At 70.1% G+C, this 56,410-nt stretch carries 52 protein-coding genes and 1 pseudogene (2 of these 53 only partly in view); 19 read left to right on the top strand and 34 right to left on the bottom strand.

Going from position 1 to position 56,410, the window contains the following annotated elements; translation table 11 throughout:
- Nucleotides 1-372, top strand: partial view of an SRPBCC family protein gene (locus ACFFRH_RS18380; RefSeq protein WP_344744337.1) — the 3' portion only. It extends 366 nt beyond the left edge of the window; only the last 372 of its 738 coding nucleotides appear in the window; the start codon falls outside the window, past its left edge; the stop codon is at nt 370-372.
- A 115-nt stretch (nt 373-487) separates the two neighbouring features.
- On the opposite strand, the gene ACFFRH_RS18385 is transcribed toward ACFFRH_RS18380, so the two are convergent.
- Entirely contained in the window at nt 488-862 is a 375-nt protein-coding gene (locus ACFFRH_RS18385) for a hypothetical protein (RefSeq protein ID WP_329086781.1), read from the bottom strand.
- 272 nt (nt 863-1,134) lie between these two features.
- Here ACFFRH_RS18385 and ACFFRH_RS18390 point away from each other — a divergent pair, with 272 nt between their 5' ends.
- The 4 genes from ACFFRH_RS18390 to ACFFRH_RS18405 all read left to right on the top strand — a co-directional run bounded on the left by ACFFRH_RS18390 (nt 1,135) and on the right by ACFFRH_RS18405 (nt 4,948).
- On the top strand, nt 1,135-1,863 hold the full coding sequence (locus ACFFRH_RS18390) for an amidase family protein (RefSeq protein WP_386158425.1): 729 nt from the start codon (nt 1,135-1,137) through the stop codon (nt 1,861-1,863).
- On the top strand, nt 1,860-2,021 hold the full coding sequence (locus tag ACFFRH_RS18395; protein ID WP_344744340.1) for a hypothetical protein: 162 nt from the start codon (nt 1,860-1,862) through the stop codon (nt 2,019-2,021). Before ACFFRH_RS18390 ends, ACFFRH_RS18395 begins: the two co-directional genes overlap by 4 nt.
- Before the next feature lie 327 nt (nt 2,022-2,348).
- Nucleotides 2,349-3,104 carry an ABC transporter ATP-binding protein gene (locus tag ACFFRH_RS18400; protein ID WP_344744341.1) on the top strand — a complete coding sequence of 252 codons (756 nt, stop codon included), beginning with the start codon at nt 2,349-2,351 and terminating at the stop codon, nt 3,102-3,104.
- Nucleotides 3,089-4,948, top strand: coding sequence for a hypothetical protein (locus ACFFRH_RS18405; RefSeq protein WP_386158005.1), 1,860 nt, complete (start codon nt 3,089-3,091; stop codon nt 4,946-4,948). The genes ACFFRH_RS18400 and ACFFRH_RS18405 overlap by 16 nt, the downstream gene beginning before the upstream one ends.
- Here the strand turns inward: ACFFRH_RS18405 and ACFFRH_RS18410 are convergent.
- Nucleotides 4,932-5,552 (bottom strand): helix-turn-helix domain-containing protein, encoded by a 621-nt coding sequence (locus ACFFRH_RS18410; RefSeq protein ID WP_386158008.1) that lies wholly within the window; start codon nt 5,550-5,552, stop codon nt 4,932-4,934. The genes ACFFRH_RS18405 and ACFFRH_RS18410 overlap by 17 nt on opposite strands.
- A gap of 397 nt (nt 5,553-5,949) precedes the next feature.
- Between ACFFRH_RS18410 and ACFFRH_RS18415 the strand changes: the two genes are divergently transcribed.
- From ACFFRH_RS18415 to ACFFRH_RS18435, 5 genes are all read left to right on the top strand, one after another.
- A complete protein-coding gene (locus ACFFRH_RS18415; RefSeq protein WP_386158011.1) occupies nt 5,950-7,530 on the top strand; it encodes an NCS1 family nucleobase:cation symporter-1 in 1,581 nt (526 codons plus the stop codon).
- Nucleotides 7,530-8,270, top strand: coding sequence for an aspartate/glutamate racemase family protein (locus ACFFRH_RS18420; protein WP_386158014.1), 741 nt, complete (start codon nt 7,530-7,532; stop codon nt 8,268-8,270). The genes ACFFRH_RS18415 and ACFFRH_RS18420 overlap by 1 nt, the downstream gene beginning before the upstream one ends.
- A gap of 398 nt (nt 8,271-8,668) precedes the next feature.
- Entirely contained in the window at nt 8,669-9,193 is a 525-nt protein-coding gene (locus ACFFRH_RS18425; protein WP_386158017.1) for an RNA polymerase sigma factor, read from the top strand.
- A gap of 26 nt (nt 9,194-9,219) precedes the next feature.
- Nucleotides 9,220-10,320 (top strand): CU044_5270 family protein, encoded by a 1,101-nt coding sequence (locus ACFFRH_RS18430; RefSeq protein WP_386158020.1) that lies wholly within the window; start codon nt 9,220-9,222, stop codon nt 10,318-10,320.
- 340 nt (nt 10,321-10,660) lie between these two features.
- On the top strand, nt 10,661-11,191 hold the full coding sequence (locus ACFFRH_RS18435) for a pyridoxamine 5'-phosphate oxidase family protein (protein WP_386158023.1): 531 nt from the start codon (nt 10,661-10,663) through the stop codon (nt 11,189-11,191).
- Nucleotides 11,192-11,247: 56 nt separating this feature from the next.
- Here the strand turns inward: ACFFRH_RS18435 and ACFFRH_RS18440 are convergent, their stop codons facing one another.
- Both ACFFRH_RS18440 and ACFFRH_RS18445 read right to left on the bottom strand, forming a co-directional pair.
- Nucleotides 11,248-11,460 (bottom strand): DUF397 domain-containing protein, encoded by a 213-nt coding sequence (locus ACFFRH_RS18440; RefSeq protein WP_386158025.1) that lies wholly within the window; start codon nt 11,458-11,460, stop codon nt 11,248-11,250.
- Nucleotides 11,448-12,350, bottom strand: coding sequence for a helix-turn-helix domain-containing protein (locus tag ACFFRH_RS18445; protein ID WP_386158028.1), 903 nt, complete (start codon nt 12,348-12,350; stop codon nt 11,448-11,450). Before ACFFRH_RS18445 ends, ACFFRH_RS18440 begins: the two co-directional genes overlap by 13 nt.
- A 254-nt stretch (nt 12,351-12,604) precedes the next feature.
- Between ACFFRH_RS18445 and ACFFRH_RS18450 the strand changes: the two genes are divergently transcribed.
- A complete protein-coding gene (locus tag ACFFRH_RS18450) occupies nt 12,605-13,129 on the top strand; it encodes an ATP-binding protein (RefSeq protein WP_386158030.1) in 525 nt (174 codons plus the stop codon).
- Between the two features lie 758 nt (nt 13,130-13,887).
- Here the strand turns inward: ACFFRH_RS18450 and ACFFRH_RS18455 are convergent.
- The 9 genes from ACFFRH_RS18455 to tdh all read right to left on the bottom strand — a co-directional run bounded on the left by ACFFRH_RS18455 (nt 13,888) and on the right by tdh (nt 23,705).
- Complete coding sequence (locus ACFFRH_RS18455; protein WP_386158032.1) at nt 13,888-14,247, bottom strand: LysR substrate-binding domain-containing protein; 360 nt, start codon at nt 14,245-14,247, stop codon at nt 13,888-13,890.
- Nucleotides 14,248-14,261: 14 nt separating this feature from the next.
- Nucleotides 14,262-14,717 carry a hypothetical protein gene (locus tag ACFFRH_RS18460; RefSeq protein WP_386158035.1) on the bottom strand — a complete coding sequence of 152 codons (456 nt, stop codon included), beginning with the start codon at nt 14,715-14,717 and terminating at the stop codon, nt 14,262-14,264.
- Nucleotides 14,718-14,734: 17 nt separating this feature from the next.
- Nucleotides 14,735-15,322 (bottom strand): hypothetical protein, encoded by a 588-nt coding sequence (locus ACFFRH_RS18465; RefSeq protein ID WP_386158037.1) that lies wholly within the window; start codon nt 15,320-15,322, stop codon nt 14,735-14,737.
- Nucleotides 15,323-15,422: 100 nt separating this feature from the next.
- Complete coding sequence (locus tag ACFFRH_RS18470; RefSeq protein WP_386158040.1) at nt 15,423-16,346, bottom strand: LysR family transcriptional regulator; 924 nt, start codon at nt 16,344-16,346, stop codon at nt 15,423-15,425.
- Nucleotides 16,347-16,458: 112 nt separating this feature from the next.
- Nucleotides 16,459-17,487: a choice-of-anchor I domain-containing protein gene (locus ACFFRH_RS18475; RefSeq protein WP_386158043.1), complete on the bottom strand. Its 1,029-nt coding sequence runs from the start codon at nt 17,485-17,487 to the stop codon at nt 16,459-16,461.
- A gap of 461 nt (nt 17,488-17,948) precedes the next feature.
- Complete coding sequence (locus ACFFRH_RS18480; protein WP_386158046.1) at nt 17,949-19,457, bottom strand: S1 family peptidase; 1,509 nt, start codon at nt 19,455-19,457, stop codon at nt 17,949-17,951.
- A gap of 312 nt (nt 19,458-19,769) precedes the next feature.
- A complete protein-coding gene (locus ACFFRH_RS18485) occupies nt 19,770-21,281 on the bottom strand; it encodes a S1 family peptidase (protein WP_386158049.1) in 1,512 nt (503 codons plus the stop codon).
- 170 nt (nt 21,282-21,451) lie between these two features.
- Nucleotides 21,452-22,624: a glycine C-acetyltransferase gene (locus ACFFRH_RS18490; protein ID WP_344749498.1), complete on the bottom strand. Its 1,173-nt coding sequence runs from the start codon at nt 22,622-22,624 to the stop codon at nt 21,452-21,454.
- Between the two features lie 52 nt (nt 22,625-22,676).
- Nucleotides 22,677-23,705 carry an L-threonine 3-dehydrogenase gene (tdh, locus tag ACFFRH_RS18495; RefSeq protein ID WP_344749500.1) on the bottom strand — a complete coding sequence of 343 codons (1,029 nt, stop codon included), beginning with the start codon at nt 23,703-23,705 and terminating at the stop codon, nt 22,677-22,679.
- Nucleotides 23,706-24,076: 371 nt separating this feature from the next.
- On the opposite strand from tdh, the gene ACFFRH_RS18500 reads away from it, so the two are divergent.
- On the top strand, nt 24,077-24,826 hold the full coding sequence (locus ACFFRH_RS18500; RefSeq protein ID WP_344749502.1) for a hypothetical protein: 750 nt from the start codon (nt 24,077-24,079) through the stop codon (nt 24,824-24,826).
- 125 nt (nt 24,827-24,951) lie between these two features.
- Here the strand turns inward: ACFFRH_RS18500 and ACFFRH_RS18505 are convergent, their stop codons facing one another.
- From ACFFRH_RS18505 to ACFFRH_RS18540, 8 genes are all read right to left on the bottom strand, one after another.
- Nucleotides 24,952-26,070: an SPFH domain-containing protein gene (locus ACFFRH_RS18505; protein WP_344749503.1), complete on the bottom strand. Its 1,119-nt coding sequence runs from the start codon at nt 26,068-26,070 to the stop codon at nt 24,952-24,954.
- Nucleotides 26,071-26,074: 4 nt separating this feature from the next.
- Nucleotides 26,075-26,512 (bottom strand): NfeD family protein, encoded by a 438-nt coding sequence (locus ACFFRH_RS18510; protein WP_344749504.1) that lies wholly within the window; start codon nt 26,510-26,512, stop codon nt 26,075-26,077.
- 112 nt (nt 26,513-26,624) lie between these two features.
- Nucleotides 26,625-27,761 carry a fumarylacetoacetase gene (gene fahA, locus ACFFRH_RS18515; protein ID WP_344749505.1) on the bottom strand — a complete coding sequence of 379 codons (1,137 nt, stop codon included), beginning with the start codon at nt 27,759-27,761 and terminating at the stop codon, nt 26,625-26,627.
- Nucleotides 27,761-28,645, bottom strand: a complete 885-nt coding sequence (locus ACFFRH_RS18520; RefSeq protein ID WP_344749506.1) for a hypothetical protein — start codon at nt 28,643-28,645, stop codon at nt 27,761-27,763. Before ACFFRH_RS18520 ends, fahA begins: the two co-directional genes overlap by 1 nt.
- Before the next feature lie 122 nt (nt 28,646-28,767).
- Entirely contained in the window at nt 28,768-29,940 is a 1,173-nt protein-coding gene (locus ACFFRH_RS18525) for a homogentisate 1,2-dioxygenase (protein WP_344749507.1), read from the bottom strand.
- A 202-nt stretch (nt 29,941-30,142) separates the two neighbouring features.
- Complete coding sequence (locus ACFFRH_RS18530) at nt 30,143-30,595, bottom strand: iron chaperone (RefSeq protein WP_344749508.1); 453 nt, start codon at nt 30,593-30,595, stop codon at nt 30,143-30,145.
- 171 nt (nt 30,596-30,766) lie between these two features.
- Entirely contained in the window at nt 30,767-31,378 is a 612-nt protein-coding gene (locus ACFFRH_RS18535; protein WP_344749509.1) for a VOC family protein, read from the bottom strand.
- A gap of 79 nt (nt 31,379-31,457) precedes the next feature.
- Nucleotides 31,458-31,814, bottom strand: coding sequence for a VOC family protein (locus ACFFRH_RS18540; protein WP_344749511.1), 357 nt, complete (start codon nt 31,812-31,814; stop codon nt 31,458-31,460).
- A 179-nt stretch (nt 31,815-31,993) separates the two neighbouring features.
- On the opposite strand from ACFFRH_RS18540, the gene ACFFRH_RS18545 reads away from it, so the two are divergent.
- Together ACFFRH_RS18545 and ACFFRH_RS18550 are read left to right on the top strand one after the other, a co-directional pair.
- Nucleotides 31,994-34,789: an ATP-binding protein gene (locus ACFFRH_RS18545; protein ID WP_386158059.1), complete on the top strand. Its 2,796-nt coding sequence runs from the start codon at nt 31,994-31,996 to the stop codon at nt 34,787-34,789.
- Between the two features lie 208 nt (nt 34,790-34,997).
- Nucleotides 34,998-35,351: a VOC family protein gene (locus ACFFRH_RS18550; RefSeq protein WP_344749513.1), complete on the top strand. Its 354-nt coding sequence runs from the start codon at nt 34,998-35,000 to the stop codon at nt 35,349-35,351.
- A 4-nt stretch (nt 35,352-35,355) separates the two neighbouring features.
- Here the strand turns inward: ACFFRH_RS18550 and nhaA are convergent, their stop codons facing one another.
- The 4 genes and pseudogenes from nhaA to ACFFRH_RS18570 form a co-directional block, all read right to left on the bottom strand.
- Nucleotides 35,356-36,672, bottom strand: a complete 1,317-nt coding sequence (nhaA, locus tag ACFFRH_RS18555) for a Na+/H+ antiporter NhaA (protein WP_386158063.1) — start codon at nt 36,670-36,672, stop codon at nt 35,356-35,358.
- Between the two features lie 78 nt (nt 36,673-36,750).
- A pseudogene (locus ACFFRH_RS18560) lies at nt 36,751-36,941 on the bottom strand (amidase family protein); the annotation flags it as partial.
- A gap of 330 nt (nt 36,942-37,271) precedes the next feature.
- Nucleotides 37,272-37,904, bottom strand: a complete 633-nt coding sequence (locus ACFFRH_RS18565) for an IclR family transcriptional regulator (protein WP_386158066.1) — start codon at nt 37,902-37,904, stop codon at nt 37,272-37,274.
- A 152-nt stretch (nt 37,905-38,056) separates the two neighbouring features.
- A complete protein-coding gene (locus ACFFRH_RS18570) occupies nt 38,057-38,716 on the bottom strand; it encodes a response regulator (RefSeq protein ID WP_386158069.1) in 660 nt (219 codons plus the stop codon).
- Nucleotides 38,717-38,934: 218 nt separating this feature from the next.
- Here ACFFRH_RS18570 and ACFFRH_RS18575 point away from each other — a divergent pair, with 218 nt between their 5' ends.
- Nucleotides 38,935-40,764, top strand: a complete 1,830-nt coding sequence (locus ACFFRH_RS18575; protein WP_386158072.1) for a GAF domain-containing sensor histidine kinase — start codon at nt 38,935-38,937, stop codon at nt 40,762-40,764.
- A gap of 11 nt (nt 40,765-40,775) precedes the next feature.
- Here the strand turns inward: ACFFRH_RS18575 and ACFFRH_RS18580 are convergent, their stop codons facing one another.
- Complete coding sequence (locus ACFFRH_RS18580; protein ID WP_344747409.1) at nt 40,776-41,585, bottom strand: sensor histidine kinase; 810 nt, start codon at nt 41,583-41,585, stop codon at nt 40,776-40,778.
- Between the two features lie 439 nt (nt 41,586-42,024).
- On the opposite strand from ACFFRH_RS18580, the gene ACFFRH_RS18585 reads away from it, so the two are divergent.
- Nucleotides 42,025-43,353, top strand: coding sequence for a hypothetical protein (locus ACFFRH_RS18585; protein ID WP_344747408.1), 1,329 nt, complete (start codon nt 42,025-42,027; stop codon nt 43,351-43,353).
- Nucleotides 43,354-43,379: 26 nt separating this feature from the next.
- On the opposite strand, the gene ACFFRH_RS18590 is transcribed toward ACFFRH_RS18585, so the two are convergent.
- From ACFFRH_RS18590 to ACFFRH_RS18610, 5 genes are all read right to left on the bottom strand, one after another.
- Nucleotides 43,380-45,077 carry a tRNA ligase subunit PheS family protein gene (locus ACFFRH_RS18590; protein WP_386158076.1) on the bottom strand — a complete coding sequence of 566 codons (1,698 nt, stop codon included), beginning with the start codon at nt 45,075-45,077 and terminating at the stop codon, nt 43,380-43,382.
- Nucleotides 45,078-45,713: 636 nt separating this feature from the next.
- A complete protein-coding gene (locus ACFFRH_RS18595) occupies nt 45,714-45,929 on the bottom strand; it encodes an EF-hand domain-containing protein (RefSeq protein ID WP_344747407.1) in 216 nt (71 codons plus the stop codon).
- 231 nt (nt 45,930-46,160) lie between these two features.
- Nucleotides 46,161-46,487, bottom strand: coding sequence for a four-helix bundle copper-binding protein (locus ACFFRH_RS18600; protein WP_344747406.1), 327 nt, complete (start codon nt 46,485-46,487; stop codon nt 46,161-46,163).
- 334 nt (nt 46,488-46,821) lie between these two features.
- A complete protein-coding gene (gene secD / locus ACFFRH_RS18605; protein ID WP_344747405.1) occupies nt 46,822-49,098 on the bottom strand; it encodes a protein translocase subunit SecD in 2,277 nt (758 codons plus the stop codon).
- A 172-nt stretch (nt 49,099-49,270) separates the two neighbouring features.
- Nucleotides 49,271-49,657: a hypothetical protein gene (locus tag ACFFRH_RS18610; RefSeq protein WP_344747404.1), complete on the bottom strand. Its 387-nt coding sequence runs from the start codon at nt 49,655-49,657 to the stop codon at nt 49,271-49,273.
- Between the two features lie 120 nt (nt 49,658-49,777).
- On the opposite strand from ACFFRH_RS18610, the gene ACFFRH_RS18615 reads away from it, so the two are divergent.
- Nucleotides 49,778-51,439, top strand: a complete 1,662-nt coding sequence (locus ACFFRH_RS18615; protein WP_344747402.1) for an alpha-amylase family protein — start codon at nt 49,778-49,780, stop codon at nt 51,437-51,439.
- 214 nt (nt 51,440-51,653) lie between these two features.
- Here the strand turns inward: ACFFRH_RS18615 and ACFFRH_RS18620 are convergent, their stop codons facing one another.
- The gene (locus ACFFRH_RS18620) at nt 51,654-52,277 is read right to left on the bottom strand and encodes a TetR/AcrR family transcriptional regulator (RefSeq protein ID WP_344747401.1); all 624 of its coding nucleotides are present in this window, start codon (nt 52,275-52,277) and stop codon (nt 51,654-51,656) included.
- An 80-nt stretch (nt 52,278-52,357) separates the two neighbouring features.
- On the opposite strand from ACFFRH_RS18620, the gene ACFFRH_RS18625 reads away from it, so the two are divergent.
- Nucleotides 52,358-53,095, top strand: a complete 738-nt coding sequence (locus ACFFRH_RS18625; protein WP_344747400.1) for an SDR family oxidoreductase — start codon at nt 52,358-52,360, stop codon at nt 53,093-53,095.
- Between the two features lie 9 nt (nt 53,096-53,104).
- Here ACFFRH_RS18625 and ACFFRH_RS18630 read toward each other — a convergent pair whose 3' ends face one another.
- Nucleotides 53,105-53,524 carry a VOC family protein gene (locus tag ACFFRH_RS18630; RefSeq protein WP_344747399.1) on the bottom strand — a complete coding sequence of 140 codons (420 nt, stop codon included), beginning with the start codon at nt 53,522-53,524 and terminating at the stop codon, nt 53,105-53,107.
- A gap of 532 nt (nt 53,525-54,056) precedes the next feature.
- Here ACFFRH_RS18630 and ACFFRH_RS18635 point away from each other — a divergent pair.
- Nucleotides 54,057-55,148, top strand: coding sequence for an alanine racemase (locus ACFFRH_RS18635; RefSeq protein WP_344747398.1), 1,092 nt, complete (start codon nt 54,057-54,059; stop codon nt 55,146-55,148).
- A 224-nt stretch (nt 55,149-55,372) separates the two neighbouring features.
- Here the strand turns inward: ACFFRH_RS18635 and ACFFRH_RS18640 are convergent, their stop codons facing one another.
- On the bottom strand, nt 55,373-56,410 hold the 3' portion of the coding sequence (locus ACFFRH_RS18640; RefSeq protein WP_344747397.1) for a CASTOR/POLLUX-related putative ion channel. Its footprint extends 828 nt past the window's final position; only the last 1,038 of its 1,866 coding nucleotides appear in the window; its start codon lies off the right edge, out of view; its stop codon occupies nt 55,373-55,375.

Consider the following 56,410-nt stretch of genomic DNA (forward strand, 5'->3'; position numbering starts at 1 on the left):
CCGCTCTACCTGCGGACCCTCGCACGGTATCTGGAGCACTTCCCGGGCCGCACCGCCGTGCCGGTCGCCGCGTTCGGCCCGCAGCAGCCCGACCAGGACCTGGTCTGGGCCGGTCTCACCCGTGCCGTCGGCCTGTCCGAGCAGGTCAGGGAGGGTGACAAGGTGCACTTCACGATCGCGGGACAGACCGTCGACGGCGTGGTCGACACGGTGCTCGCCCCCGGCTTCCTGGGCGTGCGGACCGACGACGCGCTACTGCGGTTCGTCGGGGGCGACGGCGTCATCATGACCGGCCACCACATCTTCGCCGACGTCGACCAGGCCGACGCCGAGCGGATCTGGGGCGCGTGGCTCGCGTCCGTCTACGCCTGAGCCGCCCGGCCATGAAAATCACGAAGGCCGCGTGGACACCAGCCCGGGTTGCCACGATCCGCCGCCGTCGCCCTTCCATCGAGGGGCGGCGGGCGGGAAGCCGCTCAGGCTGCCGTCACCGGTAGCGGAAGCCGTCGAAGAAACGGCGGAAGACACCGCCGATGCGGGGCAGGGGCTCGGCCGGGGGCGGCGCCTGCGCGCGCTGCCTGGCGATGGGCTGGTCGTAGTCGGTCCGCGCGATGGCGTCGAGGACCTGCTGCTCGTCGAAGTCCTCGGACCCCTCGATCACGGGGACGAAACCGACCAGCATCCCGTTGCGCATCACCTGGGCTTCGAGGCCCGCGGTGCCGTCGGTGTCCCATTCGGCCTCGCGCCCGTCGGGCAGTGACACGCGTATCCCGAACTGATACACGCCGACCCTCGCCAGGTGGCCGTCTATTCCACGATCGCGCAGCGCGTCAACGATCCGTCGTGCCCGGTTCTCTTCCACCTCTCCCAGGATAGGTCGGCTCTCCCCGGATGGGTCGACCGGATCGTGTCCGCTCATACGGCTCACACAGCTCACACGGCTCGTACGGGGCGGGTCGGCGCGTCCGGGCAACACGAGGCGCCCGGTGTCGTCCGTGTCGTCCGTGTCGCCTGGTGTCTGTCGGTGTCGGTCGATGTGGACCGGCAGCGGTCGGTGAAGCGGGGGACCCTTCACTCCGAGCCGGTGGCGGACAGTAACCCGTCCGAAATATCGCGATAACGCATGCTTTGCGGGTGATCGCCGCTTCCTCGGATGACCCAGCCGAGGCGAGACCTTCACCGAAGGACGTGCTGCCCGCCGGGCCGATGACGCGCTCCGTGTACGACGCCGCGACGCTGCTGACCGCGCTCACCGGCATCGACCCTCAGGACCCGGCGACCGCGGCCGGCAAGGACGTCGTCGGTACCGACTACACGGCGGCGTTGTCGAAGGACGCGCTCAGGAACGTGAGGATCGGTGTCGTCGGCGCCCCGACCGGGAACCAGGGCGTCGCCTTCACCCGGGCCGTCGACGTGCTGCGCGCGCAGGGCGCCACGGTCAGCGCCGTGACGGTGGACACGAGCGGGCTTCCGGCGAGCATCCTGAACTACGAGTTCAAGCGTGACCTGAACGCCTACCTCGCCCGGCTGGGCCGACGCGCCCCCATGAAGACGCCGGACGACGTCGTCCGCTTCAACCTCGCACACGCCGGAGAGAGGGCGATCAAGTTCGGCCAGACCCTGCTGAAGACCTCGAACGTCATCAACCTGGACGACCCCGCCACCAAGGCCACTACGAGGCCGACCGCGACAACGGCATCGCCATGGCCCGTCAGCGCCTCGACTCGGCGTTGCGGGCCGGTGGTTTCGACGCGCTCGTGTTCGCGGGCAACGGCTCGGCGGGCATCGGCGCGCGGGCGCGGTATCCCTCGGTCGCCGTGCCCATCGGGTACGACCCGGCGAACGGGCGCCCGGTCGGCATGACGTTCCTCGGCACCGCCTTCACCGAGGCCAGGCTCCTGGCCTACGTGTACGCCTACGAGCAGGCCTCGCGGGAGCGGCGCCCGCCGTCGGTGGTCAACCCGTCCCTCTTCCGGTGCGCCCAGCCGGGGGGCAGGCAGCCGCAGACCTGCGCGCCCTGACCCGTTGCCCCCTGATCCCCGGCCGTTCCCGACCGGCCGGGGACGTGTCCCGGCCCGCCTCGCGTCCGCCACCTCCGGGTGGGCGCGAAGCGGGCCGCCGTATGACCCGGGTCCTCGGCGGACTCCGGTGTGGAGGCCCGCCGTCCCGCCTCGATCCCCCTTGGTGTGCTCGATCCGCCCTCGACGTGGGAGGCCGTCCTTCCCGCGACGGGTCTCTGGTATGTCCCGCTGTCGCCGCTGTAGGTTCTCAAATGCTCATATTTCTTGATCCTTGTCTCGGTCACCGCGAGCGAACCGGCACCTCCCCCCGCACTCCGGAGTAATCCCATGCCCGCAGCACTTGAGATCCACGGTCTGTGCAAGACCTTCGGCGAGAAGGTCGCCGTCGACCACGTGGATCTGAACATCCCCCGGGGCTCCTTCTACGGGCTCGTCGGCCAGAACGGCGCCGGCAAGACGACCACCCTGTCCATGGCCGTCGGCCTGCTGCGGCCCGACGAGGGGCACGCGCGCATCTTCGGCGCCGACGTCTGGTCCGACCCTGCCACGGCCAAGACGCTGGTCGGCGTGCTGCCCGACGGGATGGCCATGCCGGAACGGCTCACCGGCCGGGAGGTGCTGACCTACCTCGGGCTGCTCCGCGGGCTGCCGCGCGAGGTCGTCGACCAGCGCGCGGAGGAGCTGCTGGCGGTGCTGGAGCTCGACGAGGCGGAGAAGACGCTCGTCATCGAGTACTCCACCGGGATGCGCAAGAAGATCGGCCTGGCCACCGCCCTGCTGCACGCGCCGAGGCTGCTCGTGCTCGACGAGCCCTTCGAGGCCGTGGACCCGGTGTCCGCCGCGACGATCAAGACGATCCTGCGCGGTTTCGTGGCCGGGGGCGGGTCCATCGTGCTCTCCAGCCACGTCATGGCCCTCGTGGAGCAGCTCTGCGACCACGTCGCGGTGATCGACAAGGGCAGGGTGGCCGCCGCCGGGCCCCTGGACGAGGTCCGCGGCACCGGCTCCCTCGAAGACACCTTCGTCGGCCTGGTCGGCACCGCCGACGGCGGCGTGAAGGAGCTGACGTGGCTGTCGAACTGACCATGGTCAGTATGAAGGTGGCCGTGCTCCGTCACTCGATGAGCGGGCAGCGGGCCGGCTTCGTCGTCATGGGCGCGCTGGTCGGCCTGGTCCTCGCGGCCGGCACGATCTTCACGGCCCTCTCCTGGCCGGACCTGCTCCCGGCCGTCTACGCCGTCTGGATGCTGGGCTGGATCTTCGGCCCCGTCTTCGCCGGTGGCGGCGACGAGACGCTCCGCCCCGAGTACTTCACGCTGCTCGGCCTGCGACCGCGCCGCCTGGCCACGGGACTGCTCATGGCGGCCTTCGTCGGGGTGGCGCCCGTGATCAGCCTGCTCGCCCTGAGCGGGCTCGCGGTCCTCGGCGTACGGCAGGGGGTCGTGGCCGCGCTCGTCTCGGTCCCGGCGCTGCTGCTCCAGCTCGCGATGTTCGTCCTGCTCTCCCGGGTCGCGGTCGCCCTGCTCGGCCTGGCCCTGCGCTCCCGCGTGGGCGCGGTCGGCGCCGGGCTGACCAACGGCCTGATCCTGGCCTTCCTCGGCCAGATCTGGGTCGTCTTCATGGCACTCGGGCAGACGGCCGGTGTCCCGCCGGTGGTGGCGACGGCGGCCCGCTACCTGCCCTCCGGCTGGGGGACGGTCGCGGTCGAGGCCGCCGCGTCCGCCGACTGGCCGCGGGTCGTGGCGGCCCTGGGCGGGATGGCGCTGCTGGTCGTCCTGCTGCTGGCCGCGTGGGCGGCGCTGCTCACCCGGCGGGCCGGGGCGTCCAGGGCGGCCACGAGGGGACGCCGGCCGATCCGGGCCACCACCGCCTCCGGCGCCGTACTCGCCAAGGAACTGCGCACCTGGTCGCGTGACCTGGTGCGCACGCACCAGCTGACCTTCGCCCTCGCCTACGGCGTGTCCTTCGCCGTGGCCCCGCTGCTGCTGGGCTGGACGGGGATGCTGCCCTGGGCGGGGCCGATCTTCGTCGTGATGGCCGCGGCGATGTCGGCCAACCTCTACGGCACCGACGGCACCGCGCTGTGGCTCACGCTCATGACGCCCGGCGCGAGCGACGTCCGCGGCAGGCAGCACGCGTGGCTGCTGACCGTCGCGCCCGTCGCCCTCGTGGTGACGGTCTCCCTCGCCGCGGTCACCGGCGGGCCGTGGCCCATGCTGCTCGCCGTCCTCCTCGCCCTGCTGGGCGGCGGCGCCGGGCTGGTCCCCCTGGTCTCGGTGTACGGGCTCATTCCCGGCACCGACCCGCACCGGCGCGGCGGCAACCCGCTGCGCTCCACGGAGGAGGACGGCGCGGTCACCGGCATGGTGTATGCGGTGCTGGCGCTGGCGGCCCTCACCGCGGCCCCCGCGGCGATCGTGACCGGGCTGTTCGGCTGGGCGGGCGTGGCCGTCGGAGCCCTGACGGGAGGACTCTGCTACTGGTGGTTCGGGCTGCTCGCCGAGCGGCGGCTGCTCGCGAAGGGGCCCGAACTGCTCGACACGATGCGCACCGGCCGCCGTCCGGCCCCGAAGCCGGGCGCGGGCGGACGGCTCCCCTTCGAGGAGCTGCCGCGCCACAAGCAGATCATCATCGGGTTCTGCTTCACGGTCGGCGCGATCCCGCTGTTCCCGCAGGGGCTGCTGGCCGGTTATCTCAAGGTGTCGGAGAGCCCGACACGGGCGTGGTTCCTCGCCCTCTACCTGCCGCCGTGGCTGCAGTGGCCCACGATCGTGTTCATGGTCCTGCTGGGCATCGCCCTTTACACGACGGGCGTGACCCTCTCCTACCGTCGCAAGGAGTCCCCGACGGTCGACGGTGAACCCGGTGGCGAACTCACCGGTGAACCCGGTGGCGAACTCAGCGGCGAACTCAGTGGTGGACGATGAGCCAGGTCGCGACGGCGGTGACGGTCTCCGAGCGGTTGCCGATGATGTGGGGGCGGCTGCACGGGAAGGTGATGGAGTCGCCCTCGGCGAGGGTGACGACCTCCGACTCGAAGTCGATGGTCAGCTCGCCCTGGGTCACGGTCCCGACCTCGTAGCCCTCGTGCTTGAGGAAGTGGCCGTGGGCGTTGGAGATCGAACTCGGCGGATAGGTCGACTCGAAGAACTCGACGTCGGGTGACGGGGTGGGCGAGAGCCTGCGGAAGGTGATGCCGCCGCTGAGCCGGATGGGCGCGACCTCCCACGAGCGCCGAATGGCGAACCGGCCGGCGGGGGCGTCCGGTCTCGCCGGGTCGGCGTCGGTCACCTCCGCGGTGTCGAACACGGCGGCGAGCGGCACGCCGATCGCGGACACGAAGGCGATGAGCCTGCTGACGGACGGCCGCATCGTGCCGAGCTCGATCTGGGACACCGCGCTGGGCGAGATGCCGAGCTCGCGGGCGAGGGCCCGCAGCGACATCCCCGACCGGAGCCGCAGCTCGCGGAGCCTGCGGCCGAGGTGCTCGTTCGTGATCGCCTCGATCTCCGTGCCGGGTTCCGGGGTCATGGCTGTCACGGCCTCCACACCAATTGTCACAAGGCCGTTACGCGGGCGAAATTAGGGCTCGGGTGTCAAGGCATACATTGACGGCAGCTGTTAAGTGACCACTTAACAGCCCACGCCACAGCCCTCGCGACGGACTCGGCGACAGCCCACGCGGTGGCTTCGACCACGGCCCACGCCACAGCCACAGCCCACGCCGCGGCCCGTCACGCAGCTCCGCACGGTCGCCGCGGTCTCGCCGACACGCCATCCTCGCCGATCCTCCGAAGCCGATCCTTCGAGCTGATCCTTCAAGCCGATCCCTGAGCCGATCCCGGGCCGATCTCCCGGCACCTTCCGCTTCGGCACACCCGCGCGGGACGCACCGGTTCCCGCACCGTACCCCCCACGGAAGCTGACAATGACCGAACACAGCGCACCGTCCCAGCCGAAACTACACGACGTCGTCGAGGCGGCAGGCATGCCCGTCGGCGCCGGTCTCGTCAAGCCCGGCTACGACCCCCGGCTCGCGAACGAGGACCTGGCCCCGCTCCGCGAGCAGACGTGGTCCTCGTACAACATCTTCGCCTTCTGGATGTCCGACGTGCACAGCGTCGGCGGCTACGTCACCGCGGGCAGCCTGTTCGCCCTCGGGCTGGCGAGCTGGCAGGTCCTGTTCGCGCTGATCGCGGGCATCATCATCGTGAACGTGTTCTGCAACCTGGTCGCCAAGCCGAGCCAGGTCACCGGCGTGCCGTACCCGGTCATCAACCGGGCGATCTTCGGGGTGCGCGGCGCGAACATCCCCGCCGTCATCCGCGGTCTCATCGCGATCGCCTGGTACGGGGTGCAGACCTACCTCGCCTCCCAGTCGCTCATCATCATCTTCCTCAAGTTCTGGCCCGGGTCGGCGTCGCTGAACGAGGGCGGCTTCCTCGGCCTGTCCGCGCTCGGCTACATCTGCTACGCCATCCTCTGGGTCGCCCAGGCGGCCGTGTTCTGGAAGGGCATGGAGGCGATCAGGCGGTTCATCGACTGGGCCGGGCCCGCCGTGTACGTCGTCATGGTCGTGCTCGCCGTCTACCTGGTGAGCCAGGCGGGCTGGGAGAACATCAGCCTGGACCTCTCCGAGGGCGAGAACCTCGACTTCGGCGCGTCGATCCCGGTCATGCTCAGCGCGATCGCCCTCGTCGTCTCGTACTTCTCCGGACCGATGCTGAACTTCGGTGACTTCTCCCGGTACGGGAGGTCGTTCGCGGCGGTGAAGAAGGGCAACCTCCTCGGGCTGCCGATCAACTTCCTGTTCTTCTCGCTGCTCACGGTGGTCACCGCGTCGGCGACCGTGCCCGTGTTCGGCGAGCTCATCACCGACCCCATCCACACGGTCGAGCGCATCGACACGCCGTTCGCGATCCTGCTGGGCGGGCTCACCTTCGTCATCGCGACCATCGGCATCAACATCGTGGCGAACTTCATCTCCCCGGCGTTCGACTTCTCCAACGTGAACCCGCAGAAGATCAGCTGGCGGACCGGCGGCATGATCGCGGCGGTCGGCTCCGTGCTGCTCACGCCGTGGAACTGGTACAGCAACCCGGACGCAATCCACTACACCCTCGGCATCCTCGGCGCCCTGATCGGGCCGCTGTTCGGCATCCTGATCTCCGGCTACTACATCGTGAGCCGCCAGCGGGTGTGGGTGGACGACATGTTTACCCTCGAACCGACCGGCCGCTACTTCTTCAGGGGCGGCTACAACCCCAACGCGGTCTGGGCGACCGTGCTCAGCGGGGTCCCCGCGATCGCGTCGGTGCTGGTGCCGAAGATGCTGCTCGACCTGGGGCTTACCACGGCCGACGCGACCTGGATCGCCGACTACAGCTGGTTCGTCGGCTGCGGGCTCGGGTTCGTGGCGTTCACCGCGCTGGAGCGGATGTCGCCGAGGATCGGCGGCCTCGACCGCGACACCGAGCGGGTGTCGGACGGCACGGCCCTGGCCGGTTGATGACCCGCGTCGACATTCGGGTGATCAATCCCAACACCGCCCGGGCGATGACCGAGAACATCGGCCGGTGCGCCCGGGCGGTCGCGGCGCCGTCCACCGTCGTCACGGCCGTCAACCCGGCCATGGGCCCGGAGTCGATCGAGAGCCACTACGACGAGGCCCTCGCCGTGCCGGGCCTGCTGGCGGAGATCGCGGCGGGCGAGGCGGCGGGGGCGGACGGGTATGTCATCGCCTGCTTCGGCGATCCCGGTCTCGACGCCGCCCGCGAGCTCGCCTCGGGGCCGGTGGTCGGGATCGCCGAGGCGGCGATGCACGCCGCCACCCTGGTCGGCCGGAGCTTCAGTGTCGTGACGACCCTCGCCAGGACCACGGGCCGGGCGTGGGACCTCGCCACCCGGTACGGCTTCGCGGGCGCGTGCCGGGGGGTGCACGCCTGCGACATCCCCGTACTGGAGCTGGACGCCCCCTCCTCGGACGCGCGGAAGGTGGTGACCGCCCTCTGTGCCGAGACCGTGGAGCGGGACGGATGCGACTCGATCGTGCTCGGTTGCGCGGGCATGGCCTCGTTCTGCGCGGACGTCTCCCGCGCCGTCGGCGTCCCGGTGATCGACGGCGTGGCCGTGGCGACCAAGCTCGTCGAGTCGCTGGTCTGCCTCGGCCTGCGCACGAGCACCCGGGGCGAGTTCGCCCCTCCCGGTCCCAAGAGATACACGGGCCTGCTCCGCGACTTCACCGTCTGACGGACGAAACCCGGCGCCCTGTCCTCCGGTACCGCGGCGCGGGACAGGGCGCCGGTCGTTCGGGAACCCTCGTGGAGACGGGCCGGCCCGGCGAGTCGTACGTCCACACGGCCTGCGGTCCTCTTCTGGTCGGTGGGGGCGAGGTGAGGGGGCGCCGTCCCAGGCGGGACGGTGGCCGGCGCCGACCTCCACGGCTTCGCGGGCGCGCGCCGGGGGTGCGCGCCCGCGCCGTCTCCGTACCTGCACGCCCGCGCAGTCCCCGTACCTGCATGTCCGTGCCGTCCCCGTACCCGATGGTGGACATAATGGGGGCAGCCTCCTACCTGGAGTGTGGGCGAGCATGAGGAACGAATCGACGGGACGCGGTAATCCGGGCGCGTTCAGAGGGACTACTCGGTGTGGACGATCCCGAAGAACGATTCACCGACCTGTATGACCGGCACTACCGCAGCGTGCTCGGCTACGCCCTGCTGCGAGCCGAGCGCGACGCGGCCGAGGACGTCTGCAGCGAGACGTTCCTCGTGGCGTGGAGACGGCTCGCGGAGCTGCCCGAGCCACCGCTGCCCTGGCTGCTCGGTGTCGCCCGCAACCTGCTGGCCAAGCAGCGCGACTCGCGCACCCGCCGCCAGGCCCTGGCCGACCGGATAGCCGCCCTCACCACCTCACGCGACCACGTGGCGTGGGACGTGGCCGAGCACGTCATCGACAGGGAGAGCGCCCTGGCCGCGCTGTCGGCCCTGCCCGAGCAGGACGTGGAGGCGATGGTGTTCGCCACCTGGTACGGCCTGCCGCCGGAGCAGGCCGCGACCGTCATGGGCTGTTCGGTCCGCACGTACAACGTCCGGCTGCACCGGGCGCGCAAGCGCCTGGCCCAGGCGATGCACGTCGGCGGCCCACGCCGCGTCCGCAGTCTCGAATCCTGACCCGCACCCCTTTGGAGGCTTTTTTCATGGACGATCGTACGTTCGCCCGGCTCAGGCCCAGTGAGCTGGACGAGCTGACCGAGGACGGCTACCGGCGCCGCCGGGCGGACGACCTGGCCCGCGCCTTCGCCACCCCACACACCGAACCGGCCCGGCCCGCCCGCCTGGCCCGGCCGCGCTCGCGGCGGCCGTACTTCCTCATGGCCGGCACGCTGGCCGCCGGGCTCGCGGCCGCGACCGTCGTCGTCGTCACGACCGGCGGTGGCCCCGGTCAGGAGCCGGGTGGCGCCGTGGTGGCCTCCACGACGCAGGGGGCACCCGAGCGCGTGGCGGACGCGCGCACGTTCCTGCTGGCCGCGGCCTCGACCGCGCGGCGGGAACCGGCGGACTCCGGCCGCTACTGGTACGTCAACGAGCGCACCATGCAGAAGGTGTACAACGTCCCCGGCGAGCACACGGCCGAGATCAAGACGAAGGCCGCCGAGTTGCCGTACGCGGCCTACCGGGCCGACACCCGCGAGACCTGGCGTGCCATGAAGGCGGGCGAGACCGGCCGGAGGGTGAGCAACCAGGACGTGGCGGTCACGTTCGGCTCCCCGCAGGACGAGGCCGACTGGAAGGCGGCGGGGTCGCCCGAACTGGCGGACGACAGGCCCCGGACCGCCGACGACGACTTCGAGCCGATCCTGTCGATCGACAACCCGAGCCTGACCCTGCGGAACGTCACCGAGCTGCCCACCGGCAAGGACGGGCTCCAGCGCCACCTGGACGACCTCTGGAAGCGCAGCCCCAACTCCGCGGGCTCCGGCAAGGCCGTTTACCTGTGGCAGACGGGCGTGGACCTGATGACCGCGCCGATCACGCCGGGCACCCGGTCCGCCCTGTTCAAGGTGCTCGCCGACCAGCCGGGCATCACCTCGCAGGGTGAGGCGAAGGACGTGTTGGGGCGCACAGGGGTCGCCCTTTCCTCGTCGACGGCCGACGCCTTCACCTTCCGTCTGATCATCGACCCGCGGACGGCCGAACTGCTCGAGTACGACGTGGTGGAGAAGGACGTGCCGCTACTGAAAGTGGCGCTGGCCGACATGGGCTTCACCGACAGGCTCGGCGAGCGCCCGAAGGACTGATCTGCCTCGTGACCGTCATCCCACACCCTCACCGTGACGGTCACGGCCCCGCCCTCCTGACCGGCGAGCCGCTCGAACCTCGGCGTGCCGCCGGTCAGGAGGGCCTTTTTGCGCGGGCCGTCGATCACGGGCCGGTCCCAGGTCACGGCAGGCTCCGACAGCGGCGAGTGGGAGCGGTCGGCACCCCTTCCCCTTCCCCGGGCTCCCGGCAGCCCGCCGCGGTCCGCGAGACGGGTGAGGAAACATGACACAAGGTGTCGGGTTTTTGGGCGAGCATGGTCTCACCGGCCGGCGTCGACGGCGGCCGTGTACCGGCTTCTACGGATGGACAAAGACTTCAATGCGCGAAACGCCAGAAGAGCTCAAAGAGCTCCAGGCCCTCCTCGACGCTTCTCTCTCCCGCTCCACCTCGTACCTCCGCTCGATCATCAACGGCGAGCGCACCCTGACCGCGGAGCAACTCACCCAGGTCCTCACCGGCATGCGCACCCTCGCGCTGTCCACCGTGACGGCGAAGGGCGAGCCGCGGATCAGCGGTGTGGACGGGCACTTCCTGCACGGAAAGTGGCACTTCGGTACGGCACGCAACGCCGCCAAGGCCCGCCATCTCGCCGCCCGGCCCGCCGTCAGTGCCGCGCACCTGCGCGGTGAGGAACTGGGCGTGTTCACGCACGGCACGGTGGAGATCCTCAACTCCCGGGACGGCGAGCCCGCCGCGGACTGGCCGGACCTGCTCGCGTATTTCAAGGGCTTCTACGGCGACGACGCCTTCGACTGGGACGGCGAGGTGGTCTACTACCGGCTGCATCCGCACTGGATGACCGTCTACACCTCCGACGTCGCGAAGCTCACCGCGGCACCCCGGCCCTGATCCGCAGCGGGACGGACCTGGTTCCCCCGGCCCGCCCGGCACCCCCGTCCTCACTGTCAGCCGAGATCGCCGTTCTTGATGGTGGTGATGAAGGTGGTCCATTGGTGGGGGGTGAGGATGAGGGCGGGGGCGGTGGGGTTTTTGCTGTCGCGGACGCCTCGGTGGCCGTTGGAGAGGTCGGCGATCTCGACGCAGTTGCTTCCGTCTCCACCGGAGAGGGTGGATTTGCGCCAGTGGGCGCTGTGGAGTTCCTGGATCAGGTCGTCCATCTCGGGATCGCCTCCTTGATCATTTTGAGTGATTCGCGCCGGGACAGGGCGTCGGCTCGGATCTCGTTGTGCCTGAATGCTAGCTCTTTCACCTCCGCGGCCCGCTCGGTTACTCGATCTCCCGTGCTCTGGGAATCAATGTAGGCAACGGAAGGCTGCCCTTCGGGCATGTCCGCGATGACAAAGCTTCCAAGTAGGCCCACGGTGCTGTAAGCCGTGTACGGAAGCAGGTGAAGTGAGGTGTGGGAGCTTTCCCCGAGTTCCAGGAGATGCTGAAGCTGGCACTTCATCACTTCCGGACTGCCTACGGGTCTGTGCAGGATGCTTTCGTCCAGCACTGCCCAGATCTTGGGAGGCTTGGGCCGCCTGAGGATTTCCTGTCGCTCCAGACGGGCCGCTACACGCTTGTCCGTCTGTCCTGGCGTGATGTCTGGTTCGTTGCCGATCAGGGCTCGCGCGTATCCCTCCACCTGCATAAGTCCGGGAATCATCGATAGTTCCCACATGTGAAGTGCCTCTGCTCTGGGCTCGAACTCCAGCCAGGAGCGGAACCAGCGGGGGACCTGCGTGGCCATGCGATCCAGGCGGTCCAGCAGGTCGACGAGTGTTGTGCCCAGGTCGAGTGCCTCGTCCATCTGATGGGCGAGCTTCCTGGTGGGTGCCCTGTGTCCGTTCTCCAGCATGCTCAGATGACTCACGGCGAGAGGGACCGCGATGCAGAGCCGCCTTTGGGTAAATCCGGATAAAATCCGGTATTTCCGTAGCTCTCTGCCGAATTGAACGCGCGTGGATTCATGTGAATCCGTATCGAACTCCGGCTCCGACTCTGTCTCCGGCTCTGCAACTGCCTCCGACTCTGGCTCCGGCTCGGGATCCGGGATGATGCGCATTTCGGTCTCCTCTCGCTGTCTCTTTGGAATTCTCCTTCATTTCCATTGCCGAGGGAATGGGGACGAGGTTTTCATGGGTTCACAGTGTTGTGAACTTGCTTCGCGAACTGTGAACCCCTGGTAATCGCGGTTCGGCTTTCTCCGTGTCTCGGTGTTTGGGACCGTGTGCCTGTCGAGCCGGCGCTGTCGCGGTATGTCAGTTGATGGCTCACGCGATAACGGGTCGGTTCAATTCGGTCGGAAGGGGCAACCCCATGGAGCCGGAGACATTCAGCGAAATACTTCTGCTCGGTGATACCGAAGCCGCTTCGAGGGCGCGGGAGGAGGTTCGTAAATGGCTGGGAGAGGGTCATCCGGCCTATGAGGACGCACGGCTGGTCGTGTCCGAGCTGGTGACCAACGCCGTCCAGCACGCCCGCCTCAAGGTCACCGGGCAGGCCGGGGCCTCCGGTGACGACCCGCTGATCCTGCGGTTGCTGGCGTACGGCGGCCTGCTGCGCGTCGAGGTCGTGGACGCGGGCCTGAGCGTCGAGGAACCCCGCCTCCGGGTGGATCCGGCATGCCTCCTGACGGAGAACGGCCGAGGGCTCGCCATCGTCGGCGTGCTCTCGGGCGGAAACTGGGGCTACCGGTCCCACGGCCGCGAACCCGGACGGACCGTCTGGTGCGAGCTTCCCGCGAATCCGCCGCGCTCCGACGGGGGTCTCCCCGAGGAGTCAGCGCCGCCGTCTCCGGATGATCTCCTCCCCGGAGCGCCGACCTCCGCTCGGCGGGGATGACGCACCGCTCCCAGCACCTGCTGGGAGCCGATGAACCACCCCCGGCGGGTGGCGGCACGCGGGTTCGTCCCCCACGAAGGAACCCGCGGCAGGTGCCGCTCCAGCTCCACTTCCCCCGTTGGAGCACCTCGCCGGGGGTTTCTCGTCCCAGCGCCGGACCCCGCTCGCGAGCCTCGCCGTATGAACCGTATGAGAATGACGGGTGCCACGTGCTCCGCCCCGGCCCAGCGGGCCCCGGAAGGTGACATCGGAGACGAGGGCCTCGTCGGCCTGCCCTTGAGGAGTGACGCCTGTCACTTCGCGATGGGAGTCAGCGGGCGGGCCTGCGCCGCGAATCCGTGGCCTTCGCCAGAATTGTGCGGGTCCAAGAGATCCGCCCTGGACAGTGAGCGCGGGCAGGGTAAAGCGCTTTCCAAAATATGTAAGTCGTTGCGCATCCGGAAGCTCATCGTTCCACGAAAAGCCGCATAAGGAACTTATGGGGACGGGGTGGGTGATCGTGGAGCTGGTACTTCAGGCAGTGGTTGCCGGGGTGATCACTGCGGTTGCCTTGGTGGTGACGATGGGCTTCCGCTGGTGCCGTTATCGGCGCCAGTGGCCTGCTTTGGGGAAGTCGTGGGCGGACAACAGCGAGGAGTCCCCCGTACTTCCGGAACGCGGAGGCAGGGAGGACGAGGGCCACGGCGTTCCGTACACGCCGATAGCGCCGTTGGCCTCACCGAACGCACTGGTCACAGGAATCACAGGGATCACAGGGATCACAGGGATGGGGCCCGGCGCAGTGTCGTCGCGGTGTCCTGGAGGGCGTTCAGCAGGGGGGTGAGCAGGGGGTGTCGTTCGGTGCCTCGGCGTACGGCGGTGAAGACGCGGCGTTCGGGGCCGGGGACCGGGCGGATCACCACGCCGGACGGGTCGGTGCCGCGCAGGGCCAGGCGTGGGACCATGGCCACTCCGGCGCCGGCGGCGGCGAGGGCGACGACCGCGCTGAAGTCGTCGGAGGAGTGGGCGAACTCGGGGGTGAAGCCCGCGTGCTCGCAGGCCAGGGCGATCACGTCGTGGCAGGGGTTGCCGGGGTAGGGGCCGATCCAGGTCTCGCCCGACAGGTCCGCGACCGTCACCCCGCCCCCGGAGATCAGAACAGCCCGAGGTGATCGAGGAGTTTGCCGGTGGCGTCGATCAGTGCGCGTGCGGCCGCTATCGCGTGTTCCGCTTCCGCTGTTTCCACCACCTCGTCGGGGAACTCCGGATATTCGAGTTCGTTGCGCCTGCGGCGCATGGTGCCGTACGGCTCGAACGTGGGACCGAACTGCCGGATCACGGCTTGCTGGACGGCATAGTGGCCGCCGGAGGTTGTGGCCCGTAACCCCTGTTGTGCCAGTAGGCCGGCGCAGGCGAAGCGCGCCGCGTCGTAGGCGAGTGTGTAGGCGGAGTTCGGATCGGTTGTTCTGAGCCCTTCGGCGCTGGCGAGGGTGGTGGTCGCCTTCTCCAGCCATCCACTGCCGTCAGTGGCCTCGCCACGGACGCGCTGGAGTTCGCCGGAGGTCAGCATCCGCTCGACGTCCGCCTCGCCGCGTGTCCACCGTGTCATGGGCCGGGTTTCTCCGATCAGGTGTGGATTTCGGCAGTCAGGTCGATCACGGGGGCTGACCTGATCTGCCTGATGAGGGCGTCGGCCTCCGCGTTCCAGCGGCGGGTGGAGGCGAGGACGGGATTGACCGGCATGCCGATGCGTTCCTGAGCACGGTCGGCGGCGGCATAGAGGGCGGCACGGTCGACCTCACCGACGACGAGTATGTCAATGTCGTGGGGGACAGGTCCTGGGTTTCCGGCATGGCGGGCGGCCCACGAGCCGAAGATGAGCAGGCGCTCGGTGCCGGGAATGCCGGCGAACTCCTCGCTGATGATCGTGCGAGGTCCGTACATGTAGCTCAGGATCTCGGTCACGGGCCGGAACAGCGGATGGCCGGAATTGGCGCGCAGGACGTGAGAACGCCCGATCTCGGTAGAAGTGATCAACTGGGCGTCGATGAGGCGATGAACTTCGGCGTGCAAGGTCGAGGGGGCTACGCCCAGATCCCGGGCGAGAGAGGCGAGAGTCCAGTCATGCCGAGGCCGTAGATAGACGGCCGCCAGGATCTCCGCCTGGGTCCGAGTCTTGAAGATGGGAACGATGGGCGCCGCGACGCTTCGCATAAGCCGAAGATATCTTCGGTTATACCGAACATCAATCATCGTGACGACAGCCGGCGGGCCTGCGTCGCCGAGCATGCTGGTGAGGAAGTGATGGTGGTCGTCACGGACCTTTAGGTGACGAGGTTCGGTCCAGTGTCGTCGCGGTGTCCTGGAGGGCGTTCAGCAGGGGGGTGAGCAGGGGGTGTCGTTCGGTGCCTCGGCGTACGGCGGTGAAGACGCGGCGTTCGGGGCCGGGGACCGGGCGGATCACCACGCCGGACGGGTCGGTGCCGCGCAGGGCCAGGCGTGGGACCATGGCCACTCCGGCGCCGGCGGCGGCGAGGGCGACGACCGCGCTGAAGTCGTCGGAGGAGTGGGCGAATTCGGGGGTGAAGCCCGCGTGCTCGCAGGCCAGGGCGATCACGTCGTGGCAGGGGTTGCCGGGGTAGGGGCCGATCCAGGTCTCGCCCGACAGGTCCGCGACCGTCACCCCGCCCCCGGAGAGCCGATGACCCCGGGGGAGCACCAGGTCGAACGGCTCCGAGTAGAGCGGGATGCGCGACAGCCGCCGGTCGTCCTCGGCCGGGGCCCCGCGGTACTCCACGGCCACGGCCGCGTCCACCGCGCCGTCCAGGACCATGGTCAGGCTCTGGTCGCCCTCGGCGTCCAGGACACGCACCCGGATGCCGGGCTCCTTGTCCCGCAGGACGCCGACCGCGGGAGCCACGACCAGCCCGATCGCGGTGGCGAAGGAGGCCACCTTCACCTCGCCCGCCGTGCCGGCCGTGTAGGCGGCGATGTCGGCTTCTGCCCGCTCCAGCTGGGCGAGGATCTCGTTGGCGTGGTCGAGGAGGATGCGCCCGACGGCGGTGAGCCGCACGCCCCGGCCGTCGCGGTCGAGCAGCCGGTGGCCCACCTCGTGTTCCAGGGCGACGAGCTGCTGGGAGACCGCCGAGGGGGTCAGGTGCAGCGCGGCGGCGGCCGCGGTGACCGTGCGGTGGTCGGCCACCGCACGCAGGGTCCTGAGCCGCCGCGTGTCTATCACGCGTTCATTCTCGCGGAGGTCGTCCGTGAGCTGCGACGCAGGTCCGTCACGGGTTCACGGACAGGTGATCGGCGAACTGGTCCAGCCTTCACCTCGGTGCGGAGTCCAGCCCTCACCCCGGTGCGGACCCGAGCGGTGCGGAGCTCCCTCCGGCCTGCCGAACCATGGCCGGGGCACCCCTCCGGCGGACGGCTTGTCCGGCCGCGACCCCGAAAGGCCCGTCGCCGACGGGGACGGTGGCGGTGACCTTGTCGGTCGTGGTGTCGATCACCGACACGGAGTTGTCGCTCAGGTTGGTCACGTAGGCGCGGGTGCCGTTGGGGGAGATCGCGATTCCGAAGGGGGCGCGTCCGACGGGGATCGTGGTGGTGACCTGGTTGGTCACGGTGTCGATGACCGACATGATGTCCAACTCCGTGTCGGTCACGTAGGCGCGGGTGCCGTCGGGGGAGATCGCGACCCTGAAAGGGGCGCGTCCGACGGGGATGGTGGCGGTGACCTTGTTGGTCGCGGTGTTGATCACCGACACGCTGTTCGACTCCGTGTCGGTGACGTAGGCGCGGGTGCCGTTGGCGGAGACCGTGATTCCGAAGGGGGCGCGTCCGACGGGGATGGTGGCGGTGACCTTGTTGGTCGCGGTGTTGATCACCGACACGGTGTCCGATCCCTGGTTGGTCACGTAGGCGCGGGTGCCGTTGGGGGAGATCGCGACCCTGAAGGGGTTGTGCCCGACGGGGATGGTGGCGGTGACCTTGTTGGTCGCGGTGCTGATCATCGACACGGTGTCCGTCTGCGTGTTGGTCACGTAGACGCGGGTGCCATGGGGGGAGACCACGATCCCCAGTGGGTTGTCGTCGACGGGGATGGTGGCGGTGACCTTGCCGGTCGCGGTGTTGATCACCGACACGGTGTCCGATCCCTGGTTGGTCACGTAGGCGCGGGTGCCGCGTGGAGAGATCGCTATTTCCAGAGGGGCGCGTCCGACGGGGATGGTGGCGGTGACCTGGTTGGTCGCGGCGTCGATCACCGACACGGTGTCCGCCTGCGTGTTGGCCACGTAGACGAACCTCACAGACTGCGGGGGCGCCGTGACCGGGGTGTCCATGGACGCCGGTACCGTCAACCCCACCACGATGGACATCGCGGCCATGGGCTGCCGGACCCCGGATCGCCCGCGCCCCCGAAGGGGGCGGGACGGCTTCCGACAGTGCTTCTCGACTGCTTTTCTCATCCAGAACCGAAGCACCAGAACCTCCAATGACACTACGGGTTCCGTTCTACGCCCGTATGACACCGTGTATGGAAAACGACACACCGCCTTGAACACCTACGGTCACTCGCTTGGTCGACTCACCGCTCGACGGGAGCGGCCGTGGCCGACCGAACTCACGCACGAACTCACTAACGGGAAACACGCCTCTCACCACCGGAGCCCTGTTGAGGCCGCCGGCCAACCGGCTCCGCGACGGTGTCCCGTCCCTGCTCGTCCGGGCGAAAGAGGGGAGTTCCGCGGGCCGGCGATCATCCGATCGCCAGCCTGCGGAACTCCCCCGGTTCCGGCGCATGTCTTCCGCGTCCCGGGGTCGCCTTCCCGGGGCGGGGTCATGGCGCGTTGTAGCCCAGGGTGTAGGCACCGGCACCGCTGAAGGAGACCACGCGGTACCGGTAGTAGCCGGCGGTGCCGGTGTAGGTGATCTTCTCGTCGGGGGTCGGTCCCTCGGAGGTGGCGACGGTGACCCAGTTCCGGTTGTTCCACTTCTGCAGGTAGAGGTCGAAGTCGACGCTGCCGACGCCGTCCAGGCAGCCGGAGTGGAGGCCGCCGGCGGTCGACTGGTAGTAGCGGTTGTTCGGCTGGTAGACGGACTGGTCGTTGGCCAGCGTGCCGGTGATGGTCCTCGAATAGCCGGTGCACGTGCCGGAGGTCGCCGGCGGAGGTGGTGGGGTCGATCCGTCGGTGGTCGTCAGGGTCAGGCCGTAGGTGGTGAGGATCTCGCCGATCGGCTGGAAGTAGGTGACACCGCCGGAGGTGCAGTCTCCGGAGCCGCCGGAGGTGACGCCCTGGGCCTGGTCGATGGAGATGAAGGAGCCGCCGGAGTCTCCGGGTTCGGCGCAGACGTTGGTGCGGGTCAGCTCGAAGACGTTGCCCTGAGGATAGGTGATGCTGGTGTTGAGCTGCTGGACGGTGCCGCAGTGCCAGCCGGTGGTCGAGCCGGACCGGCAGATCGACGCCCCCACGATGGCCACCCTGGAACCGGAGACGTTCACCGTCCCGCCCGCGCCGTTGCTCACCCACGGCTTGGGGGTCCAGTCGCTGTTCACCGCGACCCAGGAGAGGTCACTGTTCGGGAAGGTCGACGCCTGGAAGACGCCTTGGTCGACATGGTTGAAGCCGCTGGTGGTGTCGCCCGCCGTACCGCAGTGACCGGCGCTGGCGAAACCGTTCTGGGTCCCCTTGGTCACGGAGAAGCCGATCGAACAGCGGGACGAGGTACCGATGTAGTAGGCGTTCCCGCCCACCAGGTCGGACAGGAGCTGGGGCTGCTCGATGGAGGGCACCACGCGCACGGTGGCCGGGTTCACGTCGCTGGCTTCGAGGACGTCCTGGGTCGTCGTCGGCACGTTGGACAGGACGACGACCTTGTTGGCCCTCACGTCGACATAGCGCACCGGCCCGTCCCGGTGGTCGGACAGAGCCGCGTCGACCGTGTCGAGGGCCGCGTCGAGTTGCTTCAACGACCGGCTGACGATCTCGGCACGGGCGCCTTCGGCGATGATCCGGGAAGTTTTTTTCCTGTCGGTGGTAGCCACCACGAGGGTCTGCGCGAGATCGCCGGCGAGCCAGGAGCCGCCGAAGGTGTCGCCGAGCTCCGCGCGGAGTTGCGCCGCGACCGGCGCCAGGCGGGTCTCGTTGAGCAGCCGGGCCTGGGCCTGTTCCTGGGTGAGATGGAGATCGCGCTGAAGGGCCGCGATCATTCCGGGCGGCGGTTTCAGTGTGACCGCGGTGGTCGCGACGCCGGTCGTCAGGGGGTGGGCGGCGGCCGGGACGGCCGTCGCGGTAAGGGCGGTGATCGCCAGGACGCATCCCGTGATGGCGGCGTGTTTGCGGGGCATCGGTCTCTCCTCGACCTCGACCGTTCCAGAAAGAGGGGGGAGAGCGGCTCACACCACCTGCTGATCATGCGATGCGGGCAGCACAACCTTAATTCAGTCGTGCCGGTCACGGGTTACATAAGCCGCGCGCCACGCGGGGGTGACTTCGGCGATGTCCACCGGAGCATCCCGGGACCCGGCCGGGGACATCGTCGATCGGGTCCTTGGCCCGCCCGGACCTCCTGCCGCTCCGTCGATGCCACAGGCCGCGGATCTCGGCGGCACGGCGAACCGGGAAGAGGTCGAAACGGCAGGACATGAGGCTCGGGCGGGTTACGGCACCCTGTATCCCAGGGTGTAGGCGCCGGAACCGGCCGAGGCGACCACGCGGTAGCGGTAGTAGCCGGGCGTGCCGGTGTAGGTGATTCTTTCGTTGGGGGTCGGTCCCTCGGAGGTGGCGACGGTGACCCAGTTCCGGTTGTTCCACTTCTGCAGGTAGAGGTCGAAGTCGGCGCTGTCGTTGGCGTTCAGGCAGCCGGAGTGGACGCCGCCGACGGTCGAGTGGTAGCCGCGATTGCGCGGCTGGTAGCCGGAACCGTCCTCGGCCAGCGCGCCCTCGACGGTGAGCGGGTAGTCGGTGCAGGTTTGCGCGCCCCTGCCAGGGGGGGTGGCGGTGGTTTTCAGGGTCAGGCCGTAGGTGGTGAGGATCGGGTCGATCGGCTGGAAGTAGGTGACACCGCCGGAGTTGCAGTCTCCGGAGCCGCCGGAGGTGACGCCCTGGGCCTGGTCGATGGAGATGAAGGAGCCGCCGGAGTCTCCGGGTTCGGCGCAGACGTTGGTGCGGGTCAGCTCGAAGACGTTGCCCTGGTTGTAGGCGACGCTGGTGTGGAGCTGCTGGACGGTGCCGCAGTGCCAGCCGGTGGTCGAGCCGGACCGGCAGACGGACGCCCCCACGATGGCCGCCCTCGAACCGGAGACCTTCACCACCTCACCCGCGCCGTTGCCCACCCACGGCTGGGGTGTCCAGTTGCTGTTCACCTCGACCCAGGAGAAGTCATTGTTGGGGAAGGTCGACGCCTGAAAGACTCCCTGCGGCGCCCGGTTGAAGCCGCTGGTGGTGTCGCCCGCCGTACCGCAGTGACCGGCGCTGACGAACCCCTCCTTGACCCCCTTGGTCACGGAGAACCCGACCGAGCAGCGGGACCTGACGCCGATGTAGTAGGCGTCGCCGCCCGCCAGGTCCTCGCCGTTCACCACGTCGCCGAGGAGTTGTGGGGTCTCGTGGGACTGCACCGCCCGCACGGCGCCCGCGCTCACCCCGCTGGCCTCTATCTTGTCCTCCGCGGCCAGGGGTTCCTTGGTGAGGACGACGACCTGGTTGCTCTTCACATCGATGAAGCGCACACTTCCATCGTTACGGGACAGAGACGCGTTGGTGACCGCCAAGGCCGCGTGGAGGTCCTGGAGCGACAAGTCGACCACCTCGCCTCGGGCGCCCGCGGCGATGATCTGAGGAAGATCGGCGGAGTCGGTGGTGGTCACCACGAGGGTCTGCGCGACGGTTCCGGCGAACCAGGCACCGCCGAAACGGGCACCGAGCTTCGTACGGAGTTGCGCCGCGACCGGCGCCAGGCGGGTCTCGTTGAGCAGCCGGGCCTGGGCCTGTTCCTGGGTGAGATGGAGATCGCGCTGAAGGGCCGCGATCATTCCGGGCGGCGGTTTCAGTGTGACCGCGGTGGTCGCGACGCCGGTCGTCAGGGGGTGGGCGGCGGCCGGGACGGCCGTCGCGGTAAGGGCGGTGATCGCCAGGACGCATCCCGTGATGGCGGCGTGTTTGCGGGGCATCGGTCTCTCCTCGACCTCGACCGTTCTCAAGAAAGAGGGGGAGAACGCCGCACATCACCGGTTGATCGCGTTACGTGGGCAAGTCGAGATTTTAATTCAGCCCACGCCGGTCACGGCCACGGAAGCCGGACGCCACGCGGACGACTTCCGGTGAGTTCCGTCGTGGGTGTTCAGCCGCGGGCGGCGGCGAAGGCCTCCAGGGCGCGGTCGACGTCCTCGGCCGAGTGGGCCGCGGACAGCTGGACCCGGATGCGGGCCTGGCCGTGCGGGACCACGGGGTAGGAGAAGCCGATCACGTAGACGCCCAGCTCCAGCAGGCGTTCGGCCATCGCGGCGGCCTCGGCGGCGTCGCCGATCATCACCGGGACGATGGGGTGGTCGCCGGGCAGGATCTCGAACCCGGCCTCGGTCATGCCGGTGCGGAAGCGCTCGGTGTTGGCGCGCAGCCTCGTCCGGGCCTCGTCGGAGCCGCTGATCAGGTCGAGGACGCGCAGTGACGCGGCGGCGATCACCGGGGCGAGCGAGTTGGAGAACAGGTAGGGGCGCGAGCGCTGGCGGAGCAGCTCGCAGATCTCCCCGCGCGCCGCCACGTAGCCGCCGCTGGCCCCGCCGAGCGCCTTGCCGAGCGTGCCGGTGAGGATGTCGACCCGGTCCCGTACGCCGTGCAGCTCGGGGGTGCCCCCGCCGTGCTCGCCGACGAAGCCGACGGCGTGCGAGTCGTCGACCATCACCATGGCCTCGTACCGCTCGGCCAGGTCGCAGATCTCCCGCAGCGGCGCGACGTAGCCGTCCATGGAGAAGACGCCGTCGGTGACGATCAGCCTGCGCCGGGCGTCGGCGGACTCCTTGAGGCGTGACTCCAGCTCGGCCAGGTCGCGGTTGGCGTAGCGCAGGCGCCGCGCCTTGGACAGGCGGATGCCGTCGATGACGCTCGCGTGGTTGAGGGCGTCGGAGATCACCACGTCGCGCTCGTCGAGCAGCGTCTCGAACACACCGCCGTTGGCGTCGAAGCACGAGCTGTACAGGACGGTGTCCTCCTGGCCGAGGAAGTCCGACAGCCGCGCCTCCAGCTCCTTGTGCACCTCCTGGGTGCCGCAGATGAAGCGGACCGAGGCCATGCCGAAGCCCCAGCGGTCGAGCGCCTCCTTGGCGGCGGCGATCACCTCGGGGTGGTCGGCGAGACCGAGGTAGTTGTTGGCGCAGAAGTTGAGGACCTCGCCACCGCCCGCGACCGCGATCCCGGCACTCTGCGGGGTGGTGATGACCCGCTCGGGCTTGAGCAGCCCGGCCTCGGCGATCTCGTTCAGGGTCGTACGGAAGTCGTCGCGGAGATTGTCGAACATCAGGCGGTCCAATCCGAGGTGATCATGCCGGGGACGCCGCGGGAGCCGGGCATCAGGTCGTCCAGTCCAGGATGACCTTGCCGGTCCTGCCTCCGGCGGCGGTGTCGAAGGCCGCGTCGAAGTCGCGGTAGGAGAAGCGGTCGGTGATCACGGGGGAGAGGTCGAGGCCCTTCTCCAGGAGCACGGACATGGCGTACCACGTCTCGTACATCTCCCGGCCGTAGATCCCCTTGAGGGTGATCATCGAGGTCACGATCGTCGCGAAGTCGACGGCGAACTCCTCGGCGGGCAGGCCGAGCATGGCGATCTTCCCGCCGTGCGACATGGAGGCGATCATGTCGCGGAGCGCCTTCGGGTTGCCGGACATCTCCAGGCCCACGTCGAAGCCCTCGCGCATGCCCAGCCCGTCCATGCCCTCCTGGACGGACGTCTCGGCGACGTTCAGCGCCAGGGTGACCCCGAGCTTGCGGGCCAGCTCCAGCCGTTCCGGGCTGACGTCGGTGACGACCACGTTGCGGGCGCCCACGTGGGTGGCGACCGCGGCGGCCATCAGCCCGATAGGCCCGGCGCCGGAGATCAGCACGTCCTCGCCGACCATCGGGAACGTCAGGGCGGTGTGCACCGCGTTGCCGAACGGGTCGAAGATCGCGGCCACGTCGAGGTCGACCGGGACCCGGTGCACCCAGACGTTGGAGGCCGGGAGCGTCACGTACTCGGCGAAGGCGCCGTCGCGGTTCACCCCCAGCCCGATCGTGCTGCGGCACAGGTGCCGCCGTCCGGCCATGCAGTTGCGGCACTTGCCGCAGACCAGGTGCCCCTCCCCGCTGACCAGGTCGCCGGGGGCGATGTCCTCCACGCCGGGCGCGACCTCGACGACCTCGCCGCAGAACTCGTGGCCGACGACGAGCGGCGTCCGCAGCGTCTGCCGGGCCCACGCGTCGAAACTCCGGATGTGCAGGTCGGTGCCGCAGATCCCGGTGCGCAGCACCCTGATCAGCACCTCACCGGGGCCGACGGACGGTTCGGGCACGTCGGCCAGCCACAGGCCGGGTTCGGCCCTCTCCTTGACCAGCGCCTTCATAGCGGATTCCCCCTCAGCTCCGACCCTACGCACTGTGCCCGGTCGCCTTCGGGGGTGTCCATCGCGGTTTTCTTAATCCCACCCACAGCGTTGCTTCACGCCCGGTCCCCGAGAACTAACGATGTACCCGGACCTTTATCGTCAAATCGGACAGGCGTGGTCCTTGTCGGCCGACAGGCCCGGCGGCGACCGGTGACGACCGGTGACGACCGGTGACGACCAGGGTCGCCCGGGGCCGGATCGAGGCCGGGAACTCAGGCGCCCCTTTCCGGGCGATGACTTTCACTGATTGCAGGCGGAATATATCGCTCGGTAATCGGTCGTACATCGCTCGCGCGGATGCTTGGGCAAACCACAGGGAAAGGTACGCCATGACCGAACAGCCGCACATCGCCCTGCCCACGGTGAACGACCAGGTTCCCGCCACGGGCGTCAAGGAATGGGCTTTCGGCGCCCGGACGCTGCTGGACGGGTTCCACAGGAAGATGACGATCCTGGACAGGGAGAAGGAGGGCGTCGATCTCCTGATGAAGAGGCTGTCGCGTCTGGAGTTCTCGATCGTCAGCGGCACGAGCGAGGGGAGCGCGCGGGGGGCGTTCGTCGAGTGGGTGGAGGAGAACGACGCGGGCGGCTGGGCCTACTACCTGGCGAAGAAGGCCGAGGTGGAGCGCGAGCAGGCCGAGGAGCAGGCGAAGCGACGGCACGAGATGATCATCGCCAGTGCCCGGGAGGAGGCCGTCAACCTGCGCAGGAAGTATCCCGGGGGGAAGGGGACCGCGGTCGGCACGGTGATCGTGGGCCTCGCCGACACGGTCACGGGCAAGACCTACACCGGCACCAGCGGCGCCTACGCCTACGCGGACAAGCAGCACGCGGTCATGGAGGAACTGCTGGCCGGTGTGCCCGAGGTGGAGAGCTGGCCGGTGAACGCATGCGCGGAGGTCGAGGCCATGAACAAGCTCCTCATCGCCAGGAAAATCACGAAAAAGTCCGAGATTCAGGCAGGGACTCTCTACTTCCACGCCGAGACCTGGAACAGCAGGGACGGGAAATGGCAGGCTCGCAGCGCCTGCAAGAACTGTGACGTGTGGCTGAAGAAGATCGGAGCCTGCCGCATCTGAGGGGCACCCCCCGCCGCGACGGTGGCCGTCGCGGCGAGGGCGACAGGATGGGCGGGGGTGACCGGGTGGGGCAGGGTGGGCGGGAGTGACCGGGGGGCAGAGCTCAGACCGGGTGGGGGCAGGGCTCAGGAGGTGGTGCGGTGGTGCTCCTCCCGCGTTCCCACTCCCGCCGCCGTCCCCGCGCCCGCTCCCGTGCCCGTTCCCAGGAGGTCGTCGCCGGGCAGGTGCGCGGGGGGCGCGTTGAGCTGGCGGGGGCCCAGATCGGCCTCGGCCGCCTCGGCGACCGCGTCGGCGGCGGCCTGCTCGGCCTGCTTCCTCTCCTCGGCCGCCGCCTCGTTGACCCTGGGGGTCTCGCGGACGGCCGACGACTGCGGCAGCGCCTCGGTGAACGCCCTGGAGACGCCCTGGATCGCGGAGGTGACCTCGCTGGGGATCACCCAGAACGTGTTGTTCGGGCCCTTGGCCAGCTCGGGCAGCACCTGCAGGTACTGGTACGCCAGCAGCTTGGGGTCGGGGTCGTTGCGGTGCACGGCCTGGAAGACCTCGTCGATGGCCTGCGACTGGCCCTCGGCCTTGAGGATCGCGGCGCTCCGGTCACCCTCGGCCCGCAGGATCGCGCTCTGCTTGTCGCCTTCGGCGGTGAGGATCTGCGACTGCCGCTGGCCCTCGGCGTTGAGGATCGCGGCGCGCTTGTCCCGCTCGGCGCGCATCTGCTTCTCCATCGCCTCCTTGATGCTCTTCGGCGGGTCGATGGCCTTGATCTCCACCCGGTTGACCCGGATGCCCCACTTGCCGGTCGCCTCGTCGAGCACCCCGCGCAGCTGGCTGTTGATCGTGTCGCGGGAGGTCAGCGTCATCTCCAGGTCGAGCGAGCCGACGACGTTGCGCAGCGTGGTGACCGTGAGCTGCTCCACGGCCTGGATGTAGTTGGCGATCTCGTACGCCGCCGCCCGGGGGTCGGTGACCTGGAAGTACAGGACCGTGTCGATCTCGACGACCAGGTTGTCCTCGGTGATCACCGGCTGGGGCTTGAAGGAGACGACCTGCTCGCGCAGGTCGATCATCGGATAGACCCGGTCGATGTACGGGATCACGAAGTTCAGGCCGGGCTTCAGCGTGCTGTGGTAGCGGCCCAGCCGTTCCACGTTGCGGGCCCGCGCCTGGGGGACGATGCGCACCGAGCGGATCACGGTGAAAACCGCCAACAGGACGATGAGCAGTCCGGCTATGAGCAAAGCGTCCATGGTGTCACTCCCGTGGATACACGAGCGCGGTCGCGCCCTCGATCTCGATGACGTCGACGGTCGCCCCGGCGGGGATCACCAGGGTCTCGTCGTAGGCCCTGGCGGACCATTCCTCGCCGCCGATCCGCACCCGGCCGTCCCTGCCGGTCACCTCGCGCAGGACGTATGCGGGCTTGCCCACGAGCGCCTGGATCCCGAACCGCTGGCTCCGGGGCTGCCGCATGGTGAGCTGGCGCTTGGCGATGGGCCGGACCACGGTCACTCCGGCGCCCAGGGCGGCGATGAACACCACCAGCTGGAGCGGGACCGGCAGGCCGAGCCCGGCGGCGATGGAGGCGATGAGAGCGGCGCCCCCGAGCAGGCCGAGAGCGGTGGTCAGGGTAAGTATCTCGGCGACCCCCAGCGCTACCGCCAAGATCAACCAGATGACCCAGTAATCCATGCTCCGGCCCTCCTGTCTGTACAACGCGCCGGACGTCTGGGAGGTTCCTTTCCCCACCGTATGTCCTTCGCCGGATCGCCGACAGACCTGGCTCCGAGGTCGGGTTCCGGGGCTACCGGGCGGGCTCGATCGTTCCCGAGACCGCGCCCAGGGTGATCGTGGTTCCGCCCGGCCCGGGGGCGGTCGCGGTGATCGTGACGGTATCCCCGTCCTCCAGGAAGGTCCTGGCCGAGCCGTCGGGCAGTTTCAGTGGCTCGGTCCCGTTCCAGGTCAGCTCGATCAGCGAGCCGCGCTCGCCGGGGCCGGAGCCGGAGACCGTGCCGCTGGCGTAGAGGTCGCCGGTACGCAGGGCGGCGCCGTTGACGGTCATGTGGGCGAGCATCTGGTCGGGCGTCCAGTACATGTCCCGGTACGGGGGCCGGGAGACGACCTCGCCGTTCACGGAGACCTCCAGCCGCAGGTCGAGCCCCCAAGGCTCCTCGCGGCGCAGATAGTCGAGCGGCTCCGGGTCCTGCGGCCTGCCCTCGATCCGTGCCTCCGACAGGGCCGCGAGCGGGGTGATCCACGGCGATATGGAGGTGGCGAAGGACTTGCCGAGGAACGGGCCCAGCGGGACGTACTCCCACGCCTGGAGGTCGCGGGCGCTCCAGTCGTTGACCAGGGTCACGCCGAACACGTGGTCCTCGAACCGCCCGGCCCGGTCGCCGAGGGCCGTGGGCGTGCCGACGACGAATCCCAGCTCCGCCTCGATGTCCAGTTTGGCGGACGGGCCGAAGACCCCCGCGCCGCGCTGCCCGGAGGGGCGGGTGACCGGGGTGCCGGACGCGACGACCGTCCCGGCCCTGCCGTGGTAGCCGACCGGCAGGTGCCGCCAGTTCGGCTTGAGCGGCTCCTCGTCGGGACGGAACATCCGGCCCAGGTTGGAGGCGTGCTCCAGCGAGCAGTAGAAGTCGACATAGTCGGCCACCTCGATCGGCAGGTGCAGCGTGACCTGGTCGAGCGGGACGAGGTGCGGCCCCACCGCCACCCGGTCGGTGCTCAGCTTGTTCTGGATCAGCGCGCGGGTGTCGCGCCACGCGGCCGGGCCCCTGGACATGAAGGCGTTGAGCGAGCCGGTGGCGAACACCTCGTCGTGCAGGGCCGCGGCCAGGTCGACCACGTGGTCGCCGTACCGGACGCCGACGCGGGGGGTCTCCCCCTCGTGGCGGGAGAAGACTCCGTAGGGCAGGTTCTCCAGGCCCCAAGACATCACACGCTCTCCTCTTCTGTGCCGGGGGTCGCCGTATCGGGGGCAGGCGGGCGCCGTGCGATCAGGCCCAGGGCCACCAGGTCCTCGATCGGGGTGTGCGTGTCGCACGAGCCGTACGACACCAGCAGATCCCTGGCGCGCGCCGCCGTGTCGTCGGGCACGGCCTGAGCCAGGCGCACCAGCTCACCGACGTCGGTCAGCTTCAGCACCGGCACCGGATCGCGGTCCTCCACGGCCGCGCAGACCGCGAGGACCAGGTTGAGGAAGCCGTGCCGGTCCACGCCCAGCACGGGATCGAAGTGGCGGACCGCGTTGTGCAGCCCGGCGGTCGCCTTGAACGGCACGCCGTGCCTCGCGCAGTGCGCGACGAGGGCGCCCAGGTCCGCCGCGCTCGGGAAGGCTCCGGCGGCCGGTCCGCCGCAGCGGAACTTCAGGCCGGGGCCCGCGCCGTCGCGCGGCAGGGAGGCGAGGTCGCCCGGGGGCACCTCCACGAACAGCCGGGCACCGCCGGGCAGCCGTCCGGCCAGCCGCTCCGACACGGTCCCCGGGGTCTCGCCCGGGACCTGCCGCACCTCGACGAGCTCGACGGCGACGTCCTCAAGGGGCGGGACGTCCGGGGTGTCCAGGATCAGGCCGAGCCGGATCGGGAGGGTCAGGTGGTCGCGGAGCTCGGCCAGGCGTCCGGCCGGGCAGAGGAACCGGTGGGTGAGCACCGGGTCGTTGCCCGCCAGGTCGTTCCTGTGCCGCTCCAGGGCCTCGGCCATCGGCAGCCCGGTCGGCGGGAACAGCCCGGCGTCGTCGACGAGTTCCCGGAAGAGCACCGCCGTTCCCATCCCCACGCCGTCCACAGCCACGCCCGTTCCCGTGCTCGTGTGTGCGCTCATGGTCCTGTCCCTACCCCGTGGCGGACCCGTGATCGTGCCCCGCGTCGCCGGCGCCGGGTCCGTGTCCCGGAGCGCGTCCTGGGGTGCGCTCGTCAGCGGGCTCGCGTTCTGGGCCGCGTCCGTCAACGGGCCCACGTCCACGCGTACGCGGGGTCCTCCACCGACAGCCCGGCCGGGCCCAGGTCGAGGGGGCGGAAGGTGTCGACCATCACGGCCAGCTCGCTCGTCTGCGTGTGACCCTGCCGTACCGCCTCGATGACGGCCTCGACGGCGCCCGGCTGCGGGCCGTGGGTGAACCCCGCCGGGTGCAGCGAGACCGAGCCGACGTCGATGCCCGAGCCCCGGCGCGCGGTGTAGTCGCCCCCCGCGTAGAACATCAGCTCGTCGGAGTCGACGTTGTGGTGGTTGTACGGGATCGGGATCGCGTCCGGGTGGAAGTCGAGCGGCCGGGGGCAGAACGAGCAGATCACGAAGTTGGGACCCTCGAAGGTCTGGTGCACCGGCGGCGGGGCGTGGGTGCGCTTCACGACCGGCTCGAAGTCGTTGATGTTGAACGCGTACGGGTAGAGGCAGCCGTCCCAGCCGACCACGTCGAACGGGTGGTCGCGGTAGACCAGCCGGGTGAGCCCGCCGCGCGTGCGGACCAGCACCGGAACCTCCTCGCCCTCGGCGATCAGGGGCTCCTGCGGGGTGCGCAGGTCGCGCTCGGAGTAGGGGGCGTGCTCCAGGAACTGGCCGTACTTGGACAGGTAGCGCTTGGGCGGCCGGATGTGGCCCGCCGCCTCGATGGTGAACGCCGTGACGGGACCCCGCGGCACCCAGCGGTGGATCGTCCCGGTGGGGACGACGACGTAGTCGCCCTCCCCGGCCTCGATCGCCCCGTACGTCGACTCGAACCTGACCCGCCCGCTCGCGATGTAGACGCACTCGTCGCCCATGGAGTTGCGGTAGAGCCCGCTGGGCGTCTCGCTCGCGACGTACGACATGCGGACGTCGGCGTTCCCGGCGAGCAGCCCGCGCCCGGTGACCAGGTCGCCCCCGGCGGGCAGGTCCTGGGTGCGCAGGTGGCGGGGGGAGAGGGGCACGTTGGGGGTGAGGAGCCCCCTCGACGCGTCGGGCTCGACGGCCTCGGCCTTGATGATCGCCGTGGGGAGGTGGCGGTGGTAGAGCAGCGACGAGTCGCTGGAGAACCCCTCCTCGCCCATCAGCTCCTCGGCGTACAGCCCGCCGTCGGGCCGCCGGAACTGTACGTGCCGCTTGCGGGGGATCTCTCCCACGACCCGGTAGTACGGCATCCGCTTCTCCCAACTCTGTCCGTTTATCGGACGCATACGTCCTTTATACGAACAACCATCTGTCAGGGGCGGGGAGATGTCAAACGTCTCGGCGAGCATCCGCCGGCGCCGCCCCGGTGACATGCGGGAGCCGACGTCATTCGATGAAAGTGATGTATGACCCGAGCCGGCTCAATTTAGTGCGCACATTCCTGGGCGCGCCTCAGCTCACCGCCTGCTTCACCAGCGCACCGATCCGCGCCTCCACCTCGGCCGTCACCTCGGTCAGGGCGAAACCGGCAGCCCACATCGTGCCGTCGTCCAGGTTCGCCTGGTCGCTGAACCCGAGCGTCGCGTAGCGTGTCTTGAACTTGGCCGCGCTCTGGAAGTGGCAGACGATTTTGCCGTCCAGCGCGTAGGCGGGCATCCCATACCAGAGCTTGGGCGCGAGGGCCGGGGCGCTGGCGGTGATGACGGCATGGACGCGCTCAGCCATGATCCGGTCCGATTCCTGCATTTCGGCGATCTTCGCGAGTACGTCCCGCTGGTCCTGCGCCGCCTTGTCCGCACGTGAGCTGCGGCGCGCTGCCTTCTTCTGCTCTTGGGCGTGGTCCTTCATCGCGGCCCGCTCCTCGGCCGTGAATCCCTGGTAGGTGCTGCTTTCGGTGTTGCTCATGGCGGATTTTCTCCTTGAGGATCTTGATTTTCGGGATCTTGGGAAGGGACCTCATGGTCCTCTGTTCGGGAGCGGTGCCACCGGAGCGTGAAGCCTCGGGCAGGCGGCGTGTCCGGTCGAGGAGTCAGACCGACCGGCTCGGCTGCCGTCGCGGTCGCCCCGCCGCCTGCCTCAGACGGATGGGGCCTCCCATACGAACCCGTCGGGGTCGGTGAAGGTCCCGCCATCGCTGCCGATCACGATCCGGTGTGATCCGGTGCCCTCCTGGGAGAGGCCGGTGTCCTTGGCGAGGGCGCGGCGCGGGTAGAGCGCCAGCGTGACGGCCGACGACGGGGTGTCGAACTCGACGTACTTGCCGCCGAAGCTCTTGGCCACGGCCAGGCCGCGGTCGACGTAGAACCGCTTGCTCGCCTTGACGTCCACCACTCCCAGCAGGAGCGCGACCTGGTCGATGTGCCGGGCGGCAGGGCCGGTGTCCTTCTTCTTCGAGGTCGCGACCTTGCAGATCGTCCCGTCCGGAGCGCGGACGACGCCGCCGTAGCCCCAGAACCCCTTCGTGGCCGGCTTCAGCGTCGTGGCGCCGGCGTCGAGGGCGGCGCCGATGAGGGCGTCGACGTTGCCCGGCTGGGACACCACGAGTGACAGCGCGAACCCGCGGAAGCCGGTCGTCGGCGCGTCCGAGGCGCGGACGTTCACGTAAGAGCCCAGACCGAAGGCATTGTAGAAGGCGTCCGCGGCCGTGGGGTCGGGAACTTCCAGGGTGACGGATTCGAAGGAGGTCATGGCAGGTCCTTTGAGCGAGGTGGGTTCGTTGTCTTGTCGGCGGCCGCTACGCGGCGGGTATGGCGGGGCAGGCCGGCACTCACCGGTCCTGGATCAGCCCGAGGACGTTGCCGTCGGGGTCGATGACGGTGGCCACCAGGCGGCCGCCGCCGACCTCGTGCGCGGCCTCCTGTACGGTGGCCCCCGCGGCGATCACCTCGGCCAGCTTCGCCTCGATGTCCGGCACGTGCCAGTAGGCCACCGGCGAGGTCATGCCCTGCGGTCCACCGCCCGGCACCAGCCCGATGTGCTGGCCCTCAACCTCGAAGCCGACGTAGTAGGACGAGTCGGTCTGCGGCGGGATACCGAGCAGGGCCGCATACACCGCCTTGGCCTTCGCCAGGTCGGACACGGGGTGCAGCACGGTCTTGATTCCCTGGGTGAAAGAGCCGGCCATGGTCACTCCTGTGGTCGTGGGCCTCATCGACCCGCTGTTTGCGTGTTCACAGCTTTGCTTCCGGCCTGCCCGGCCGGCATCCGTGGCGACCACGGAACCCGACCACGGATCGACGGCACGGATCGCGCACAGTGGCCACCACGGATGAGAGCACGGAGGGAATGCGGCAATATGTGACAGTGATTGCAGCAGCGGACATCTCCCCTCGGGAAGCCGAAGTGCTGGAACTGGTCGGGGCCCATCTCAGCAACGCCGAGATCGGGGCACGGCTGTGCATCTCGGTGCGTACCGTGGAGAGTCACGTCTCCTCGCTGCTGCGCAAGCTGGAGGTGCCGGATCGGCGGGCGCTCGCCCGCCGCGCGTCCGAGCCGGTCGGCGTCGGCCCGTCTCACCCGGCACCGGTTCTGCCGGCCCCGTTGACCTCGTTCGTCGGCCGGGTGAGCGAGCGGGCCGAGCTGGCCGAGCTGATCAAGGCACACCGTCAGGTGACCGCGGTTGGTTCCGGCGGAGTGGGCAAGACCCGGCTGGCGTTGGCGGTGGCCGCGGAGGCAGCCGGCGAGTACGCCGACGGGGTGTGGTTCGTCGACCTGGTTCCGGTCACCGATCCGGACCTGATCGCCACGGCGGTCGCCGGGGCGCTCGGCCTCGGTGAGCAGCCCGGCCGCGGCATGACCGAATCCGTGATCGCCGCGCTGGCCGACCGCCATGCGCTGCTGGTGCTGGACAACTGCGAGCACGTGGTGGACGGGGTGGCGCTGTTTCTCGAGCGGCTGCTGGCGACGTGCCCTCGGGTGACGGTGCTGGCGACCAGCCAGGCACGGCTGATGGTGCCGTTCGAACGGGTGTATCCGGTCCCGCCGCTGTCACTGTCCGTCGACGGCGAGTCCGACGCGGTCGCGTTGTTCAGGGAGCGGGCGGCGGCGGTGGGCCGGTCGCTGGATCCCGCACTGCGCGATCAGATCGCCTCGATCTGTGAGCGGCTGGACGGGATGGCGTTGGCGATCGAGCTGGCCGCCGCCCGGTGTTCCACGCTCGGGCTGGACGGCATCAACGCCGCCCTGTCCCATCCGCTGCGGATGCTGACCGGCGGCTCCCGTGCCGATGAGCGGCACCGTTCGGTGCGGGGGGCTCTGGACTGGAGCCATGCTTTGCTGGAACCGGCCGACCGGGCGCTGCTGCGCCAGGTGTCGGTGTTCGTGGCACCGTTCACGGCTGCTGCTGCGGCGACGGTGGGGGTGACCGGGTCCGAGGAAGGCATTGTCGCCGAGGGATTGGCCCGGCTGGCCGAACAGAGCCTGCTGGTGGTGACGGCGTCCCCGGGCGGGACCATGTACCGGGCGTTGGAGACCATCCGCCAGTACGGGGTGGAGCGGCTGGCCGAGGCCGGTGAGCTGGTCGACGCTCGATCCCGCCACGTTCGCTGGTGCCTGGCCGAGGCCGCCGAGCTGGCGGTGGTACGAGCGGACTGGCGGGCCCGGTTCGACGCGGTGGCGGACGATCTGCGCGCGGCCCTGGCGTGGGCGGCCGACCGGCCGGAACAGCGCACGGACGCGTACCGCCTCGCCCGGCACCTGGCGGAGCTGACCTTCGCCCGTCATCTGATCGGCGAGTCCCAGGGACGCTATGAGCAGGCCGCCGCGCTCGCCGACGACCCCGCCGCCGGCGCGTCGATGCTCCGGCATGCCGCGGCCGTGGCCGGCTGCCGGATGCATGGTGATGACATGTACCGCCTGCACCGCGCGGCCGCGGACGCCGCCCGCCGGTCCGGCGACACCGCCGGCGCCGCCTGTGACCTGGCGACCGCCGCCGCCAACGCCTACCGGTTCTCCGGCAAGTTCGTCCGGAAGCTGCCACAGGAAGAGGCGGTCGCACTCATCACCCAGGCGCGGGAGCTGGCCGGCGACGACCCGGCCGCCCAGGGCGCGGTGGCACTGGCCGAGGCCGGGCGGGCGCTCACCGAGATCGGTGCCGCACCGGGCCTGAACGACGACGCGGTTCCCATGACGATCGCACGCGCCGAACGAGCGGTCGAACTCGCTCACCGCACGGGTGACCCGCTCGCCGAGTCCGCCGCGCTCGATACGCTCACCTGCGCCCAGAGCTGGGCCGGTGACACGTTCGCCGCCGCCGGCACGGCCCGGCGCCGGATCACGCTGCTCTCGTCCACACCGGGTACCCCGGCCGGTACCCACGAGCTGATCGAGGCGCTTGGTGAGGTCACCGAGGCCAGCCTCGGCACCGGCGACCTGCCGGGTGCCCGCCGGTGGGCACGGCAACTCGCGGATCATCCGCTGCTGGCGGAAGTCGGCCATCGTGCCACGGGCTGGCTCCTTGTGGCCGACGCGATGGCGGGCAACGTCAAGGAGATACTCACCGGCAGCGTCCGGTTCCTCGACGCGTGGCAGCAGGCCGGCAGCCCCGCCAGATCCGTCCTCGGCCCGCCGGCGGCCGCAGTGGCGATGATCCACGGCCTACGCGAGGACCAGGATGCCTGGCGCGAATGGAGCGCGGTCCTGAATCAGCTCGACCCCTCACCGGGGAATACCTACGGCTACGGGGCGATCTTCGACGCGATGCTCCTGCTCCACCGTGGGCAGGCACCGCAGGCGCTGGAGCGGCTGGCGCCTGAGCCCGGCGAGGTGTGGCAATGGGTCACCTGGATCTGGCTTCACTGGTACGTGGCGCTGCGCGCCGAGACTGCCGTGCTCGCCAGGAGCTCCGAGGCCGGCGACCGTCTGGCCGAGGCTCGGACCGTTGTGGCCGGCAACCCGGTCGCCACTGCCATCGTGGAGCGGGCTCAAGCGCTGCTGGACAATGACCAGGAGCGGTTGCTCGCCACGGCAGATGCGTTCGACGCCGCCGGCTGCCGCTATCAGTCGGCGCGGACCCTGGTGCTCGCCGGCGGTGACCACGCCGCCCGCGGCGCGGCCGCGCTGGCCGATCTCGGCTTCGCCCCGATGGCGCCACAGGGATAGATCCCAACGCTGCCGGTCGTTCCGCCATCGGGAAATCTCAGATGGGTTGAGACAAACGAGCATTCCTGTGTTTTACGCAAGCCGATCCGCCTCAGGCCGGAGCCCTGCTCCGGATCACTTCATATGGGAACCGACAGGCCGCGCCGGGGGTTGCGCCGGACGGAGAGGGAAAAGTATCTTCACATCAAGATATATGTGAGGGGTCGCGATGCTGCATCACGTTCTGCTGGCCTGCCCTCCGGGGAGCGAGCCGGTCCTGCGCGACTTCTACGAGGGCGTGCTCGGCCTGGCCGAGATCCCCAAGCCTCCCGCCCTCGCCACCCGGGGCGGGTGCTGGTTCCGTGGCCACGGCATCGAGCTGCACCTCGGCGTCGAGGACGACTTCCGCCCCGCTCGCAAGGCCCACCCGGGGCTCCTGGTCCGCGACCTCGACGAGTGGGCCCGGCGTCTGGGCGAGGCCGGTTATCCGGTCGACTTCGACGACGACTTCCCGGGGATGCGCCGCTTCCACAGCGAGGACCCCCACGGCAACCGTCTTGAGTTCCTGGAACCGCTCCCCTGAGCGCTCAGGGAAGCTCCTGGTAGACGTCGGGGATGCCGTCGCCGTCACGGTCGGCGGTGTCGGCCTCGTGGATGCGCCGGTAGACGCGATTACGCAGGCGGAGGATGAGCGCCGCGGCGAGCGCCGCGATCAGGGAGCCCGCCAGGACCGCCACCTTGACGTGGGCGTCGCGCTCGCTGCCGGCCCCGAAGGCCAGCTCCCCGATGAGCAGGGAGACGGTGAACCCGATGCCGGCCAGTATCGAAAGCCCGCCCACGTCCACCCAGGCCAGGCTGTCGTCGAGGTCCGCGCGGGTGAAGCGGGCCACCAGCCAGGTCGCGGCCATGATCCCGATGGGCTTGCCGACCACGAGCCCGATGACGACGCCCACCGCGATCGGGTCGGTCAGGGCGGTGGCGAGGCCGCTCGGGCCGCCGAGGCTCACCCCCGCCGCCAGGAACGCGAACACCGGCACGGCCACCCCGGCCGAGAGCGGCCGCAGGCGGTGCTCGAAGTGCTCGGCCAGGCCGGGTCCGGCGTCCGGGCCACCGGCCCGCTCGCTGCGGACGACCGGCACCATGAAGGCCAGCAGCACCCCGGCGACGGTGGCGTGCACCCCCGAGGCGTGCACCAGCGCCCAGGTCGCGGCGGCCAGCGGGAGCAGCAGCCACCAGGCGCGCACCCGGCGCTGGACCAGCGCGGCGAAGAGCGCCAGCGGGACCAGCGCGCCCAGCAGGGGCAGCACCGACAGGTTCGCGGTGTAGAAGAGCGCGATGATGACGATGGCGAGCAGGTCGTCGACCACGGCCAGGGTGAGCAGGAAGGTGCGCAGCGCCGTGGGCAGGAACCGGCCGATGACCGCGAGCACGGCGAGCGCGAACGCGATGTCGGTGGCCGTCGGGATCGCCCAGCCCCTCGCCGCGCCGCCCCCGGCGCCGCTGGAGAGGGTGACGATCAGGTACAGCACGGCCGGGACGAGCACGCCGCCGAACGCGGCCGCGACCGGCACCGCGGCCCGCCGCACCTGGCGCAGGTCACCGGCGACGAACTCGCGTTTGAGCTCCAGCCCGGCCACGAAGAAGAAGATCGCCAGCAGCCCGTCGGAGGCCCAGGCCGCCAGGTTCAGATCCAGGTGCAGGGCGGAGGGTCCGACCCTGACGGCGCGCAGCGCCTCGTAGGCTCCCGACCAGGGGGAGTTGGCCCAGATCATCGCCGCCACCGCGCCGGCCAGCAGCAATGCCCCGCCGACGGTCTCCTCGCGCAGGATGTCCGCGACGCGGCGGGCCTCGTCCCACGAACCTCGGCTGAACAGGCGAGGCGTGCCGGGGGAGGTGCCGCTCATGAGTGCTCCACTTCGGGGTCGCGTCAGACACTGCCGACCAGACTTCCCGGCGCACCGGCGTCCACCTTACCGGCGGGCTCACCGGAGCACGGCGCGGGGGTGCCGGGCGGGAACCCGGTCCTTCCACGGCATGGCCTCCTCCAGGCGGGCGGCGACCCGGAGCAGCAGGTCCTCGCGGCCGTAGGCGGCGACGAGCTGCCCCCGATCGGCAGCCCCTCCTCGCTCCAGCCCAGCGGCAGGCTGATCGCGGGCTGGCCGGAGATGTTGAACGCTGGGACCGCTGAGGTCGCAGGGGGGCCGGCGCGATGGACGCGTTCGAGGCGGCGGTGCGCTTCCGGCTGCTGGCCGCCCAGGCGGCCCTCGTGATCTCCTCGGGACCACGGAGGCCGCGCGGAGCGGACTCCTCAGACTTCTTGGGCTCCTCGGGTATCTCGGACTCCTCGGACATCTCGGGCACGGAGCACTCTTTTTCCCGGCCCCGGAGATTCCCCGGCACCGGAGAGTGAAGATCCTTGTCGTGCCGTCTCGCCGGTTTCACATCGTTCTGGGGGACTCACCTGGTCGCCGGGACGTCCGGCCGATTCGCGACGCGGGAGACGTCAGGTCAGCGAGCAGGACAGCTCCGCGGCGGCGGCGGCGACCCGGGGGCCCACGACGTCCGGGTCGAGCGGGGTGAAGGTGACCACGCCCACCGACGCCTCCAGCCAGGGGAGGCCGGGCACGGGGGCGGCGACACCTCTGGCCCCTTCCTGGAGCTGGCCCTCGGAGACCAGATAGCCGGTACGGCCCTCGCGCAGGGCGAGGATGGCCAGTCCGGCGGCACCCCGTTCCAGCGGGTGGCGAGAACCCTCGCGGTAGGCGACGTGCATGTTCGTCCAGGAGGGCTCGACCACCGCCACGGCGAGACCGTCGTCGCCCTCGGCCACCGTCAGGTGCGCTGTCGCCCCGACCTCCTCCGCCAGCCTGCGCAGGGTGGGCAGGGCGCCCTCGCGCAGCAGGGGCTGCACGGCACGGGCCAGGACGAGGACCCCGAAGCCCAGGTGGACCCGTCCGTCGCCGTCCCTGCGGACGAAGCCCTCGCTCTGGAGGGTGGTGAGCAGCCGGTACACCGCCGGGCGGCTCAGCTCCAGCTCCGCCGCCAGCTCCGTGGGGGTACGGCCCCGCCGCCCGTCGGCGAGCAGGCGCAGCAGCCGCAGGCCGCGCTCCAGGGTCTGCGAGGATTCGGCCGGCATCTAGGAGGCCCGCTGGGCTGGAAGCATGCCCCGATTATCGCGCGTCACCCGTAACGCCCGCCGGGCTGGAGACACATCCCGATCATCGCCACCGTCCTCGTGACCGGCCTCGCCACCGTCCTCGCGTTCTCCGGCAGGACCTGGCGGCTCTCTCAGCGGGCGCCGAGAAAGGTCAGCACGGCGAGGACGCGGCGATGGTCGTCCTCCGTCCCCGGTATCCGCATCCGGGACAGGATGCTGTGCACGTGCTTCTCGACCGTGCCCTCGGTGATCCACAGCTTGTGCGCTATGCCGGAGTTGGAGCGTCCCTCGGCCATCAGGGCCAGAACCTCCTGCTCACGCGCCGTGAGGAGGTCCAGCGGGTCGTCCCTGCGGTGGGTCCTGATGAGTTCCCGTACGAGACTCGGATCGACGACCGAGCCGCCCTGGGCGATGCGCTCGAGCGTCTCCACGAAGTCGTCCACACCGGTCACCCGGCTCTTGAGCAGGTAGCCGACCCGATGCCCCGTGGCGAGCAGTTCCATCGCCTCCTCCACCTCGATGTGCGCGGACAGCAGGAGGATCCCCGTCTCCGGGAACTCCTCGCGGATCACCCGTGCCGCGTCGAGGCCCTCGTTGGCGTGGGCCGGTGGCATCCGGATGTCGAGGATGACGAGATCGGGACGGTGCAGCCGGACGAGGGCGAGGATCTCCGCCGCGTCCCCGGCCTGGCCGACGACCTCGAAGCCCGACCGCGACATGAGGCTCGCCACCCCTTCGCGGAAAAGCACGTCGTCGTCCGCCAGCGCTATTCGTATTCGCTTCTCGCTCACGGCTCCCGCCCTCTCGCCATGCATTTCTCCCTGGGGTCTGGTTATGGAAACGGTCATGCCGGGTTAAAGAAATTACATATCGCATTCCCGGGTGGTCGTACGACGGGTCGCGGTCGGGAAAAAATCGCCGACCCCCTTCTTGACATGCGAGTATCTTAGTCTCTATGCGCGAACGACTTTTGTCGTTATTGCTGCGCACAAAGCGGCCTCCTCTCGCGGTGGGGATCATCTGTGGCGCTCTGTGCATCGCGGCGGAAGTCCTGCTGTCCCTTTTCCTGGAGCGCTTGACGTCGGGCGACTTCCTCGGCGGGATCTATCTGCTCGGTGTTCTGCTGGTCTCGGTCGTGTGGGGCCTGGGCCTGGGGCTGGGGACCCTGGTGGGCAGCGCCGTCGCCTTCAACTACTTCAACCTCCCGCCCGCGTGGAGCTTCTCGTACGGGACGCGCGGGCTGTGGACCCCGATCCCGATCTTCCTTCTCGTGGGGTTCGCGATCAGCGCGATCGCGGCGCTGGTGCGCTCACTGAACATCCAGGCGGACAACCGCCGTCGCGAGGCCGATCTCGCCGCGCAACTGGCCCACATCCTGTTGCGTACGAATGACCTGAAGGCCGCGCTGCCACCGGCCTCGCGTCTCCTGGCACGGGCTCTGAAGGCACCGAACCTGGAGATCCGGCTTGAGGAGAGCCCGGGGGAAGAACACGGGGAGGCGCTCCCGCTCACGGAGAACGGCGTCAGGGTCGGCGCGCTGGTCCTGCCCGCCGGTGTGCCCGAGCCCGTACGCAGGCGTCTGCGCGAGAGGGTGATGCCTCCCCTGGAGGCGCTGCTGATGGCGGCCCGTGACCGTGAGGACACCGAGGTCGTCCTGTCGTCGAGCCGTGACGAGATCCGCCGGATCGCGCGGGAGCAGGCGGCGTTGCGGCGGGTCGCGACCCTCGTGGCGCGGGGCATCTCCTCGGCGGAGCTGTTCAACGCGGTCGCCTTCGAGATGGGCTCTCTCATGAAGGCCGATCACGTGGCGATCAACCGCTACGACCCCGGCCACGTGACGGTGCTGGGCTCGTGGAGCTGGCAGGACGGCACGGAGGAGAAGGTGCTGCCCCTCGGCTCACGATGGCCGCTCAGCGAGGTGAGCGTCTCGGCCACCGTGCTGAAGACCGGGCGTCTGACACGAAAGGGGGACTACCAACAGAACGGCGGCAAGATCGCGACATGGGTCCGGAAGATGGGGGTCACCTCCACCGTCGGCTCTCCCATCGTCGTCGACGGATACCTGTGGGGTGTGATGCTCGTCTTCTCCAGCGCCCGGGAGCCGAGGTTCGAGGGGGTGGAGGAACGCATAATGGACTTCACCGAGCTGGTCGCGACCGCGATCTCCAACGCCCAGGCCCGCGCCGATCTCGCCGCCTCCCGCGCCCGCGTCGTCGCCGCGGCCGACGAGACCCGGCGGCGCATCGAGCGCGACCTGCACGACGGAGCCCAGCAGCGCCTGGTCTCGCTCGGGCTGGAACTGCGCGCCGTGGAGGACGGCGTGCCGCCGCCGATGACCGAGCTCAGGGAACAGCTCTCCCGGGCGGTCCAGGGGCTGACCGGGGTCGTGGACGACCTGCGGGAGCTCTCACGGGGCATCCACCCGGCGATCCTCTCGAAGGGCGGGCTCGTGCCCGCGCTGAAGGCGCTCGCACGCCGCTCCTCCCTTCCCGTCGAACTCGAACTGGCCCCCGTCCCGCGCCTGCCGGAGCGCGTCGAGGTGGCCCTCTACTACACGGCGGCGGAAGCGCTGACCAACGTGGCGAAGCACGCGAACGCCTCCGTGGTGTACGTCACCCTGGGCATGGCCGGTGCGGCCGTCCGGCTCTCGATCCGCGACGACGGGGGCGGAGGAGCCGACTACGGCAAGGGATCGGGGCTCATCGGGCTGAGGGACCGCGTCGAGACGCTCGGCGGCAGGCTGCGGGTCGAGAGCTCCGTGGAGGAGGGGACGTCGCTCTCCGTGGTGATACCGATCGTGATGACGCCGATCATGACGGTTCCTGTCGATCACCCCTGATGCCGCCGGCGTCAGGGGTGATCGAGCGTCTGACGGTCGGCGAGGGGAAGCCGGAGGACGAACCGCGCGCCACCGGTACAGGAGTCCTCCACGTCGATGGTCCCTCGGTGGGCCTCGGCGATGTCACGGGCGATCGTGAGGCCGAGCCCGGTGCCGCCCCGGTTGCGGCAGCGGGCGGTGTCCAGCCGGGTGAACCACTCGAAGACCCTCTCCCGGTCGGCGGTGGCGATGCCGTCACCGTCGTCGGCGACGGCGAGCTCGCCGTACCGGCCGTTCCGGCACACCTCGACCAGCACCGTGTGCCTGGCGTGGCGCTGGGCGTTGTCCAGGAGGTTGGAGAGGAGGCGGGTGATCTCCGCGTCGACGATGTTCGCCCGCACCCCGGGAGCGAGCCTGAGCCGTACGGGGACGCCGTTCTCGCGCCGCGCGATCGCGGCGAGGACCATTTCTCCCAGGTCCACGTTGACGAACGCGTCAGACGTGTTCGCCCCCACCTTCGCCAGCACCAGCAGGTCGGTGACGATCGTCTGGAGCCGGTCGACGCTCTCCAGCGCGTCCGCCAGGAGTTCGTCCAGATCCGTCTCGCCGGGGTGGAGCCGTGCCTCCTCCAGGAGCGTCCTGAGCCCGGCGATCGGGGTGAACAGCTCGTGGGAGGCGTCGGACACGAATCGCCGCTGCCGGGTGAGCGACTGGTCGACCCGGCTTCTGGCGCTCTCCAGCCGGTTCAGCAGGTTGCCGGCGGCCAGGGCGAGATGCGTGATCTCGTCCGCCTTCGGAAGACCGTGTAACCCGATGCTCAGATCCTTGGCGCGCGGCGACATGAGGGTCCGTTCCGGTGAGTGTCGATCAGTGGGCCTTCGTCGGCGGCGACGGTGTTTCTCACCGGCGGATCGGTGGCCGGGGGGAGACCTCCCGCCTGTGGGCAGTTGTTCACCGCATCATGATGTCGTCCCCGCGGCTCGTCGTCTGCGCTGGCAGCCTCCGTTTGCACCTTCATGCCAGCGGGACCTCCGGCATTCCCGCTAGCCGCAATGCCCCGTCGCCCTCGCCCGGGTACGATCCGCCGCCCGAGCCGGGCGGCTCACTCCGGCACGGTGGCGGTGTGAAGTGTGATGGCCGGTACGGGTTCGGTGGGAGACAGCAGGAGATGGCGGGAGATATCAGAATGCTGATGATTCCCTGACTGGGACTGTCGAGCCCCCCGTGATCTGGGTAAAGTGCGGTTCGATCGTTTTGACCGATTTCCGGGGAGTTCAGGACATGCGACTTACTCTGCGCCGGGCTCTCGCCGTGAGCGCCGCGCTCGCGCTCGTCGGTGTCTTGACACCCGGGGCCGCATACTCGCAGGACGATCCCCGCAGCTGTAACGACCTGATGGGAGCCGACACCCCGGCCTTCGTCGTGTGCACCTGGCTGGCCAAGCCGGAGGAGGCCCTCGGGGTCGCGTTGTTCTGGGGTGCCGACGACAACGCCAACCTCAAGGAGGCGACCCCGAGCGACGGCAAGTTCCTCGACTGCTCGGCTCCCGGGTCGGTCTGCCCGGAGGCGCCCGGCGGCGGTTCCGAGGGCGACGAGAACTCGCCCTTCCCCGAAGGGGCCGGAGAGGGCGGCGCGCCCGAGTGCGAGGCGAACCAGCCGTGCTCGGTCGACGGGCACGGCGAGGGCGGCGACGGCACGGCCGCCGGGTCCGAGCGGACCGGCACCTCCACCCCGACGCCGACCCCCACCCCCACCGGTGCCCAGGACCCCGCGATCGCGGCCGCGGCGCAGACTCCCGCCGGTCAGGCGATCACCGCGGCGAAGGCCGTACAGCTGAGGGTCTGGATCGACACCGAGCTGGCCGACGACTGGAAGGCCGGCACCGAGACCTTCACCGCGGCCGTCAAGCGCATCGGCGCGCTGGCCTCGCGCCCGGAGGTGGCGGGCATCCGCTTCACCTCCCAGCTGGGCTACAACACCACGTTCAAGACCGGTGAGGAGATCACCGCGTTCGTCACCGCGGCCTCCGACGCCCTCCGCCAGGCCGCGCCCGGCAAGCGGCTGGGCATCCACACGGTGGCCCCCGAGCTCGCCTGCGGCGCGAACGACCCCTGCAAGGCCGAGATGCGCAAGCGCTACCCGCTGCTCACTCCCGAGAAGATCGAGTCTCCCCTGATCGCGGGCCGCGTCGACCAGCTCTCCCTGGACAGCGGCCTGCTGTACGGCGGCTACGACGCCTGGAAGATCAACGCTGAGCAGGCCCACCTCAACCAGTGGATCCAGGTCCGCGCCCGTTCGTGGGACGTCCTGGCCCAGGTCGCCGCCGAGGAGACCGGGCTCGTCGGCCAGGTGACCGCCACCAAGATCGCCACCCGGCTGTCGGCGCCCGTCAAGGACGGTGGCGCCCAGCAGGTGAACGTGTGGACCAGCGTCCAGAACGCCCAGGGCGCGGTGAGCCGGCTGACCGCCTGGGACCAGCTGAAGAAGCTTCTGCCGATCCAGCGCCGCCTGGCCGGCGTCTACAACCCGGCCAGTCCCGAGACGGACGTGACCACCGACCTCAAGAAGCTCTCCGAGGTCTTCGGCCAGATCTATCTCACGACCGCCTGACCTGCAGCCGGAGGCCGCCTCGGGAGTCACCTGCTCCCGAGGTCGGTGAGGTGCTCCATCGCGGTGAGGTCGATCTCCATCGCGCTCGTCCTCGGGGGCAGGCCGAGCGCCTGAACCGTACCGGCGCGCAGCTCGCCCGCATGACCCAGCACGGCCTCGCCGACGAGCAGCTCCAGGCAGCGTCCGGGCAGCCAGGGGGCGTGCTCGGTGGGCCGGGTGACCAGCCCGGCCCCCATGATGTGCGCCGCCGTGCGCGCGGCGTCGACCGCGCGGGCCCACGACGACTCGCCGGTCAGGGCCGCGGCGAGGTGGCGGGGCTGGGCCGGGACGGCGGCGTCCAGCGCGGCGAGCTGGTCGTCGGTGGGACGGCGGTCCGCCAGGGGGACGGGCGGGAGGTCGCCGCTCGGGGGCCGCACGAAGACCGTCCCCTGTTCGAAGAGCGCCGGGGCGGGGTTTCCCCGGGCGAGGTTGAGCTTCAGCGCGGCCAGCAGCCCGGGAAGAAGCGTGGTGCGCAGCGACGGCTCGCGCGGGCTGATCGGGTTCGTGAGCGTCAGCGTGGCGCGGCGCGGGTCGTCGGGCGCCAGGCCGAAGGCGTCCCACGCGGCGTCGCAGACGAAGGGGAAGCACGGCGTCTCGACGTATCCCGCCCCCGCCAGCGCGTGCCCGATCCGCCGCCGCAGGTTCTGTGCCCGGGTGAGCCCCCCACCGGCCTCCCGTCTCCGTACGGCCCTGGCGCCGTGGCCGCGCGCCAGCGGGATGGTCTCCATGTCGGGTACGGCCCGCGCGGCCGGCACGGCTCGCGTCACGGCCGCGGCTGAGGTCGTGGTCGTGGTCGTGGTCCGGGGAAGGGGTCTGGGTGGCGGTCCGCCGGGGGCGAACTCGTTCATTCCAAGGGGGAAGCGGACGTCGCCGTCGACGACCTCGCGCATGTCCCTCAGCCCGTACCGGAGCATCAACGTCCGCTCGACGCCCATGCCGAAGGTGAAGGCGCCGTACCGGTGCGGATCGACGCCACAGGCGGCCAGCACCCGGGGATGGACCATGCCGCACCCGCCCCACTTGATCCATCCCGCGCCGCGGCACGTCCCGCACGGGCCGGCGGGAGCCTCTCCGACGACGCTCTCCCGGGGGGCCACGGCGGGATTTTCCGCGACGGTGCCACGGCAGACCGCGCACTCCACGTCCACCTCGGCCGACGGGTCGGTGCAGGCGAAGCGGTGGGTGCGAAGCCGGGTCACCGTGCCCCTGCCGAACATGGAGGCGGCGAAGTGGTCGAGGGTCTTCTTCAGATCGACCATGGTGAGCCCCAGGTCGACGGCGAGAACCTCGGCCTGGTGGAACACCGGGCTGTGGGTGGTGTCTGCCGTGTCGGGACGGAAGGCGCGGCCCGTACAGACCACGCGGAGGGGAGGGGGCGTGTCGAGCATCGCCCGCACCTGCACCGGTGAGGTGCGCGCGCGCAGCACGAGACCCGACCTGCGGCCGGGGGCCGAGGGGTGCTCGACGTGGAAGGTGCGTTCGGGAGCGCGGGAGGGGTGGCGGTCGTCCATGTTGAGGGCGTCGAAGGCGAACCACTCGGCCTCGATCTCGGGCCCCTCGGCGACGCGGTAGCCGAGATCGAGGAAGACGTCGGTCATCTGCTCGGCCATGATGGTCACCGGATGCCGGGCACCCCGCGAGTCGTACGGCGCGCTCCCGGCGCGGCCGCTGGATGCGCTCCTCATCGACTGCTTCTGCCTTCTTCCTCTGTGGGGCTGTGGGGTGCTTCCCGCGTTCTCCCTGTGCGGGCGGCTCCCGAGGCGGTCAGGCGAAAGCCGCCGGATCGCCTTCCGGCCGGGATGTGACGGGAAGCGAGCGGAAGCGCGGATCGTGGCGACCGGACGACCTCACGAGTGGGACGCGAGGTCACCTGCTGGAAGGGGATCGGCGTGCGACACCCGTTCGGGAACACCGGCGTTCACGCGTCATCCCGAGCCCTCGCTACGCTGAGCGCTGGTATGACTACTCAAAGTTATTGCCCGGTCGATGAGCGAGTCAACATGCCACCAGATCGGTGACGGGGCGGGGCGGGGAAGGGCTCCGGGCGCGGGCGGGAGATCGGCGGCGCGCATCCGTTTTCCCGGCGAGGATTTCCCGGCTTTTCCGGCTTTTCCGGCGTGATTCTTCAGGAGGGTCGTCCGGCGGGGCCGGACACGATCGGGGCACCCCGCTCGGGTGTGGGCGGGGTGCCCCGATCGTGTCCGGCCAGTTCACCGGTTCGGCCAGTCCGGCCGGTTCGGCCGGTTGGCCGATTCGGTTCGTTGGCTGGTTCGGTTCGTCGGCCGGTCCGGGCGTGGAGTACCCGGATCCGGGGTGGAAGGTCAGCCCGCCCGGGTCTGGGCGAGGTATCCGGCGAACTCCTCCAGGGAGATGAGGCCGTCGCCGTCCTGGTCGATCTTGGCGACGGCCGCCGCGGCCGCCTCCGGGGTGATCGGCTGGCCGAGCACCTCCATGAGCCTCGTCAGCTCGGGAACCGAGATGAGGCCGTCACCGTCAACATCAACGATCTTGAAAGTCGTCGCGTAGTCGTCCGCCACGATTGCATCCGCCTTCGGCAGCAGGGAAATCAGACGCCAAGCACACTAGCGGGATTCGAGGCGCGTCTTCCGGCTGAAAGCGGAGGTTTCCAGTCGTTCCGGCCATGACGGAGGCGCCGCCGATCCGGTCGGCGACGCCTCTCTGTCCCTCTGTTCCGTCACGCCGCCTCGCGTACCGCCCACGTCATCCCTCTGCCTGCGTGGACGGCCCGGCGAAGGCCGGCCGGACGGTCAGGCGCGAGCGCCGGCCATGGCCTGGCAGGCGTCGGCGCACATCCGGCACGCGTTGGCGCACTCCTTCATCATGGAGTCGCTGCCCATGGACATGCACGCCTCGGCGCACTTGTTCGCCACCTTCGCGCACATCGCGGCCATCTCCATCGCCATCGGCGACTGGCGCATCATCATGTCCGCGCACATGCGGGTCATGTCGGCGCAGTCCATGAGCGGACCTATCATCGCCATGTCGGCATGCTGGCCCCCCTGCATGAGGCAGTAGGTCATGGTCTGCTCGCAACGGCTGTGGCTCTCCATGCACGCATCGATGCACTTCTGCATCTGAGGGCTCATCTTGACCGCGTGGCTCATGCTTTCTCCCCGTTTTCGTGACCGTTCTGCTTCAACGGCCGAAGATCTCGCAACAGTGTTGTGCCCCTGTCGAGTGCCCTTGCCGGCCGGGGAGTTCTGCCTTTAGTCGCAGATGGCAATAGTTTTGTGCATAAATTCACTCATCATTTGTAGGGTTAGTGGGAAAAGTGGAGGCGGCCGGACCGCCTTTGGCCGGACCATCGTGGTCAGACCGCCACCACCAGAGCATCGCCGTCAGCTCCTCGCCATCAGCCCCGCACCATCAGGTCCGCACCGCCAGGTCTCCGCCTTCAGGTGCCCGCGGTCAGACCACCGCGCCTGATCCCTGGCGGGCCGGGGCCGGTCCCCTCCGCTTGGGCCGTGGCGGCGCGGTGGGCCTGCGCCGCTCCAGCTCGACCGCGAGCGGTCCCGCGACCAGTGCGGAGGAGAGCGTGCCGACGACGATCCCGATCAGCAGCGCCACCGCGAAGTCGGTCAGCGAGTCACCGCCGAGCACCGCCAGCGCGGCCAGGATGAACAGCGCGCCCAGACCGGTGTTGACCGTACGGGGCACGGTCTGCAGGATCGCGGTGTTCGTCACCTCGGCGAACGGGGCCTTCGGCCGCGCGCCCCACAGCTCGCGGACCCGGTCGAAGACCACGACCTTGTCGTTGACCGAGTAGCCGATCACCGTGAGCATCGCGGCCAGGAACACCCCGTCCACCGGCTTGCCGAGCCACGCGAACGCGCCGACCACGATCGTCGCGTCGGCCACCAGCGCCAGCACCGCCGCCAGCCCGAACGTCCAGCGGAACCGGAAGGCGAGATAGGCGAGCTGCGCGGCGAGCGCGACCCCCAGCGCGATCAGCGCGTTGCGGCGCAGTTCGTCCCCGAGGCTCGGCCCGACGAGCTCGTCGCGCTCCTTGGTGACCTGAGCGCCCCCGCTCTCCAGCGCGCTCTCGATCCGCACCACGTCGGCGGGACCGATCTGACCGGCCCGTACGGAGATGTCCGCACCGGAGGACTGCACCACCGCGTTGGGGAACCCGGCCTCGCTGACGAGCTCGCGGGCGGCGTCGGCGGTCATCGGGGTGCTCGTGGAGTACTCCACGAGCCTGCCCCCGGTGAACTCCACGCCGAAGTCGAGCCCCCGCACCGCGACTCCCGCCACGGACGCGGCCACCAGCACGCCGGTGACCAGGAAATACACCGTGCGGCGACCCATCAGGTCCGGCTTGCGCGCGTTCAGCCAGGTGCGGACGCGCCCGATGTCGGACAGGCCGGTCAGCCTGGGGCGCGAGGACACGGCCTGGAGGCTCACCGCCCACTGGGCCAGGACGCGCGTGATGACCATCGCGGTGATCAGCGAGGCGATCACACCGATGCTCAGCGTGACGCCGAAGCCGCGTACCGGCCCGGACGCGAGGAAGAACAGCAGTCCCGCGGCGAGCAGCGTGGTGATGTTGGAGTCGGCCACCGCGCTCCACGCGTTGCGGAAGCCCTTCTCCAGCGCGCCCCGCAGTCCCGGCTCCGCCGCGTACTCCTCCCGGGCCCGTTCGAAGACCAGCACGTTGGCGTCGACCGCCATGCCGATCGCGAGGACGAAGCCCGCCAGTCCCGGCAGGGTGAGCGTGGCGCCGAGCGCCACCAGCGCCGCGTACGAGATCAGCGCGTAGCAGGCGAGGGCGAAGGCGGCGATGAGGCCCACCAGCCGGTAGGTCACGACGATGAACAGCGCGGTGAGCGCGATGCCGATGACCGCGGCCTGGGCGCTGGCCGTGATCGCGGCGGCGCCGAGCGTCGGGCCGACGGTCCGCTGCTCGACGATCTCGACGGGGACGGGCAGCGAGCCGCCCTTGATCAGCAGGGCCAGGTCGGCGGCCTCCTCCGAGGTGAAGCTGCCGGTGATCTGGGTGGACCCGCCGGGCAGGCCGACGTTACAGGCCACGTCCTCGTTCACCTGGGGTGAGACGATCACCTTGGAGTCGAGCACGATGGCGACCCTGCGCTTGGGGTCGCCCGCCTGGTTGCAGGCGGCCTGGCCGGTCAGTTCGGCCCACTCGGCCCGCCCGCTGTCGCGGAAGTCGACGGTGACGAACCAGCCGCTGCCCTGCTGGGCGTCGATCCCCGCCTCGGCGCCGCTGACGCCCTCACCGGTGAGGGCGGCCGGTCCGATGTGCAGCCGGCCGCCGCTCTCGTCGGGGAGGAGCTGCTCCCCCTTCCCAGGCTTGGTCTCGGACGCCGGGTCGGGGACGCCGAGGACGGGGTGGAAGGTGAGCTGCGCGGTCTTGCCGATGACCTCGGCGGCCTTGGTCGGGTCCTGCACGCCGGGCAGTTCCACGATGATGCGCCGCTCGCCGGAGCGGGCCAGCGGCGCGTCCGCCACGCCCAGGCCGTCGGCCCGGCGGCGGAGCACCTCAAGGGTGCGGTCGGTGGCCGCGGCGTCGGCCTTGACGGTCGGTGAGTCCCTGGTCTCCAGTACGAGCTGGGTGCCGCCGCGCAGGTCGAGTCCGAGGCGCGGCGACATGGTCAAGGCGATGAACAGCGAGGTGGCGATGACGGCGAACGCCGCCACCGCGCGTACCACCGGGGCACGCGACATGGGAGCCTCCACAGGCTGGGGAATTGTCCTCGGGGACGCCGGAGGGACCGGCCTTTCCCGGGCGCCGGCGTGTTTCGGGCACGACGGCCTTCAGGTACGGGAAAGGCGTTTTCCGGTACGGAAAGAGGTGTTTTCCGGTACGGCGAAAGGCCCGGAGCGGCTCCGGGCCGGTTCAGCCGTCTGTGGAGGCGGGCGGCGCTCGTCCCGGCCTGACCAGCAGGGCCGCGAGCGAGTGGGTGTCGTCGTCGCGGGCCGGACGCGAGTCCTGGCCGGTGGCGAGGGCGAGGTGCCGCAGGTCCGCCGGTGGGGTCGCGAGCGGGTGGCCGCCCCCGCCTCCCAGACCGATCCCGGCGGCGGAGAGGCCGGTGACGTGGGCGTTCCTGTGCCCGCTGTCGGAGACCGGGCGGGAGAGCCGCTGGTGCTCCCCGGAGGCCTGGGCGACGGTGCTGTGCCGCAGGAGGACGGCGGCGCCGCTCCCGCCCAGCCCGCCGGAGACGAGCAGCGGCAGCAGCAGGGCGAGCAGCCAGCCGAAGGGCGCGCCGCGCCTCAGCTGTCGCATGGTCTCCTCCTGGCCGTGTTCCGTCCACCGTAACGCGCCGGGGGGCCTCGTGATCTCATGGGCGCCGACCCAATGTCAGCGTTGTCTCATAAACACGTCAAGGGAGGGTAGTGCGGACGCATGCGACTCACCTACACGGCCGATCTCTGGTGGAAGAACGCCGTCGTCTACTGCCTGGACGTCGAGACCTACAAGGACGGGAACGGTGACGGCATCGGTGACTTCCGGGGCCTCACCCAGCAGATCGACCACCTGGACCGGCTCGGGGTGACCTGCATCTGGTTGATGCCGTTCTTTCCCAGCCCCAGCCGCGACGACGGCTACGACATCAGCGACTTCTACTCGGTCGACCCCCGGCTGGGCACCCTCGGCGACTTCGTGGAGTTCATGCGCACCGCCAGGGACCGGGGCATGCGGGTGATCGCCGACCTGGTGGTCAACCACACCTCCGACGAGCACCCCTGGTTCAAGGAGGCCCGCTCCAGCCGTGACTCCCCCAAGCGCGACTGGTACGTCTGGCAGGACGAGCCGGGGCCCGTCGACCCGAAGGCGATCGTCTTCCCCGACAAGGAGGACAGCCTCTGGGAGCTGGACAAGAAGACCGGCCAGTACTACTACCACAGCTTCTACAAGTTCCAGCCCGACCTGAACACGGCGAACCCGCAGGTCCGCGACGAGATCGCGCGCATCCTCGGCTTCTGGATGGAACTCGGCCTGTCGGGCTTCCGGGTGGACGCGGTGCCGTTCCTGATCGAGGGCATCGGCGGTGACCCGCACGAGTTCCTCGCCGACCTGCGCGCCTTCATGAACCGCCGTGACGGCACCTCGATCCTGCTGGGCGAGGTCAACCTGCCCTACCCGGACCTGATGAAGTTCTTCGGCGACGCCGGGAACGGCGACGAGGTCACCATGTGCTTCGACTTCATCGCCATGCAGCGCTTCCACCTGTCGATGGCCCGCCAGAACCCGGAGGCCCTCGCCGAGGCCCTGCGCGACCGGCCCGAGCCGCCCGACGACTCCCAGTGGGCGATGTTCGTCCGCAACCACGACGAGCTGACCCTGGACAAGCTCACCGAGGCGCAGAAGCAGGAGGTCTTCGACGCCTTCGGCCCGGAGAAGAACATGCAGGTGTACGACCGGGGCCTGCGCCGTCGCCTCCCCCCGATGCTCGGCGGCGACATGCGGCGGCTCAAGCTGGCCTACAGCGTGCTGTTCTCCCTGCCGGGCACGCCGGTGCTCTTCTATGGCGAGGAGATCGGCCTCGGCGAGAACCTGAAGGCCGAGGGCCGGATGGCGGTCCGGGTCCCGATGCAGTGGTCGGCCAAGGGCGGCTTCTCGCCCAACCCGAAGACCAGCGTCGCCTCACCCACCGGAAAGTTCGGCCCGCGCAACGTCAACGTCGCGGACCAGCGCCGCGACCCCGACTCGCTGCTCAGCTGGATCAGGCTCCTGGTCGAGCGCTACCGGGAGTCGCCCGAGCTGGCCTGGGGCGCGTACGAGATCCTGGACGCCGGTGACGTGGCCGTGCTGGCACACCGGGCCGACGCCGAGGGCGCCACCGTGGTCGCCGTCCACAACTTCGCCGACCGCGAGGCGAAGGTGGATCTCGTCCTCGAAAAGCTCGACGGCTGTGAGACGCTGGTCGACCTGCTGGTGGACGGCACCCTCGACCTGCCCGCCGACGGCCGGGTGAAGTTCACGCTGGAGCCGTACGGCACCCGCTGGCTCCGCGCCTCCGTCCCCGACGCGGCACCGGAGGACACCTCGGCCAAGAGCGAGTGAGTCCCTGAAGGAGACCCGGCCAAGAGCGGATGAGTCCCCCGGGGACTCCTCGGCCGAGGACAGGTGAGTCCCCGCGGGACACCTCGGCTGAGCACGGATGAGTTTCCGGGGACTCCTCGGCCGAGAACGGGTGAGCTTTCGGGGACTCCTCAGCCGTGAGCGGGTGGGCCCCCGCAGGAGGCGTCGGCCGGAAGCGGGTGATCCGGTCCGGAGATCATCCCGGGTCGCGTCCGAGGGGCCCGTCCGGTGTGCCCTCCCGCTCCCCGGGCCAGGCGAGCATCGCGAGCTCGGCGACCCGCTCCAGGTCCCGCCGGGTCGCGCCGTCGCGGGCCTGGTCGGACATGCCCTGGATCGTGGCCGCGTAGAACAGGGCGAGGGCTCCGGGGTCGGTGCCCTCGGGGAGGCGGCCCGCCGCCACGTCCGAGGCGATGAACGCCGCGATCGCGGCCTTGGCGCCCTCCCTGATCCCGCGCATCGCCTCCCGCACGTCGGCCGACTCCGGGCCGACGTTGACCGCCGCGCTGAAGACCAGGCAGCCCGGCGGATGCCTGGAGTCGGTGTAGTTGATCGCGGCCTCGCGCAGCATCCTGGCGATCGCCGCCCGCGCGGTCGGCTCCTCGGCCAGCGCCCGCGCGGAGAAGTCGTGTCTCCGGTAGCGCTGGACGACCTCCTCGAACAGGTGCCGCTTGTCGCCGAAGGCGGCGTACAGGCTGGGCGGCCGGATGCCCATCGCGGCGGTGAGCGAGGCGATGGAGGTGGCCTCGTAGCCGTGCCGCCAGAACTCCAGCAGCGCTATCTCCAGCACGGCGTCACGGTCGAAGGCGCGTTTCCTGCTCACCGGAGCATTGTATAGCGATCGCTAAAAAACCCTGCTACGGTCCCTTTCTGTAGCGATCGCTATAAAATCTGGGAGACGATGTGAGAACCGCGTTGGTGACGGGTGCGAGCAGGGGGATCGGCAGGGCGATCGCCCTGCGGCTCGGGCGTGAGGAGGTCCGGGTGGCCGTCCACTACGCCCGGGACGAGGCGGCGGCCGAGGAGGTCGTGACGGCGATCACCGAGGCCGGGGGAGAGGCGTTCCCCGTCCGGGCGGAGTTCGGCGTGGAGGGGGACGTGGAGACGCTCTTCGCCGCCCTGGAGAAGGAGGCGGACGCGCTCGACATCCTGGTCAACAACGCGGGGATCGTCGTCCCCGGCGGCATCTCGGAGACCACGCCCGAGGCGTACGACAGGATGTTCGCCGTCAACGTCAGGGCGCCGTTCTTCATCATCCAGCGGGCGCTGCCGCTCCTGCGCGACGGCGGGCGCGTCGTCACCATCAGCTCAGGCGTGACCAGGATCGCCTTCCCCGAGAGTCCCGCCTACGTCGCGACCAAGGGGGCGATGGAGGTGCTGAACCGGACGCTGGCCAAGGAGCTCGGCCTGCGCGGGATCACCGTGAACTCGGTCTCGCCGGGCATCACCGACACCGACATGAACGCGGGCTGGCTGCGCGGCGACCCGAGGGCCCTGGCGTACGCGACCGGGCAGGCCGTCCTCGCCAGGGTCGGCACCCCGGAGGACATCGCCGACGTCGTCGCCTTCGTGGTCTCCGACGACGCCCGCTGGGTCACCGGAACCACCCTCGACGCCACCGGCGGCTCCGGACTCCAGTGAGACCAGAGGTCAGGGGGTGTCGTCCTGCGGTTCGGTGGCCTCCCCCAGCTCGGTGAAGAGCGTGAGCTGGAGCCCGGCCGGACCCTCAAGGCGGGAGTTGAGCGAGTTCCACGGGGTCCGGACGGGTTCGGCGATCACCGTGGCCCCGGCCCCGGCCAGCTCGGCGGTGACGGCGACCGAGTCGTCCACCTCGAACGCCACCCGGATCTGCCCGGCCACTCTCCGCCCCACCTCGACCCGGTCGATGAACTCCGCCTGCGACGGGTCCGCGATCTCCAGGGTGGCCCGGCCCGCCTCCAGGATCGTCACCCGGCCGTCGGGTGAGGAGTACGCGGCCCGCTCGGGCAGGCCGAGCACGTCGCGGTAGAAACGCAGCGCCTCGTCGTAGTCGGCGGCGGTGACGACCAGGCGCAGCTCTCGAACGGTCATGACGGCTCCCATGGTGATCGCGGATGTCCCGACCACGACAGCACGGCCGGCCGCGTCCGGCATTCCCGGACGGATCCGAACGGGGTCCGGATCCGTCCGGGACGCAGCCGGCCGCTCGTCCGGGCTTCCAGACCACTCGCCAGGGCAGGTCGCCCCCGGGCCGGTTCATCCGCCCTCGGGCCGCGCTTCACCCGCCCCGGGCCGGTTCACCCGCCCCCCGGGCCGCGCTTCGCTCGCCCCCGGCCGCTCCACCCGCCCCCGCCGCGTTCACGGCCTTCGCCCTGGATGGCCCGGCACCGGTGGACGGCGACGGGCGGCGCCGTGGCCCCCGCACCCCCGACTTTCACCCGACACGGCCCCGTATCGATGAACCGCTTCGGCGAAGCGTGTTGGATGTCCATCACACAGATCGGATCGTGGACGAGGAGGTGACCGAGGTCACGGCCGCCGTCACGCCCACGCGCCACCTGATCGTCGAGACCCGGTTCTCGCTCGTCTGACGTCCCGTACCGCCATGATCGGAGAGAACGCAGTGACAGCCACCGTCGCGGCGCAGCCGCAGACCTCGGAGTCGTTCCTGGCCGGGCCGCTGCCCGCATACGTCTACGACCTGGTCGAGCTCGGCGCCCACGTCAGGGACATACGCGCCGCGCTGGGAGACGTCGAGCTGTACTACGCGGTGAAGGCCAACCCCGACCCGGAGCTGATGCGGACACTCGCCCCGCACGTCGACGGCTTCGAGGTCGCCTCGGGCGGCGAGCTCGCGCACGTGCGCGAACACTTCCCGCACGCGCCGATCGCGCTGGGCGGACCGGGCAAGACGGACGCCGAGCTGTTCGGCGACGTGACCCGCCTGCACGTCGAGAGCCCCGGCGAGCTGCGCCGCCTGCTCGCGTCCGGCCACTCGGCGGACGTGCTGCTACGGGTCAACCTGGACATCCCGATCGAGGGGGCCTCGCTGGCGATGGGCGGCGGCGCCACGCCGTTCGGGATGGACCCCGCCGGGATCGCCGAATGCGTCGCCCTGCTGGAGACCCAGAGCGCCGTACGGCTGCACGGAGTCCACGCCCACCTGGCCAGCGGGCTCGACGCGCCCCGGATGCTGGAGCTGGCGGCGGCCGTCCTGGACTACGCGCGCACGCTGGGGGCGACCGAGATCAACCTCGGCGGGGGCATGGCCGTCTCCTACGCCGACCCCGACGACCGGTTCGACTGGGCGGCCTACGGCAAGGGCCTGGCCGCGCTCCGTCGTCCCGGTGAGACGCTCCGGATCGAACCGGGACGCTCGCTGACCGTCTACTGCGGGAGATACGTGACGCGCGTCATCGACGTCAAGCGCGTCCACGGCGAGCTGTTCGCGGTCGTGGCGGGCGGGACCCACCACATCCGCACCCCCGCCACCAAGGGCCACGACCAGCCCCTGGTCATGACGAAGGCCGGGGAGCCGATCACGATCGTCGGCCAGCTCTGTACGCCCAAGGACATCCTGGCCCGCCGGGTCCCCATCGCGCTCAAGCCCGGTGACCTGGTGGAGTTCACGATGGCGGGCGCCTACGCCTGGAACATCTCCCACCACGACTTCCTGATGCACCAGAAACCGAGCTTCCACTATCTGACCCGATAGAGCCGGAGGGCACGCCCGCGGGCTCCGACCCGGGTACGGGGACACCCGCCGCTACGCATATGCTGCGCATCGTCGTTTTCATGTCAGGCAGTGTCCAGAGGGAGAAGCTCACCGTGTACAAGGAGTTCGCGATCGAGGCCGTGGTCTGGGCCATCCCCGTCGTAGTGCTGCTCGGGCTCGCTTTCATGATCACTGCCTGACCCGCGGGGCCCCGCCCCGGCGGGTCAGCGCTCGGCCAGGACGATCACCGAGTCGCCGGGGCCGAGGCGCAGCGGCCGCGACTTGTCCGGATTGAGGACGACGCCGAAGTGCGGGGCCTCGTTCGCCCGCTCCGCCAGGCGGTAGCCGATCGCGGTCTCGCCGCGGCGCCGGGCCGACTCGATCACCGAGGCGAAGTCGACCGGCGCCCCGGGGCGGACGTACCGCTCCGCCGGGCGCGGGTAGATCTCCGAACCCCCCGAGTCGAAGAGCTGGCCGAACACCTCGGCCAGGTGCCGGTTCTCGGCGAGCTGGGCGAGCAGCAGGCCGATCACCGTGTCGCTGATCACGATGTCGTCGGCCCTGGTGACCTCGGCCAGGCTCCGGTTGTTCTCGTCGTGCATCTCGCTGACGATGGAGTAGCGCTCGCCGAGCGAGGACTGCATGTCGCGCAGCTGGAGCAGGGTCATCAGGGTGCGCGTGTCCGCGTGGCCGGGGCTGTAGCGGTCGTCGGAGAGCACGATCACGTGCTGGTAGAGGCCCAGGCCGAGCGAGTCCAGCGCGTAGCGGTCGGAGGTGTCGCACTCCTTGACGTTGACCGTGAGGTTGCCCAGCCCCTCGAAGCCGGTCGCCGCGTCGGGGTGGTCGGAGGCGATGTCCAGGACGGAGCCCGGCGCGACGTAACCGTCGAGATAGCGGACGACCTGGCGGCCCCGGCCGTTCCAGTTGAGGATCAGGGTGCGCTCGGCGCTCTGCTCGGTGTGCTCGACCAGGACGATCGACTCCTCGCGGGCCGAGGGCATGCCGGCGGCCAGGTGGATCATCGAGTCGTCGTGGGCGATCACGATGATCTCGTCGGACTCGGAGATCACGGTGTCCATGGGCGGGTTCAGCATGGCCGCCCCGGCCCGGCGCAGCCCGATCACCGTGGCGGTCTGGTACGCCGGGAGCACCTCGCCGTACGTCATGCCGGTGAAGTCGGGGTCGGAGCGCAGGTAGATCTCCCCGTCGCTGAAGTTGAGCAGGTCCATGCAGACCACGGACATGCCCGACTGCCGCGACGA

Source organism: Streptosporangium vulgare (genome assembly GCF_042428775.1).
Classification (GTDB): Bacteria; Actinomycetota; Actinomycetes; order Streptosporangiales; family Streptosporangiaceae; genus Streptosporangium; species Streptosporangium vulgare.

Coding starts and splice junctions, on each gene's coding strand:
- ACFFRH_RS18535 (WP_344749509.1), bottom strand. CDS start 31,378: ATGACCTCCTTCGAATCCGTCACCCTGGAAGTTCCCGACCCCACGGCC.
- ACFFRH_RS18400 (WP_344744341.1), top strand. CDS start 2,349: ATGCCCGCAGCACTTGAGATCCACGGTCTGTGCAAGACCTTCGGCGAG.
- ACFFRH_RS18395 (WP_344744340.1), top strand. CDS start 1,860: ATGACGTTCCTCGGCACCGCCTTCACCGAGGCCAGGCTCCTGGCCTAC.
- ACFFRH_RS18580 (WP_344747409.1), bottom strand. CDS start 41,585: ATGTCGCCGCGCGCCAAGGATCTGAGCATCGGGTTACACGGTCTTCCG.
- ACFFRH_RS18615 (WP_344747402.1), top strand. CDS start 49,778: ATGCGACTCACCTACACGGCCGATCTCTGGTGGAAGAACGCCGTCGTC.
- ACFFRH_RS18465 (WP_386158037.1), bottom strand. CDS start 15,322: ATGCGAAGCGTCGCGGCGCCCATCGTTCCCATCTTCAAGACTCGGACC.
- ACFFRH_RS18440 (WP_386158025.1), bottom strand. CDS start 11,460: ATGGACGACCTGATCCAGGAACTCCACAGCGCCCACTGGCGCAAATCC.
- ACFFRH_RS18520 (WP_344749506.1), bottom strand. CDS start 28,645: ATGAGCGCACACACGAGCACGGGAACGGGCGTGGCTGTGGACGGCGTG.
- ACFFRH_RS18475 (WP_386158043.1), bottom strand. CDS start 17,487: ATGTCCATCGTGGTGGGGTTGACGGTACCGGCGTCCATGGACACCCCG.
- ACFFRH_RS18480 (WP_386158046.1), bottom strand. CDS start 19,457: ATGCCCCGCAAACACGCCGCCATCACGGGATGCGTCCTGGCGATCACC.
- ACFFRH_RS18510 (WP_344749504.1), bottom strand. CDS start 26,512: ATGGATTACTGGGTCATCTGGTTGATCTTGGCGGTAGCGCTGGGGGTC.
- ACFFRH_RS18485 (WP_386158049.1), bottom strand. CDS start 21,281: ATGCCCCGCAAACACGCCGCCATCACGGGATGCGTCCTGGCGATCACC.
- tdh (WP_344749500.1), bottom strand. CDS start 23,705: ATGAAGGCGCTGGTCAAGGAGAGGGCCGAACCCGGCCTGTGGCTGGCC.
- ACFFRH_RS18585 (WP_344747408.1), top strand. CDS start 42,025: ATGCGACTTACTCTGCGCCGGGCTCTCGCCGTGAGCGCCGCGCTCGCG.
- fahA (WP_344749505.1), bottom strand. CDS start 27,761: ATGTCTTGGGGCCTGGAGAACCTGCCCTACGGAGTCTTCTCCCGCCAC.
- ACFFRH_RS18460 (WP_386158035.1), bottom strand. CDS start 14,717: ATGACACGGTGGACACGCGGCGAGGCGGACGTCGAGCGGATGCTGACC.
- ACFFRH_RS18490 (WP_344749498.1), bottom strand. CDS start 22,624: ATGTTCGACAATCTCCGCGACGACTTCCGTACGACCCTGAACGAGATC.
- ACFFRH_RS18530 (WP_344749508.1), bottom strand. CDS start 30,595: ATGAGCAACACCGAAAGCAGCACCTACCAGGGATTCACGGCCGAGGAG.
- nhaA (WP_386158063.1), bottom strand. CDS start 36,672: ATGAGCGGCACCTCCCCCGGCACGCCTCGCCTGTTCAGCCGAGGTTCG.
- ACFFRH_RS18415 (WP_386158011.1), top strand. CDS start 5,950: ATGACCGAACACAGCGCACCGTCCCAGCCGAAACTACACGACGTCGTC.
- ACFFRH_RS18610 (WP_344747404.1), bottom strand. CDS start 49,657: ATGCGACAGCTGAGGCGCGGCGCGCCCTTCGGCTGGCTGCTCGCCCTG.
- ACFFRH_RS18600 (WP_344747406.1), bottom strand. CDS start 46,487: ATGCAGAAGTGCATCGATGCGTGCATGGAGAGCCACAGCCGTTGCGAG.
- ACFFRH_RS18430 (WP_386158020.1), top strand. CDS start 9,220: ATGGACGATCGTACGTTCGCCCGGCTCAGGCCCAGTGAGCTGGACGAG.
- ACFFRH_RS18565 (WP_386158066.1), bottom strand. CDS start 37,904: ATGCCGGCCGAATCCTCGCAGACCCTGGAGCGCGGCCTGCGGCTGCTG.
- ACFFRH_RS18505 (WP_344749503.1), bottom strand. CDS start 26,070: ATGGACGCTTTGCTCATAGCCGGACTGCTCATCGTCCTGTTGGCGGTT.
- ACFFRH_RS18500 (WP_344749502.1), top strand. CDS start 24,077: ATGACCGAACAGCCGCACATCGCCCTGCCCACGGTGAACGACCAGGTT.
- ACFFRH_RS18550 (WP_344749513.1), top strand. CDS start 34,998: ATGCTGCATCACGTTCTGCTGGCCTGCCCTCCGGGGAGCGAGCCGGTC.
- ACFFRH_RS18540 (WP_344749511.1), bottom strand. CDS start 31,814: ATGGCCGGCTCTTTCACCCAGGGAATCAAGACCGTGCTGCACCCCGTG.
- ACFFRH_RS18420 (WP_386158014.1), top strand. CDS start 7,530: ATGACCCGCGTCGACATTCGGGTGATCAATCCCAACACCGCCCGGGCG.
- ACFFRH_RS18435 (WP_386158023.1), top strand. CDS start 10,661: ATGCGCGAAACGCCAGAAGAGCTCAAAGAGCTCCAGGCCCTCCTCGAC.
- ACFFRH_RS18450 (WP_386158030.1), top strand. CDS start 12,605: ATGGAGCCGGAGACATTCAGCGAAATACTTCTGCTCGGTGATACCGAA.
- ACFFRH_RS18410 (WP_386158008.1), bottom strand. CDS start 5,552: ATGACCCCGGAACCCGGCACGGAGATCGAGGCGATCACGAACGAGCAC.
- secD (WP_344747405.1), bottom strand. CDS start 49,098: ATGTCGCGTGCCCCGGTGGTACGCGCGGTGGCGGCGTTCGCCGTCATC.
- ACFFRH_RS18525 (WP_344749507.1), bottom strand. CDS start 29,940: ATGCCGTACTACCGGGTCGTGGGAGAGATCCCCCGCAAGCGGCACGTA.
- ACFFRH_RS18630 (WP_344747399.1), bottom strand. CDS start 53,524: ATGACCGTTCGAGAGCTGCGCCTGGTCGTCACCGCCGCCGACTACGAC.
- ACFFRH_RS18445 (WP_386158028.1), bottom strand. CDS start 12,350: ATGCGCATCATCCCGGATCCCGAGCCGGAGCCAGAGTCGGAGGCAGTT.
- ACFFRH_RS18590 (WP_386158076.1), bottom strand. CDS start 45,077: ATGAGGAGCGCATCCAGCGGCCGCGCCGGGAGCGCGCCGTACGACTCG.